This window comes from Thalassovita aquimarina (genome assembly GCF_018219815.1).
GTDB classification, from domain to species: domain Bacteria; phylum Pseudomonadota; class Alphaproteobacteria; order Rhodobacterales; family Rhodobacteraceae; genus Thalassobius; species Thalassobius aquimarinus.
Genome location: NZ_JADMKU010000010.1, coordinates 1 through 55,499, shown reverse-complemented (window position 1 = coordinate 55,499; position 55,499 = coordinate 1). Strand labels below are relative to the sequence as shown.

Here is a 55,499-nt window from a genome sequence, read left to right as displayed (position 1 = left end):
CCGCCAGCGCGCCGAACAGCGCGCGGTGCAGGCGGCGCAGGCCAAGAAACAGGAAGCGCGCCGCGCCCATCTGCAAAGCTTCGTCGACCGGTTCAAGGCCAAGGCCTCGAAGGCCAAGCAGGCGCAATCCCGGGTCAAGATGCTGGAAAAGATGGACACGATCCGCGCCCCCGAGGATGCCGCGCGCACCGTCTTCACCTTCCCCGAACCCGAGGAACTGTCGCCGCCGATCATCTCCACCGAAAGCGTGGATGTTGGATATGACGGACAGGCGGTGCTGAAACATCTGGACCTGCGCATCGATCAGGACGACCGGATCGCGCTGCTGGGCAAGAACGGCCAGGGCAAATCCACGCTGGCGAAACTACTGTCGGACCGGCTGCCCCCGATGGAAGGCAAGATCAACCGTTCCTCGAAGCTGCGCATCGGCTTCTTCGCCCAGCACCAGGTCGACGAACTTTATGTCGACGAAACCCCGATCCAGCACCTGCAACGCGAATTGCCTGGCGAACATCCCAGCAAGCTGCGCGCACGGCTGGCCGGCTTCGGGCTGATGGCAGAACAGGCGGAAACCGAAGTCGGGCGTCTGTCGGGCGGGCAGAAGGCGCGGCTGTCGCTGCTCTTGGCCACCCTGCCCGCGCCGCATCTGCTGATCCTCGACGAACCGACCAACCACCTGGACATCGAAAGCCGCGAAGCGCTGGTCGAGGCGCTGACCGCCTATTCCGGCGCGGTCATCCTGGTCAGCCACGACATGCACCTGTTGTCGATGGTGGCCGACCGGCTGTGGCTTGTGAAGGACGGCGCGGTGACGCCCTACGAGGACGACCTCGATGCCTATCGCAAGATGCTGCTGCAGTCCGATCAGCCGCCGAAAGCCGAAAAGCCCAAGGCGCCCCCGCCGAAACGCCCCAGCCGCGACGCCGTGCTGGCCCTGCGCGCCGAGGTGCGCAAATGCGAAGAACGCATGGGCAAGCTGACCGAGATGGACAAGAAGCTGCAAACCCGGCTGGCCGATCCGGCACTGTTTTCCGAACGCAAGGGCGAGGCGGTGGTTCTGCAGAAGAAATACGCCGAACTGCGCGACGCGATGGAGCGTGCCGAGGCGATGTGGATGGACGCGCTGGAAAAGCTGGAAGCGGCGGAAGCCTAGGACGCCGTTCCAACACGGCAAACGGCCCATGGCGCATCCCGACGCGGGCAGCAGCGGACAGCAACTCCGCTGCGCGCAGGTCATCCCTGTTCGTCGTGCACCACGATATTGAATCCTTCGTCCGGCGATGGCGCCACGAAGTGTTCGGAAAACCGGCGAAACTGCGCCTCGGTCACCGCAAACGGATGATCGCCTTGTGCGTTGCGTTCGCGCAGCCGCGCCAGGCAGAGCTCGTCTGACGAAACCAGCAGGTGAAGCTGGTGAGACGCGTTGGTCGCCTCGAGGATGCCACGCATCCAATCGCGGTTTTCAACCGTGTTGGCGGGGAAGTCCAAGACAACCGAAACCCCCGCGTTCAGCAGGGTCGTGATGTGTGGGCCCATGACCTTTCGCAGTTTCGACGCACACCGCACGTAATCCGATGGCGATGACATTTCCTCGGCAAAAAGGGCGTTCAGCCAATCGTCCTCGGCGATCAGGACCGTTCCGTCCAGGCCCGCCAGCCTTGACGCCAGCGTGGATTTTCCCGCAGCGATTTTTCCGCACAGCATGTGCAGCGTAGGAGATGTAAGAGACATTGCAGATAACCTTGTTCGGCGCATCACGCGCATCAGACGTTCAGAAATCGACCACCCGGCCCGGTCTGTCAGGCCGGGACCGTAATTCGGTTTTGACGCCGCGCGCCGATTTTCTGCATCAAGGTTTTCATGCCGGGTGTTTGGCACACAACCGAAGGTGTGTCCACCCGCAAGCACATTCCATCGCTCCGAACTCTACCGCGGCGTCGTCACCCGCGCGGAGCTTGGCCCGGATTTCGGCGAAAACCCCTTCCCGCCTCACAAAGGGCGCGGGCATGGCCGCCCAGCCTCGCGGATCGGGTAGCGGTCATGGACGTTGCGCTTCTATGATGCTGAACGTGCTGTTCGTCGCGATGGTCGAAATATGCCTCAACCCCGAATGGGCCAGCAGATCGGCGAATTCCTGTTCAGTACGAATTGCCCCACCCTCCATTACCAGAAAGAACAGATCGAGAAACGCCATTGCCTGACGGCCGGGATCGCCTGCGGGCGGCAGAACCCTGTCGATTATCAGAACCTTTCCATCCGTCGGGAGCGCCCTCTCCACCGATTTCAGGATTTGGACCGCATCCTTGTCCGGCCAGTCCGCCAGCAAATTGCACAAAGTGTAGGCGTCCGCACCGGCGGGCACCTCCTCAAAGAAACTGCCCCCAATGGCGTCGCATCTGGCCAGCACCCCAGCCGATTGCAATATCGGCTTGGAATGTCGCACGACATCTGGCTGGTCGAACAGAATACCGTGCATTTTCGGGTATGCGCGCAGCAGGATGGTCAAGAAAGTTCCGCGCCCTCCTCCGATGTCCGCCACCGCATCAATTCCCGTGAAATCATAAGCGTCCAGAACGGCGGGGGCCCAGTCAAGCGACACCGCAGCCAAGGCATTGTCGAAACGGGCCGCGCGCCTTTCCTCCTCCGCCAGGTAGTCGTAGAACGTCTTTCCGTGCACTTTCGGAAAGGCCGCCCGGCCCGTCCTGAGACTGAAGGGCAGTTCCACCCATGCCGCGTAGTTTTCGACCCCTATGCGCGCCGCGTCCCTGAGCCCGGGCGCAAGGGAACCAAGCGCAAACCGCCCGTCGGGCGTTTCCTTGAAAAGATCGATCGTGCAGAGTGCGCGCAAGAACCGGAAAAGGGCTGAGCCATCGGTATCGGTTTCTGCGGCGAGTTCGGAGGCGGTCTTGGGGCCATCCTTCAATTTCTCGACGAGATCCAATTCGTCGGCCGCAAGAAGCGCCCGCGCCACCTGATACCCCGTTACCAGTTGGCGTATCTTCTGCGTATCAGCTGCCCCCGTGCTATTCATGATCGGCCGTCCTTCTAATGTCAGACTGCGCGCGCCTGAAAACATTACCACAAAGATCGCTGCAAAGGCAGCTTCGCAAGCTGACAGCAGCCCATCGCCCTAAAACCAACGGCGCCTGTTGACGGTGCAGTTCCAGTTTTTCCGAAAGCCGCACAGGGGCCGTGGCCCCCGCCCCCGGCGGTGAGCCCCGCTCAATCCGCGACCAAAGATGCGTAGCCTGTCGGGACACCGGAACTGCACCGGTTGCATCCGCGCTGTCGATGTCCCCTAATGGCGGCATCGGACTTTCATGACGAGATCCATCCCATGCCGATGCCCTGGACCTACCGACATGCCAGCCGCGAATGGCGCGGCTTTCTGGACGATGCGCGCGACGCGATGGGGCTGGAAACCGACAACCTGGCCTATACCGCGATCCAGGGCGTGCTAAAGGCGTTCCGCCGCCGATTGACGCCGCAGCAGGCCATCGCCTTCGCGCAAGTATTGCCGACGGTGCCGCGCGCGATCTTCGTCGCCGACTGGGACTTTGCCGAAGGCCCCGTCGCCCCCGGAACCCGCGCCGACTGGACCGCCGAGGCCAAGGCGCTGCGTCCCGATCACAACCTGACGCCCGACAATTGCGTCGAGGCCACAGCCATCGCCCTGCGCAAATCGGTGCGCCGCGACGATCTGGACCGGGTGCTGGCCACCCTGCCCTGTTTCGCCCGTGACTTCTGGCACACGCCCTCGGTCGATCCCGCGACGCTGGGACCGCGGATCCTGTAGGCCGGTCCGCCGCGCCCGGCGCAATTGCGGACAAGAACGACAAGGGGGGAACGGTTCGGCCGCGTCGTGCGGACACCGGGCGGGAAAAAATTTGACGCATTTTCGCTTGACGGGTACCATTTGGTTACATTTCAACCCAAACGATTAGGTGCCGCATGAGCGAAAAAGAACTCGAATCCATCAAGCAGAAGCTTTCCGACCTCGAAGCACAAATTTCGGATATCGACCTCGACCGGGTCCGGTCCAAGAAGGGCAGCAAGCTGAAGGACCGCATGGTCGCCGCAGACCTGGAAGCCGGCCGGCAGCGGCTGAGCGCCCTGGAGGAAATCCTGGACGACATCGACCCCGAAGACCGCAGCGCCGCGATGCGGGCCAAGCTGAAAGACCGCATGTAAGATGGCCGCGATTTCGCACCGCGTGAAATCGGTCTCGGAAAAGCCCATCCATATCTTCGACGATATGTTCAGCGAGGAACAGAAGAAACGGGCCTTCAACCTTTTCGCCCACGCGGATTACACATTCCTGCACGCCTCCCGGCAGGACACCACCCGGGTTCGGGAATGGTCGGCCGAATTCGCCGTTGACGATTTCCGGCAGCATTGGCTTCACGATGCGCTGAGGGACATCGCCTGCGAAGCGACGGGCCTGAATGACCTGTCCTGTTATGACGTGTTTTGCAACGCGTCCCGCTTCGGCGACCAGACCTTCATTCACACCGATTCCACCCGCGCGGGGGACATTTCCGTTCTGTACTACGTGAACACCGAATGGGAACCGGACTGGGCCGGCGAAACCATTTTCCTGACCGACGACTACGAACCGGAGCTGGCGGTCGGGATGAAGACGGGGCGCGTGCTGGTCTTTGGCGGCGACGTTCTGCACCGGGCCGGCCTGCCTTCGCGCATCTGACCGAGGTCCGGCTGACCCTGAGCGCTCGCTTCGAACCCAGGGCGGACTGAAACCACGCTGCGCCGGTTCGACCCGGCAACGGCCCGCCCGCAAACCGTTTTGTGCGGGCGGGGTTGCCCGATACTGGACAGGCCAACGGCATTAGGATAGCCGAAGTCCATGGACAGCGCCTTTCTCATCACCGGTTTCGTCACGCTTTTCGTGATCATGGACCCGATCGGGCTGACCCCGGTCTTCGTCGCCCTGACCCAGGGCATGCCGCAATCCAGACGCCGCCAGATCGCGTTGCGCGGCTGCCTGATCGCTGGCCTGCTGCTCAGCCTCTTCGCGCTCTTTGGCGAAGCAGTGCTGGGTTTCGTCGGCATCTCGATGCCCGCCTTCCGCATCGCCGGTGGCATCCTGCTGTTCCTGACCGCCTTGGACATGCTGTTCCAGCGCCGGGCGCAACGACGCGAGGATCAGGCCGAGGAGGAGGATCACAGTAACGACCCGTCGGTTTTCCCGCTCGCCATGCCGCTGATCGCGGGGCCAGGATCGATCGCCACGATCATCCTGCTGACCGGCCAGCATCCGGGGATCTGGGGGCTGACGATGGTGCTGGGGATCATGCTGGCGGTACTGATGATCGCGCTTGTGCTGTTCCTGTCGGCAGGACTGCTGGAACGCGCACTCGGCAAGACCGGGATCAACGTGGTCACCCGGCTGCTGGGTATGCTCTTGGCTGCACTGTCGGTACAATTCGTGCTGGACGGGCTGAAGGCCTTCGGCTTCGCCGCCTGACAAGGACGTTCCCTGGCGCGGAAAGCGCCGTGAAATCCATCGCGGGTTTCGCCTGATCCGGGATCAGTGGACCTTGAATTCCCCCACCACGTTGCGCCATTCGCCGGGCGAAATCATCTTGCGATGGTTGAAGCGCACCGAATGCAGCGGCCCGTCGATTTCGCGCTGCCAGAAGTCGATGAAGTCGAACAGCCTCGGATGGTCCGGGGCAAGGTCGTAATCCTGCCAGATGAAGCTGTTCAGCACATGCACGTGATCGGGCATGTGGTAGTAGAATTCGGCCGTGGTCAGCCCATAACCTTTCAGCATCAATTCGGTTTCTGAAATCTCCATGTTGCACCTCTTTTTGACTACCCGTGTAAACAGAGTGCCATCTTCATTTTAATTGTCAATAAAAACAGAGTGTTAGCACCCATTCACGAGCGCTGCCAAATGCAGGCGCATGCGACCATTGCACCCCATATCATGGCTCTGATATAAGTCATGTAACAAAATATAGACAATCGAACAGAGCGGTTACCCCAAGTGAGCGATACGCCAGAAACCCCTGAAAACGAAGACAAAAACACGCCCGAACGCCCGGCCTACGAAGGCCCCAGCGTGTCCATCACGGACGAGATGAAAACCTCTTATCTCGACTATGCGATGAGCGTGATCGTCTCGCGCGCGATCCCCGATCTGCGCGACGGGTTGAAACCGGTGCACCGGCGCATCCTCTATGCCATGCACGAAACCGGCAACAGCCACGACAAGCCGTACCGCAAATCGGCCCGTCCAGTCGGCGACGTGATGGGTAAATACCACCCCCACGGCGACAGCGCGATCTATGACGCGCTGGTTCGGATGGCGCAGGATTTCTCGATGTCGCTGCCGCTTCTGGACGGTCAGGGCAACTTCGGCTCGATGGACGGCGACAACCCGGCGGCCATGCGCTACACCGAGGTGCGCATGGACAAGCCGGCGGCCTTCCTGCTGAGCGACATCGATAAGGAAACCGTCGATTTCCAGGACAACTACGACGGCAAGGACCGCGAACCCACGGTCCTGCCCGCGCGGTTCCCCAACATGCTGGTCAACGGCGCCGGCGGCATCGCGGTGGGCATGGCCACCAACATCCCGCCGCACAACCTGGGCGAAGTGATCGACGCCTGCCAGGCGCTGATCGTCAATCCCGATCTCAGCTCCGAGGAACTGATCCAATACGTGCCGGGCCCCGATTTCCCCACCGGGGGCATCATGCTGGGCCGGTCCGGCGCGCGCAAAGCCTACCTTGAGGGGCGCGGCAGCGTCATCATCCGGTCCAAGACCCGGGTCGAGGAAATCCGCCGCGACCGTTACGCCATCGTCATCGACGAAATTCCCTATCAGGTGAACAAGGCCTCGATGATCGAAAAGATCGCCGAACAGGTCCGCGACAAGAAGATCGAAGGCATCGCCCATGTGCAGGACGAATCCGACCGCAACGGCGTCCGGGTTGTGGTCGAACTGAAACGCGACGCCACGCCCGAGGTGGTGCTGAACCAGCTGTTCCGCTTCACCCCGATGCAGACCTATTTTGGCTGCAACATGCTGGCGCTGAACGGCGGCCGGCCGGAAACGCTGACCCTGCGCCGCTTCCTGACCAGCTTCATCGATTTCCGCGAAGACGTGGTGGCGCGGCGCACCGCCTATGAACTGCGCAAGGCGCGCGAACGCAGCCACATCCTGTGCGGTCTGGCCGTCGCCGTTTCGAACGTGGACGAGGTGGTCGCCACCATCCGGTCCTCGGCCGACGCGGCGGAAGCGCGCGAAAAGCTGATGACCCGGCGCTGGCCCGCCGCCAGCATCGCCGAATACATCCAGCTGATCGACGATCCGACCCACAAGATGAACGAGGACGGGACCTACAACCTGTCCGAAACCCAGGCTCGCGCGATCCTCGAACTGCGGCTGCAGCGCCTGACCCAGATCGGGGTCAAGGAAGTCACCGACGAATTACAGGCACTGGCCGAAAAGATCCGCGAATGCCTTGAAATCCTCGCCTCGCGCGAACGGATCATGGCGATCATCTCGGACGAACTGGCCGAGGTGAAGGATCAGTTCGCCGTGCCGCGCCGGACCGAGATCGTCGACTGGTCGGGCGACATGGAAGACGAGGACCTGATCGAACGCGAAGACATGGTCGTGACGGTCACGAGCGGAGGCTACATCAAGCGGACCCCGCTGGCCGATTTCCGCGCTCAGAGACGCGGCGGCAAGGGGCTGTCGGGGATGCAGACCAAGGAAGAGGACGTGGTCACCACCCTTTTCGTGGCCAATACCCACACCCAGCTTCTGTTCTTCACCACAGACGGTATGGCCTACAAGCTCAAGACCTGGCGCCTGCCGCAGGGCGGGAGGACCTCGAAGGGCAAGGCGATCGTCAACATCCTGCCGATCCCGACCGGGGTGTCGATCGCCGCGATCATGCCGGTCGACCGGCCCGAGGACGAATGGGCCGACCTGCAGATCGTGTTCGCCACCAGCGCCGGCGACGTGCGCCGCAACGCGCTGAGCGACTTCACCAACGTGATGCGCAACGGCAAGATCGCGATGGACCTGCCCGAAGGGGTGGAACTGGTCAACGCGCGCATCGCATCCGAAGACGACGACGTCATGCTGGTGACCAATTCGGGCCGCGCGATCCGCTTCCCCACCACCGATGTGCGTGTCTTCAAGGGGCGTAAATCCACCGGGGTGCGCGGCATCCGCCTAGGCGTTGACGACCGCGTCGTGTCGATGTCGATCATCCGCCATTTCGAAGCCACCCCGGAAGAACGCGCCGCCTACCTGAAAATGCGACGCGCGGTGGCCGGTCTGGCCGACGATGCCGAGGCCGAAGAGGAACAGATCGAAGGCTCTATCACCCAGGAACGCTATGCCGAGATGTCGGCGGTGGAAAACCTGATCCTGACCATCACCGAAGGCGGGTCCGGCAAGCTCAGCAGCTCGCACGACTATCCGGTCCGCGGCCGTGGTGGCATGGGCGTGATGGCGATGGACAAGGCGATGCGCGGCGGTGACCTGATCGCCTCCTTCCCGGTCGATCTGGACAACCAGATCATGCTGGCCACCTCCAAGGGTCAATCGATCCGAGTGCCGGTGGATGGCATTTCGTTCCGCTCGCGCTCGGCCGGCGGCGTCAAGGTGTTCAACACCGGCAAGGGCGAAGTGGTCGTTTCCGTCGCCCGCATCGTCGAACAGGACGAAGAGGATGGCGACGAGGGACAGGACGGCTAATTCCCGCGCAAATCTCCGCGCGCGGGCGATGATCCAGCCGGATTTCCGCCACACCATAAAAAGGATGGGCTAAAATCAGCCCATCCTTTTTTATATCGACGCGATTGGCAATCAGATGAGCGCGTTCCGTTCCCTTGCCAGCGCGGCCGTATTCGCAATCGCCACGCCGCACACCGCTGCGGCTGCCCCCCTGCCTTCAAAGGCCTGGTGATACAGGAAGGCCCCGCAGGCCAACGGTATCAGCCCAGCAGGGCCACCAGCGCGTGCAAGGCCATGTAGATCACGATCACCGATCCGATGGTGTAGAAAGTCGCGCGCACCTCGTGGTTCTGCTTGGACAGATAGGCCCAGGCGTGCAGCAGCCGCGCGCCCACGAACCCGTACATCAGCCCCTGCGCCAGCCACAGCGGCGGCGCGGCGAAGACGAACAGCAGCCCCGCCGCCCAGAATCCGGGAATGTTTTCCAGATCGTTGCGATGCATCCGGCGCGACCGGTCGACGTAATCGTTGAGTTCGAGCTGATCATCGCGCGGGTGCGGGTTGAGCGGCGTCTGCCGCAGGTCCTCGGGGTTCACCAGCCCCGAGTCGCTTTTCATCATGCGGTAAACGGTCAGCCATCCCTGCCCCATGAGTTTCACAACCATCAGCGCGGCGGCGATCGCGTAGGTGACAAAAACCGGGTTGTCCGGGGTTAGGTATTGCATGTGCTATCCTCCGTTTTGCGAAGGGTAGCACAGGCCGGGTCAGGCTCCTATTACAGCCGGTAGATGCCGGCGAACTTGGCTTCCAGGTATTCCAGCAGCGGTTCCGGCCCCGGCGCGACGCCGCTGGCGCGTTCCACCACCTCGGCCGGTTCGTACAGCCCGCCATGGGTCTGCAGGTTGTCGCGCAGCCATCCGGTCGCCGGCGCCAGGTCACCCCGCGCCAACTGGTCCTGCAACCCGGGCACCGCCCCGCGCAAAGCCTGGTACAGGCACCCGGCATAGACGTTGCCCAGACTGTAGGTCGGGAAATACCCGAACAGGCCCACCGACCAGTGCACATCCTGCAGACAGCCGTTCGACGGCTTGTCCACGGCATAGCCGAAATCGGCCTCGAACCGGTCGTTCCACGCCGCTTCCAGATCGAAAACGTCCAGATCGCCCTGCATCAGCGCGCGTTCCAGATCGAACCGCAGCATGACATGCAGGTTGTACTGGACCTCGTCCGCCTCGGTCCGAATGTAGCCTTCGTGCACCCGGTTCACGCTGCGATAGAATTCGTCCGCATCCGCGATGCCGAAATCGCCAAACGTGTCCTTCATCTGGCCATAAAGCCAGCCGGTGAAGGCCGCGCTGCGGCCCAGCTGGTTCTCATAGATCCGGCTCTGGCTTTCATGCACACCCATCGACACGCCGCCGCCCAGCGGCGTCAGCAGATAGGCGTCGTCGATATTCTGCTCGTAGCAGGCATGGCCGACCTCGTGGATGGTCGAATAGAGGCAGTTGAACGGGTCCAGTTCGCTGGTCCGCGTGGTGATCCGCACGTCGTGGCCCGATCCGGAACTGAACGGGTGCACCGCCTTGTCGATCCGCCCGTGATGCAGGTCGTATCCGAAGGTGGTAGCCAGTTTCGCGGTCAGTTCCATCTGCTTGTCGGCGGGGAAATGCCCGCTGATCGCCTGCGGCGCTTCCGCCTCCAGCACCGCTTCGCGCAGCGCCACCAGACGCGGCCGCATCGCGCCGAACATCGCGCCCAGCTCGGCGGCGGTCATTTCGGGCTCATAGTCGTCGATCATCGCGTCATAGACATCGCCGCCATCGGCCAGCGCCTGACCTTCGCGGCGCTTCAACGCCACCACCTGTTCCAGCACCGGCAGGAAGGCCGCCACGTCCTCGTCGGCGCGCGCCTGCGCCCACTGGCCCTGCGCCTTGCTGGTCACCTTGGCGATCTCGGCGGCCAGATCCGCCGGCACCTTCATCGCCCGGGCATGCGCCTTGCGGATATGGCGCATCTGCGCCTGCCCGACGGGGTCCAGCGCCGCGTCATCGATCGCCGCCAGCCACTCGCCCACGCGCGGATCGGTGCGCCGGGCGTGCAGCACCTTTTCCATCGCTGCCATTTCGTCCGACCGCTGGTCGGCGGCACCGCGCGGCATCATCGTTTCCTGGTCCCAGCCCAGCCGGCCCGCAACCTGCGCCAACGCCATCGTGTCACGCTGAAACGCCATCAAATCGTCATATGCAGCCATCTTAAGCCCCCTTGATTTTCCCGACCACCGGATAGCCGCTCATGAAGCGCGCCCGCAGCACCAGCACCCAGACCATGACGGCGACCACCTGGTGGGTGATCGCCACATGCGCCTGCACCCCTGAAAACAGCACGTAGACGCCTAGGCTCACCTGCCCCAGCACCGCGATGAAGGCGGCGGTGAAGGCCGCCCGGGTGCCCGCATGGGCCGATTTGCGTCCCTTCAGGAAAGCCATGATGGAATAGGCCAGCAGCAGGTAGGCGACGCAGCGGTGGATGAACTGCACCAGACCGGGATTTTCGAAGAAATTGCGCCAGATCGGCGTGATCTCGAAAGCCCCCGGCGGCACCACCTGATCGCCCATCAAGGGCCAGTCGGTGAAGCTCTGGCCCGCATCGATCCCCGCCACCAAGGCGCCCAGCAGGATCTGCACGAAGGCCAGGTGCAGCCAGCCGGTGGAGATCCCCCACAGTTTGCGCTCGCTCGACCGGCGCGCCTGCATCAGATCTCGTTCCTCACGGCCCAGCAGGAAGACGTACCAGGCGATGAAACCCAGAATGATGAAGGCCAGCCCCAGATGGGTGGCAAGGCGGTAGCTGGCCACGTCCAGCATCGAGCCCGAAAGCCCGGAGCTGACCATCCACCAGCCCACGGCGCCCTGCACGCCGCCCAGGGCACCGATCAGCAGCAACCGCTGGGTCCAGCTGGCCGGGATCTGCCGCGCCGCAAGGAACCCGAGGAAGCCAAGTGCCCAGACCAGCCCGATCACCCGGCCCAGTTGCCGGTGGCCCCATTCCCACCAGTAGATCGATTTGAAATCGGAAAGTTCCATCCAGCTGTTCTGCAGCTGGAATTCCGGGATCGCCTTGTATTTGTCGAATTCTTCCTGCCAGTGCGCTTCGCTCATCGGCGGCAGCGCGCCGGTGACCGGCCTCCATTCGGTGATGCTGAGCCCGCTATCGGTCAGCCGGGTCAGCCCGCCCACCGCGATCATCGTTACCACCAGCGCGAAAAGAACGATCAGCCAGGCGCGAATGCCCCGCCGCGCGCCGCGCTTGGCCGCATCGATCATGCCGCCCTTCGGTTCCACCCTGGCCGCAGCATTGCTGCCAACCTCTTCGAAAATATTGCGTTTCTGGCTCATGCTGCCCTCCGGTTCCGGCGCAGAATATGGCGCGGTTTGGGCCGGGCGCAAGTGCGTCACCCTGCCCCGTTATTTTCAGTCCTGGCGGTTCTTCCAGCGCACCATCTGGCGCAGCATGCCGTGGAACATCTGCACGTCGGCGCGCGTCAGCGGCATCCGGCTCCACAGGTTGCGCAGGTTGACCTTCATGCCCTCCGCCTTGGCCTCGGGGAAAAAGAACCCGGCCTCGTCCAGCCGTTCCTCGTAATGCTGCGACAGCTTTTCCACCTCGATCGCGCTGGCCCAGTCGGTTTTCGCCATCTCGACCCGCTCGTGCTCGATCTCGACCGACTGGCGGCGCCATTCATAGGCGGTCAGCAACACGCATTGCGCCAGGTTCAGGCTGAAGAATTCCGGGTTCACCGGCACGGTGATGATCGCGTTGGCGCGCGCCACGTCCTCGTTTTCCAGCCCCGCGCGTTCGGGGCCGAACATGACGGCGACCTTTTCACCGGCAGCGATCTTTTCGCGCGCCAGCTCCATCGCCTTCTCCGGGCTGTAAACCGGTTTGGTCAGCCCCCGCCCCCGCGCGGTGGTGGCGAAGACGAAGTTGCAGTCATCCAGCGCCTCGGCCACCGATCCATAATGCCCCGCCTCGTCCAGCAGGCGCCCGGCGCCGCTGGCCATCGCCACCGCCTTCTGGTTCGGCCAGCCGTCGCGCGGTTCCACCACGCGCATCCGGTCCAATCCGAAATTCCACATCGCGCGGGCGGCGCCGCCGATATTTTCACCCATTTGCGGGCGTACCAAAACGAAGGACGGCTGCGGCATGGCACTTGGCATGATCGATCTCCGAAAAATCCACCGCCCGCTGATAGATCAGCACCGGGGCCAATCCAACCCCCAGCCGCTTTTTCTTGGCAAAAATACCCATATCCCGGCGCTGCGGCAGTCAAAACCGCGCGCCTTGGCGAACCGCCGCCACCCGCCTATCCTTTCCCGGCGGAGGAACGGTGATGGCTTATGACGAAGGCTTGGCGCAACTGATGCGCGACGATCTGGCCGGCGAAAGCGGCATTAGCGAAAAAAGGATGTTCGGCGGGCTCTGTTTTCTGCTGCATGGCAACATGGTCTGCGGCGTGCACAAGAACGGCGGCATGTTCCGCACTGGCAAAGAACGCGAGGCCGAGGCGCTGGCCATCGACGGCGCCCGGCCGATAGACTTCACCGGCCGCCGCATGGGCGGCATTGTCGACGTGGACGAAGACCTCATGGCGGACGATGCGCGCCGCGCCCGGCTGATGGCCCTGGCGCTGGCCCATACCCGCGCGTTACCTCAGAAGTAGCCAAGCGGAAAAATCCACGCTATAGCGGCGCGAAAGACCACGGAAGGAAGCACCCCATGGCCGAGATCGAGCAGCCGCAAATCTACCTGATCACCCCGTCGGAGTTCGAATTGTCGGACTTCCCGAACCGGCTGGCCGCGGTTCTGGACGCGCATGAGATTGCCTGTGTCCGGCTGGCGCTGGCCAGCCATGACGAAGACCGCATCGCGCGCGCCGGCGACGCGTTGCGCGAAGTCACCCATGCCCGCGACGTCGCGCTGGTGATCGAAAACCACATCCTGATGGTGGAACGGCTGGGGCTGGACGGCGTGCATCTGGGCGACGGGTCGCGGCTGGTGCGCAAGACGCGCAAGGCCTTGGGCGCGGATGCCATCGTCGGCGCCTACTGCGGCGCCTCGCGCCATGACGGCATGAACGCGGGCGAAGCGGGGGCCGATTACGTCAGCTTCGGCCCCGTCGGCGCCACCGATCTGGGCGACGGCACCGTGGCGGAAACCGACCTGTTCCAGTGGTGGTCGGAAATGATCGAAGTGCCGGTGGTGGCCGAAGGCGCGCTGAGCGCCGAAACGATCCGCACCCTGTCGCCGTTCACCGATTTCTTCGGCATCGGTGACGAGATCTGGTCGCAGGACGACGCTTCCAAAGCACTTACCGAGCTGAAATCGCACTTCGCCTGAACGGCCCTCAAGCCCCAGCCTGCAATCCTTTGAGGACCGCTTTGGCGGCCCTCAATCCGGGTGCCTCGCCGCCCTTGCCCAGCCGCTCCATCGTGGTCTGCATCGCGGCGCGCTGATCGCCGGGATCGTCCAGCACCTGTAAAACCGCCTCGGCGATCGGGCCCGGCTGGCAATCTTTCCCGATGAATTCCGGTACCGTGCGGGTATCGCTGACCAGATTGACCAGCGTCACCGTATCGACCTTCAGCATCCGCCCGATGATCTGCCGGCTGATCCAGTTCATGTCATAGGCGATCACCATCGGCGTGTCGGCCGCCGCCAGTTCCAGCGACACCGTGCCCGACGCCGCCAGCGCCGCGTCGGCCGCCGCGAAAGCCGCCGCCTTCTGTCGCTTGTACTCTACCGGATCGGTACCGCGCGGGTCCAGCACCAGTGGCACGACCGGCCAGTCGGCCACCGCCGAGCGCACCAGATCGGTCACGTTGCCGGTGGTCGGGATCACCGGCCGTATATCAGGGCGCTCGGCGACGACCCGGCGCAAGACGTCGCCGAAGACCGGCGCCAGACGCGACACCTCGCCCCTGCGGCTGCCCGGCAGCACCAGCAGAACCGGCGCATCGCCAAGCCCCTGTTCGGCCCGGAATGCCCCTGCTTCCCCGACGCTCGCCACCCGTTCGGCCACCACCGGGTGGCCGACGAAATCGCATTCCATCCCGGCCGCTTCCATATAGGGCGGCTCAAACGGGAACAGCGCCAGCACGTGGTCGATCACCTTGGCCATCTTCTGCGCCCGTCCGGCGCGCCAGGCCCAGACGGTGGGGGCAACGTAATGCACCGTGCGGATATCCGAGGCCGCCTTGACCCGCCGCGCCACGCGCAGGGAAAAATCGGGGCTGTCGATGGTGATCAGAACGTCCGGCTGCGCCGCGATCACCGCCTCGGCCGTCTGGTTGATCCGTCGCATCAGGTGGCGGTATTTCGGCAGGATCTCGGCGATCCCCATCACCGACAGCTCGTCCATCGGGAACAGGCTGTCGAGGCCCTCGGCCTGCATCAGCGGCCCGCCGACGCCCTGAAACTCGACCTCCGCCAGCTGCTTCAGTCCCGCCATCAGGGCCGCGCCCAGCTTGTCGCCCGACGCCTCGCCCGCGATCACGAAAACCCGGATCACAGCACCCGGCCCATGATGAAGATGCCGGCCTTTTCCGCCGCCGCGACCGTTTTGGCACGCTCAAGGATCAGGACCTGTCCGGCCTGCAAAACGATCCCCGCCAGCCCGGCCTTTTCGGCCCGCGCCACCGTGTCGGGGCCGATGGCGGGCATGTCGACGCGCAGGTCCTGACCGCGCTTGGCCGCCTTGACGAAGACGCCCTTGGCGCCCCGGCGCAAAGCCTCCGGCGTTTCGGCCACCGTGGTCAGCATGAAATCGGTGCCCTGCACGGTTTCCACGCCCAGGCACAGCCCGCCCGCCACGACACAGCCCTGCCCGACATCCACCGGCGCCAGCGCGTTCAGGATATCGGCGCCCCGATCGGCATCGGCCAGCTGTTCGTTCGAGGGTTCCGGCCCGGCCAACTGCCCCTCTTCGGCGGTCAGGCCCTCGACCAGTTCATGCGCGCCGACCACCTCGAATCCCTGCTCCTCGATGATTGCGATGATCACCCTGAGCAGGGCATCGTCGCCGCCATGCATCGCCGACAGCAGGCGCGGCGCCAGCGAGATCATCAGCGGATCGAAGGCAGAGGCATCGAGCGGCGGGCGCAACATCGACCCGGCCATCACCACCCGGGTGACGCCCATTTCGTTCAGCGCGTCGAACAGGCCGCCCAGTTTCTCGAAGGCATGGGAATGCAGATCGCCGCTCAGCTTATGCGGCACACCGTCGAACACCACCTTCACCGCGTCGGGTTGCGCAGCGGCGATTTCCACCGGCAGGCCGCCGTTTCCGGCAAGGATGGCCAGACGCCCCGGCATGGATCAGCGCGGGGTCAGGAACGAACGGTCGCTCGCCCCGGTGATGAAATCGACGATCTGACGGACGTAATCGCTTTCCGCCTCGTCGCCCAGGGCACGCGCGCGGTCCTGGAACGCGCCTTCGCCCTCGGCCAGTTGCCTCAGCGCGGTCCGCAGCGCCGAGATATCCGCGCGCGGCACGCCGCGCCGTTTCAGCCCGACAAGGTTCAGCCCGTCCAATTCGCCGCGCGGCGCCTGCACCAGCCCGAAGGGAATCACGTCGGCCGTCACCATGGTGACCGCGCCGATGATCGCGCCCTGCCCAATCCGCACCCATTGGTGCACACCCGACAGCCCGCCGATGATGACGTCGTCGCCGATCTGGCAATGGCCCGCGACGGCCGATTGGTTGACCACGATCACCCGGTCGCCGACGATCACGTCATGGGCGATGTGGCACCCGGCCATGAACAGCCCGTCATCGCCGACGCGGGTCAGCCCGCCACCGCCCTCGGTACCGCTGTTCATGGTCACATGTTCGCGGATGCGGTTTCGCTTGCCGATCTCCAGCCGGGTGTTTTCGCCCTTGAACTTCAGGTCCTGCGGGATTTCACCGATAGAGGCGAAGGGGAAAATCACCGTGTCTTCGCCGATCCGGGTCTGCCCGGTGACCACGACGTGGCTTTTCAGCACGACCCTGTCTTCCAGAACCACGTCGGGCCCGACGATGCAGAACGGCCCGATCTCGCAGCCCTCGCCGATCACGGCGCCCGGCTCGACGATCGCCGAAGGATGTATCTGCGCAGCCATGCGGTTATTCCTGCCCTGCGCTCAGGTCCATCATCGCGGTGAATTCGCATTCGCAGGCCATTTCGCCCTCGACCGTGGCCACGCCTGCGAATTTCCACACCTTGCCGCCCGGCTTGCCGCGCGTCGTGGTCACGTTCATTTCCAGAACGTCGCCCGGGACCACCATGCGGCGGAACTTGGCCTTGTCGATGGCCATGAAGTAAACCAGCATGTTCTTGTCAGCCATGTCCAGCGCGGTGCCCACCATCACCGCGGCGGTCTGCGCCATCGCCTCGACGATGGTGACGCCGGGCATGATCGGCTTACCGGGGAAATGGCCCTGGAAATGCGGTTCGTTCATGGTCACGTTCTTGATGCCGCGGCCCGACTGGTATCCGTCGATATCGACCACCTTGTCGACCAGCAGGAAAGGATAGCGATGCGGGATGATCCGCTGGATCAGGGCGATATCCGCGGTCAGAAGCTGCTCGGTCATTGTTTTATCCTTTCTGGCAAACGCGTCGCTTTTGCCGAATTCCCTAACAACAAGCCGGGGATTGGGCAAGCGTGTGACTACTGTTGTTCCGGCTGTTGAAGGTCGCTGCCATCGCCGATCCGGGCGTCGATCCGCGCCACCGCGTCCGATGTCACGTCGATGATGCGGGCACTGAGGAACACGCTGCGGCTTTCCACGATCACCGCCGCGCCGGCTTCGGTCATGATGCTTTCCAACACCGGGGAAATCGATTGCAGGAACAGCCGCTGCGCGTTTTCCCGGCTCTGCGCCAACGCGCGCAACTTGGCGGCGCGTTCGTTGCGGATGCGCTGAACCTTGGCGTCGAATGCATCGGCCAGCACGCGAAACTCCTCCGGCGCCATGCCGGGGCGCTTCTCGGTCAGCTGCTTCTCTTCCTCGATCAGCTGCCCCTCGATTTTGCGGTTTTCGGCTTCCAGCACCGCCACGGCGGCCTCGAATTCATTCTGTACCCGCTTGCCGAACAGGGAATCGGCGTAAAGCCGTTCGGAATCGATCGTCAGGACCGGGCTGCGCACCACGCCGCTTTCCTGCGCCGCAACCGTCGCGGGCCCGCCCGCGGCCACAAGCGCCAGGCAGATCGCCGCCAACCGGTTGCGCCACCCAACGCGCATCAGAATTCGGTCGAAACCGTCAGGTTGAAGGTCTGCTCAACGTCCTCGTCCTCTTTCCTGAGAGCCTTGGACCAGTTGAACCGGAGCGGCCCCACCGGCGTTTTCCAGAAGACCGACATGCCAACGACGTGGCGCAGCGTGAAGTCCTCGTAGAACACCGTGCCGGTGGCCGCGCTGCTATCGTCCAGCCCCCAGACTGACCCGACATCGTAGAACAGGCCGCCGCGAATGCCGTATTCCTCGGGCAGGCCAAGCGGGAATTCCGCTTCGAACCGGGCGACCGCGAACATGTCGCCGCCAAGCGCATCGTTCGACACCTCGTTGCCGCTGCCGTCATAGACGATTTCCCGCGGCCCGATCCCGTCCGGCGTAAAGCCGCGCATCAAGCCGCTGCCGATCTGGTAGCGGTCCACCGAGCGGCTGGCACCGGAGGTGTAATCCAGCAGCCCGCCTTCGAGCGAGGCGCGCAGCGTCACCTCTTCGTTCAGAACCTTGGTCTGCGCCAACGCCTTGGCGGTGGTCTTGGAAAAGGTCACGTCGCCGCCAAGGCCGGAAAATTCCTGTCCGAACTCGAACAGGACGCCGGCGTTGGGATTCAATCCGGTGCGGCGGGTGTCGAAGCTGTAGGTATAGCCAAGACCGCTGGACCAGACATCACCGGCCGCGATTTCGCTCCCGACGATGCCGCCATAGATGGCCGATCCGTCATCGATCATCTCGATCGCTTCGGCGTTGTAATAGAGCTTCATGCGGCCGTTTTCGCTGACCGGGAAGCTGATGCCGGGGCGGAACTGGATCGAGGTGGTGTCGTAATTCGAATACGCGGTCTGGGTCTCGCGGTACCCGATATCCAGGTCGAACCTCAGATCGCGCCCCAGCAGCGCCGGTTCGGAGAACCCCAACGCGTAGACCTGGTTGTCCTCGGCTCCCGACAGCGACAGGTTCAGCCGCTGACCGCGACCAAGAAAGTTTTCTTCCTTCATCGTGACCAGAAGGCCAAAGCCCGAATTGGTCGAATAGGTGCCGCCGAAGGACAGCGACCCAGTGGGCTGTTCTTCCACGTTCACGTCGACGATCACCTTGTCCGGGCTGGATCCTTCGCGTGCGTTGACATCGGCCTTGGAAAAGAAGCCAAGCGCGCGAATGCGTTCGGCGCTGGCGCGGATTTCACGCGGGTTGAACGGATCGCCCTCGACGATCTTGAACTGCTGGCGGATCACCCGGTCCATCGTGGTGGTGTTGCCTTCGATATCGATCCGCTCGACGAAAACGCGCGGACCGCGCGACAGCACGAAATCCACGTCCAGCGTCAGGTCGCGGTCGTTGCGGGTGATCCGCGGCTCGACCCGCACGAAGTTCAGACCCTTCTTGTTGGCCAGCCGTTCCATCCGCGCGATGGAATTTTCCACCACGGTCGGCGAATAGATCATGCCGGACCGCATTTTCAGAACGTCCTGGAATTCGTCCGTGTCCACATCCGACAGGTCGCTGGTGGTGGTGATTTTGCCAACGCGGAATTGCTGGCCTTCCTCGATGTTGAAGGTGAGGAAGTAACCGTCACGTTCGCGGGTCAGTTCCGCATTCACCCCGGTGGTGCGGAAATCGACATAGCCGCGCGACAGGTAGAAGTCGCGCAGCACCTGCTTGTCGAAGGCAATCCGGTCCTCGACGAAGGTGTCGCGCTTGATCAGCGCGTGCAGAATGCCGGCCTGCTTGGTCTGCAGCACCCGGCGCAGACGGCCGTCGGAATAGGCCTGGTTGCCGACGAATCCGATCCGCTGGATCTCGGTGACGCCGCCTTCGAACACTTCGAAGATCAGGTCGACACGGTTGTCCGAACGGCGGATGATCTTGGGCGACACCGCCGTGGCCAGCCGGCCCTGCTGGGTATAGGCCTCGGCGATGAGAGCCGCATCGCGTTCGGCGACCTTGGGGTTGAACACCAGCCGCGATTTCGACTGCAGCAGCGGTTGCAGGTCCTCGTCCTTTAGGCGCCGGTTGCCCTCGATGCTGATCACGTTGATGGTGGGGTATTCCTTGACCTCGATCACCAGAGTGCCGCCGCGCGGCGTGATCTCGACCGTCTCGAACAGCCCGCTGTCCAGGATCCGCTTGTAGGCGGCGTTCAGTTCGCCCGCCGAAATGGTCTTGCCGCGCTCGATTCCCGCATAGGTCAGGATGGTGCCCGCCTCGATGCGCTGATTGCCTTCGATCAAGACCGACCCGAAGGTGTAGTCCTGCGCCGATGCGGCGGCGGGAAGAACGACCAAAGCCGTTGAAACAGAAAGGAAAACCGCCGTACTCATGTGGCGCATGCGGTTCGCAGTCAAGGCACGGAAACCGCGCCGACCCCCAATAAAATCGGTCATTCAATCAACCCAGTCATACATCCCGTTACCCGTCTGAGTATCGGGATTACCGGCAGTTGTCAAAAGCAAGAAACACCCGCGCGCGGTCACGGCGGGTGTTGACACGAAATTCGCTGCGATTTGTCAGATACCGGTCAGAAAGGCATTCAGCCCCAGGGCGATCGCAATCGCCAGCAGAACCAGAATGCGGTCCCAGTTCAGCAGCAGAAGAAGGCTCAGTCCACGATATCCGTTTTCAAGTGTCTGCATGGCTCTCATCCGTTCCAGTTGCAGGCCTCTGCCCGCATGATCTGGCTAGCGGGCAAATACGGCAGCAATTGGGCGGAGTCGCGCCAAAGCTATGAAAACGCTTCGTTTCGACCCCCTCAGGGGCAGAAGATATCGTTGAACAGCGCGAACAGCATCATGCCCAGGATCACCGTCAACCCGATCCGCATCAGGATGTTCATCGCCCGTTCGCTGGGGGGCCGGCCGCTGACCGCCTCATAGCCGTAGAACACCAGGTGGCCGCCATCGAGAACCGGGATCGGGAACAGGTTCAGCAACCCCACCGCGGTCGACAAAAGCCCGATGAAATAGACGAAGCTCTGCGTGCCCTGGCTGGCCATGGCGCCGGACACTTCGGCGATGCCAAGGGGGCCGGACATGTTGCAGGTGCTGATGGTGCCGATCACCATGTGATAGAGACCCGACAGCGAACTGACCATGATGTCCCAGGTCAGGCCGACCCCGTTGGCAAGCGCGGTGCCAAGCCCCGGGGATTCGGTGGCCGGGTCCAGCAGCAGCGCCCCGACGATGCCGATGCGCCAGTTGGTTTCGAACCCGCCGCCGGCTTTCGGTTCGTCGACCCGGCGCGGCGCCAGCACGAATTCAAGCGGTGCGCCCGCTGTTTCGCCCCCGCGCCAGACCGACAGGGTCAGCGGCTTGCCGTTCGCGGCCTCGACCGCGTCCTTGAGCTGTGAAAAGGCAAAAATCGGCTGACCGTCGACGCCGGTGATCACATCCCCGACCTTGAGGTCGATATCATAGGCGGCCGAGCGCGGCGCCAGTTGCCGGATCGCGGCGGGCATCGGATAGGGCGCGGACAGTTCCACCGTGGCGCCATCGCGGCGCACCACGTAATCCAGTTCCGGTTGAAGCGGCAGGGTATCTAGGAAATCGCCGAAGGACGGATCGCTGAACGACGGCACGTCCCGCCCTGCGATCGACACGATCTCGTCACCCGGCTGAAGCGCCACGGCCTGCGGCATCGGGCGCAGATCGCCCACGGTCAGCGGTTCCTTGACCACGCCGTTGCTGAACCCCAGAACGGTGAACAGCGCGATCGACAGGATGAAGTTGAACACCGGCCCCGCCGCCACCGTCGCGGTACGCGCCCAAAGCGGCGCGCCCAGCATGGTGTGGCGCAGGTCTTCGGGGCTGACTTGCCTCAGCGTCTCGTCATCGCTTCCGACCGACGCGGCATTGCTGTCGCCCAGGAACTTGACGTAGCCTCCGAACGGCAAGGCGGCCAGTTGCCAGCGCGTGCCGTGCTTGTCGACACGTGAAAACAGCACCGGCCCGAAGCCCAGCGAAAACACTTCCGCATAGATGCCCGACCAACGGCCGACGATGTAATGACCGTATTCATGCACCGCCACGATCACCGACAGGGCGACGACAAAGGCAAACAGGGTCGAAAGCATGCCGCCAAAGGCGGGTATCTGCGAAATGAAGTCCAAACTCTTGCCTCTTCTACCGTTTCAAACCCGTTCGCCGATCGACCCCCTGACGGGCCATTTGGTCAATCCGCGCAACATTATCAAGTGTGACAGCAGCCCCGAACGCCCCCGCCTCCTTCGAAATATCCTCCAGAACTTCTTCCACAATTCGTGCCATGTCCAGAAAACCGATGCGCCCTGCGATAAAATAGTCCAAAGCGCGTTCCTTGGCGGCGTTGAACGCCGCTCCGGACAGCCCGCCCGTTTCCATCACCTCGTAGGCCAGGCGCAGCGCCGGGTAGCGCGCCGGATCGGGGGCGCGGAAATTCAGTTGGCCGATCTTGGCCAGGTCCAGCCGCTCCACCGGCAGTTCGCGCCGCTCAGGCCAATGCAGCGCATAGCCGATCGCGTGACGCATGTCGGGCGCGCCCAGATGCGCCATCAGGGCGCCGTCGTTGAACCCCACCAGCGCATGGACCAGGGATTCGGGATGCACCAACACCTCGATCTGATCCGGGCGAACGCCGAAATATTCCTTCACCTCGATCACTTCCAGCGCCTTGTTGAACATCGAGGCGCTGTCGATGGTGATCCGTTGCCCCATGTCCCAGTTGGGATGGCTCGACGCCTCGGCCAGTGTCGCGGTGGCCAGCTTTTCCATCGACCAATCGCGGAAGGCGCCGCCGCTGGCGGTGATGATGATGCGTTCCACCGCGTCGATGTCTTCGCCCACCAGCCCCTGGAAAATGGCCGAATGTTCACTGTCCACCGGCAGCACCCGGGCATCGTTCCGGCGCGCGGTGTCCATCAGCAGCGGCCCGGCGGCGACCAGAGATTCCTTGTTGGCCAGCGCCAACGTCGCCCCCCGTTCCAGCGCGGTCAGCCCCGGCGCCAGCCCAGCCACGCCAACGATCGCCGACATCACCCAGTCGGCGGGCCTGTCGGCGGCCTCCAGCAGGGCGCCCTGCCCCGCCGCCGCCTCGATCCCCGATCCGGCCAGCGCCTCGCGCAGGTCGGGCAACATTTCAGGATACGCCGTCACCGCCACCTCGGCGCGCAGGTCCTGCGCGTCGCGGGCCAGCTGCACGATATTGCGCCCGCCCGACAGGGCGACCACGTCATATGCGTCCGGGTCGCGGGCAATCAGGTCGATCGTGTTCTGGCCGATCGATCCGGTGGCGCCGAAAATCGAAACCCGTCTCATCCGGCCACCGGCAAGAAATCGGTCAGCGCCTGCACGATCAACACCAGCAGCAAAGCCCCAAGCATAGCGTCGAACCGGTCAAGGAACCCGCCGTGACCGGGGATCAGGTTGGAGGCATCCTTGACCCCCACCCTGCGTTTCACCGCGCTTTCGGCGACATCGCCCAGTTGTCCGGCAAAGGCCATGATCACGCTGATCACGACGATGCCGATCCCGGCAGACCCGTTCGCCATGAACAAAAACCCGACAAGACCCGCGGCGATCCATCCCGCCACGGTGCCCGACCAGGTCTTTTTCGGGCTGACGCGGGGCCAGAATTTCGGCCCGCCCAGCAGCCGCCCGGCGAAATAGCCGGCGATATCACTGGCCGCGACCACTGCCACCAGCCAGATCACCCAGGTAATCCCGGTCGCGCGCAGGCTTAGCGCACCGAACGCGCCCAGCATCACCAGCGACGCATAGCCCAACCAGATGCCGCGATGGTTCCTGACCGAGGATATGCCGACCAGAACCGGCGCCAGCAGCGCCGGCAGCAGCGCCTGCGCCGGCAGATAGGCCGTCGCCGCCATCACCGCGGCGCAAAGCAGCCCCATCCAGACCCGCGCTGCGCCGTTTTCCGGCGCCAGCATCCGCATCAGTTCCCAGATCATCACCCCGGTGAGCGCCGCGATCAGCACCAGGAAAACCGTACCGCCCATCCAGGCCGCCCAGCCGCCCACCGCGACCAGCACCAGCGCCGATCCGACGCGCGGCGCCAGGTCCTGCCATTTCGAAGACCCGCTCATGCCTTGACCGCGCCGAACCTGCGGTCCCGCGCTCCGTAATTCTGCACCAGCTCGGCAAAGATTTCACGGCTGAAATCGGGCCACAGCGTGTCGATGAATTCATATTCGGCATAGGCCGACTGCCACAGCAGGAAATTGGAAATCCGCGCCTCGCCGCTGGTGCGGATCACCAGGTCGGGATCGGGCAGCACGCAGGTATCGAGGTATTTCGGCAAGGTTTCCTCGTCCACCTGTTCGGGGTCTAGCCTGCCCGCCGCCACGTCCTGCGCCAGCCGCTTGGTGGCGCGCGCCACCTCGTCCCGGCCGCCGTAGTTCAGGGCGATGGTCAGGTGCACCTTGTCGTTCTCGGCGGTCAGCTGTTCCAATTCGTCCATCAGGGCGATCAGCTTCTTGTCCAGCCGCACCCGGTCGCCGATGAATCGCACCCGCACGCCTTCGTCGTGCAGCGCCTTGGCTTCCTTGGTGATGTAGCGGCGGAACAGGCTCATCAGCCCGGCGACCTCGACTTGGGTGCGTTTCCAGTTCTCGGTCGAAAAGGCGAAGATGGTGATGTACTTGACCCCGAGATCAGGACAAGCCTCGACGATCTCACGCACCCGGCGGGCACCGGCATGGTGCCCGAACAGGCGCGGACGCCCCCGTGCCTGGGCCCAGCGGCCATTGCCATCCATGATGATGGCCACGTGGTGCGGGCCGGTCCCAGTGCCGGTAGCGAGGGCGGGATCCTTGGGCATCAGGATAACCGGCTCAAACCTGCATGATCTCGGCTTGCTTGTTCTCAAGCGCCTTGTCGACATTGCCGATATACTTGTTGGTCAGGTCCTGCACCTCGGTTTCCCAGAATTTCTGGTCGTCCTCGGACATGCCGTCGGCCTTGGCCTTCTTGACCTGATCCATGCCGTCGCGGCGCACGTTGCGGATCGCCACCCGGGCGCTTTCGGCATATTGCGCCGCCACCCGGCCCAGTTCGCGCCGGCGTTCCTCGTTCAGTTCGGGGATCGGCAGCATCACGATGGTGCCGTTGGTCTGGGGATTGATGCCCAGCCCGCTGTTCATGATCGCCTTTTCCACCGCGCCGACCATCGATTTGTCCCAGACATTGACCGTCACCATGCGCGGTTCGGGCACGTTGATGGTGCCGACCTGGTTGATCGGCGTCTTCTGGCCATAGGCCTCGACCATCACCGGCTCCAGCATCGAGGCCGAGGCGCGCCCGGTCCGCAGCGAGGCGAATTCGGTTTTCAGTGCCGCCATCGCGCCTTCCATGCGGCGCTGCAGATCGTCGGTATCAATCATGAAATCTTCAGACATCTTGTTCTTCCTTGCTTGTCGGCCCGTCTGGGACCGCACTTGGCCGGTCCTTCCTGCTCAACGACAGGTTAGCCTCAACCGTGAACCGTTGTATAGGTGCCTTGCCCGTCCAGAATACCGCGGAACCCGCCCGGTTCATCGAGGCTGAACACGATGATCGGCAGGTTGTTGTCGCGCGCCAGCGCGATCGCCGAGGCGTCCATCACTCCTAGGTGCTGGGCCAGCACCTCGTCATAGGTGACCTTGTCATACCGCTTGGCGTCGTCGAACTTCACCGGGTCCTTGTCGTACACGCCGTCCACCTTGGTGCCCTTGAAGATCGCTTCGCAGGCCATTTCGTTGGCGCGCAGCGTCGCGGCGGTATCGGTGGTGAAATAGGGGTTGCCGGTGCCGGCGGCGAAAATGCAGACCCGTTTCTTTTCCAGGTGGCGCACCGCGCGGCGGCGGATATAGGGTTCGCAGACCTGGTCCATCGGGATGGCGCTGATCACCCGGGTGAACACGCCCAGCGATTCCAGCGCCGCCTGCATCGCCAGCGCGTTCATCACCGTGGCCAGCATCCCCATGTAATCAGCGGTGGTCCGCTCCATCCCCTGCGCCGATCCCTGCAATCCGCGGAAGATGTTGCCGCCGCCGATCACCATGCAGATCTCGACGCCCATGTCATGGACCGATTTGACCTCGCGGGCGACCCGTTCGACCGTCGGCGGGTGCAGCCCGAATCCCTGCGGGCCCATCAACGCCTCGCCCGATATTTTCAGCATCACCCGTTTGAACTTGGCGTCGGATAGCGGGGTCGAGGGGGTTTCGGCATCAGCGGCCATTACATGCTCCATCTGGCAGGTCTGGGAATTGGCCGCAAAATGTCGGAAATCGCCGCCGGGTTCAATCAAAGATCGGCACCGATGGTCGATTAACGCCGAAACCGCCTGCTCTTGTGCCGCGCCGGGTTAACCGCCCCGCTTGCGAAATTTCCCTGTCCCGCCTTCCCCCGCGCCGCCCGAACCATTATCTGACCCCCATGTTCGACCTGACCGATATCCCTGCCGACCGTCCCGTGCTGATCGCCGGGCCCACCGCCTCGGGCAAATCCGCCCTGGCGCTGGAGATCGCGCGCGCGCAGGGCGGCGTGGTGATCAATGCAGACGCGATCCAAGTCTATGCCAACTGGCGTGTGCTGACCGCCCGGCCCAGCGAGGCGGAAGAGGCCGAGGTGCAACACCTTCTTTACGGCCATATTCCCGGCAGCGCGGATTATTCCGTCGGTCACTGGCTGCGCGAGATCGCGCCGCTTCTGGAAAGCGGCCTGCGCCCGATCATCACGGGCGGCACCGGGCTTTACTTCACGGCGCTGACCGAAGGGTTAGCCGACATCCCCGCCACCCCGCCCGATATCCGGGCCGAGGCCGATGCCCGCATGGCCGGGGATGGCCGCGAAGCGCTGCTGGCCGAACTGGATGACGAAAGCCGCGCCCGGATCGATCCGCTCAATCCGATACGGGTGCAGCGCGCCTGGGAAGTGCTGCGCAATACCGGCCGTGGCATCGCCGCGTGGCAGGACGACACGCCGCCGCCCCTGCTGCCGCTCGACGACACCGTGCCGATCCTGTTCGACGTCGACAAGGAATGGCTGAACGCCCGCATCGCGCGGCGGTTCGACCTGATGCTGGAACAAGGCGCGCTGGACGAAGCCCGCGCCAACCTGCCCGGCTGGGATCCCTCCCGGCTGTCGTCCAAGGCGATCGGCGCGCCCGAACTGATCGCACATCTGCAAGGCGAACTGACGCTGGAGGAGGCCCGCGAAGCGGCCACCATCGCCACCCGCCAATTCGCCAAACGGCAACGTACCTGGTTCCGTTCGAAAATGCGGGACTGGAAAAAATTCAACCCCAAGCAGAGTTGATCCGGACGGAAACTCTTTACATATTTTCTCAATCTGACAAAGTGTCGCCCCATAAACCGGCCCAGACCACTCGGACATGCCGATGCGACAGGACAGACAAGACGCCCGTATTTCACTAGAAACCACGGCACAGTTCACCCGTGGCGCGCCGTGGCGCCTGTCGCTGCCGCATGACCTGCCCGACGACCTGTTGATCTGGACCACCAAGGGCCAGGCGGTGGCGTCGCTGAACGGCTGCCGCCGGGGCATCGGCGCGCATTGCGCCATGGTTGTGCCCGCCGGCACGCTGTTCTCGCTCGATCTGGGACGCACCGGTGGCGGGCTCGTCCTGTCGCTCAGCCCAGACCTGGCGGAGGAGGCACAGTGGCCCGACCGGCCCCGGCTGCTGCAACTGCGCGAGGTGCAGGCGCAGGCCGAAATCACCGCCGCGCTGGACGCGGTCCAGAAAGAGGCGCGCTCGGATCAGCCCTTCCGCATGGATGCCTGCCGCGCCCATGTCACGCTGCTGTCGGTCAGCCTGCGGCGGCGCATCGCCGAACAGCCGGACGGGGAAAAACCCTCGGGCGCGCAACGGCTTGTCAACGCGTTCTGCGCCCTGGTCGGCAAACATCACGGCGAGGGGTTGGCGCTGACCGATTACGCCCGCATGCTGGGGGTCACGCCGACCCACCTAACCCGCAGCTGCAAGGAATGCGGCGGCGTGACCGCCGGCGACCTGCTGGCCCAGTACAGTCTTTACGGCGCCCGCGACCTGATCGAAACCACCGCCACCCCGCTGCAGGACATCGCCGGGCAGCTGGGCTTCGGCAGCGCCGCCTATTTTTCCCGCTTCGTGCAGAACCAGACTGGCCAGTCGCCCAGCGACCTGCGCCGCGCCGCCCGCGCCCGCGGCATGGCGGCGCGCTGAGCACCTGAACGAAGCCGGGCCAGGCCCCCTACTCTTCCTGCAGATCCTCGTAACGCGCATCGGTCAGCGTCTTCAGGAACGCCACCAGCGCATCGATCCGCTCGTCCTCCAGCGCCGGGCCGTGGGTCAGCTGTTCCAACGACAGGTTTTCGGCCACTTCCGGCGCCGCCCATTGTTGCCCGGTTTCGGGATTGATCTGCCGCTTGGCCGACTTGGAATTGTACTTGTTGTAGAACAGGATCACCGTGCGCAGGTCTTCGAACACGCCGTTATGCATGTAAGGAGCGGTCACCGCGACATTGCGCAGGGTCGGCACCTTGAACTTGCCCGCCTGCGCCGGATCATCAACGCCCGGGTTTTCCAGCAGCCCCCGGTCAACGTGACCCGGCCCCAGCCCGTTTGCTTCGCGCACCTCGGCGTTCACCGGCACGCCGATATTGTGATATTCGTAGTTGCTGAAGGTCTCGACGGGCGACACCGGGCTGGTCAGCAGCTGGTGGCACTGGTTGCAATTGGTGAACTGCTCGGAAAAGAACAGCAGCCGGCCAAGGTCTTCCTGCGGCGTCAGCTCCGCCTCGCCGCGCAGATAACGGTCGTATTTGGAATCGAAGGGCGCGAAATAGTCGGTCGTCTCGAACGCGGCGATCGCATCGGTCATCGCGCCATAGGCGTGATCGGCATCGCCGAAGATATCGTCGCCGTAAAGCGCCTGCATGGAAGCGACGTAGTCGTCGTTTTCGCGCAACCGCGCCACCACGCTGGCCTTGTCCGGCATGCCCATTTCGACCGGGTTCAACGGCGGCCCGCCGGCCTGTTCGGCCAGGTCCGCCGCGCGCCCGTCGAGGAACTGACCACCAACCCACGCGCCATCCCCGCGCCGGTGAAATCGCGGCGAAAACGCCGCATAGCCTGCCGTCGGCGCATTGCGGTCGCCCAGCGACACGCCATCGTCGCCAACAGACACAGCGCCGCGATTGTCAGCAAATCCGTATTCCGGCTGGTGGCAGCTGGCGCAGGCCTGGCTGCGGGTCTTCGACAGGTCCATGTCGAAAAACAACGCCTCGCCGAGGGCCGCCTTGCTGGCGAAAGCCGGATCCTCCGCCCACGCAGCACCATTCCCGGTCGCTGCCAGAATCGCGGTTGCGACCACCAGTTTCCGAAATCCCGACACAACTTGTCCTTTCCTGCAGACACACCCCGCCACAGCCAAGGCCCCGGCGGCGGGATCTGACTTAGAACAAGTTCCCGACAAAATCTATCAGAAAAAGAATCAGCTGCCCCAGATCACCTTCACGTAATTCCGGGTTTCCCGATAAGGCGGCACGCCGCCATGCTTTTCCACTGCCTCCGGCCCGGCATTATAGGCCGCCAGCGCCAGCCGCCAGGATCCGAAGCGGCGATATTGCTGCGCCAGGTAGCGCGCCCCGCCATCAAGGTTTTCGTAAGGGTCATGCGGATCGACGCCGAGCTTGCGCGCGGTTTGCGGCATCAGCTGCGCCAGCCCCAACGCGCCCTTGGGCGACTTGGCCCGTGCGTTGAAACCCGATTCCTGCTGCACCAGCCGCAGAAACAGGTCCTCGGGCACCCCGTGGCGCGTCGCGGCGGTGCGCGCCATATCGAGGTAAGGCCCGCTATACTTGCCCTTGAAACCCGTCGTGCCCCATTTCGTCGGCGTATGCACCGTTGCCGGTTTCAGCCGCACCGAGGAACTGTACTGGCTCGCCGCGCGCTGGTCCAACACCCGCGTCTGCGACTTGAACAGCTTCACCCGCGATTTCGAAGACAACACGTCGGCCTGAACGGCATTGCCGCCAATCAGCGCCAGCATCAGACCCAATGCCAAACCCGTCCGCATAGCAGTCACTCACATCTCTGTCCCAATGTCCCAGCGGAACTATACGCAATGTGACCGTCATTGCCAGCCTTGGCCACCGGATTAGGCGGCGGACCGCTCTGTTCGCTCGCCCGGCCGGGGCGTCGGCATCAGGTCTTCGCCGGGCAGGCCGGCCATTCACCGCACCCCCATTCACCCCACCCGCCGCCCCCCTTGTGACAGACCTTGTGACAGATCGCGTTCGGATGCGCCTTGACCCTTCCCCGCGCCGTGCCGCCGCAAAAACCGGACCGGGCAGCGGCTTTCCAAGATCGCTGCGACAACTTGAAGCGCGGTGGTAAATATCCGCCGGTCGACGAAAAAATTCTGCTGGTCCTCGTCCCGTTCGACAGCCGAAGGTCGCAAACCATCGGTGTCCGGAACGGGTGGAAAATCGGCGGGAACGGCGCCGGAAAAGGCCGGATCGCGGGACAAATCCCCGTTCCAACGCGCCATTGTGCCTGCGTCTCACCCGTGCTTGCATCGGGTTTTGGTTAAACTTTACCTTTCCTTCAGGTCGTGGTGTAAGCATGTCCAAACGACTCGACGGGGAGATGAAAATGGCCGGATCGATTAACAAGGTAATTCTGGTGGGCAATCTGGGCCGCGACCCCGAAGTGCGCACCTTCCAGAATGGCGGCAAAGTGTGCAATCTGCGGATCGCGACCTCGGAAACCTGGAAAGACCGCGCTACCGGTGAACGGCGCGAACGCACCGAATGGCATTCGGTGGCGATCTTCCAGGAAGGGCTGGTGCGCGTCTGCGAACAGTATCTTCGCAAGGGTTCCAAGGTCTATATCGAAGGCAAACTGCAAACCCGCAAGTGGCAGGACCAGTCCGGTCAGGACCGCTATTCGACCGAGGTGGTGCTGCAGGGCTTTGACGGCACGCTGGTGATGCTGGACGGCCGCGGCGAAGGCGGCGGTGGTTACGGCGGCGGCGACCAGGGTGGTTATGGCGGCGGCTACGGCGGCGGCGATCAGGGCGGCTATGGCGGCCCGCAGGGTGGCGGCCAGGGCGGCGGTGCACCGTCGCGCGATCTGGACGACGAAATCCCGTTCTGATCCGGCCCACAGGCCCGGAATTGAAAGCCGCCCCCTCCGGGCGGCTTTTTCGTTCTCAAGGCCCCGAACACGCCCCATTCGCGGCCAATCCGGGCAAAGCGGCGGTGCAAGTGACGCAACAGCCCCTTTATCTCTGGCCTTTTGTCCCGATCCGGTATAGCCGGGCCGCGAACAACCCAAGGACTTCCCATGGATCTGCGCAACATCGCCATCATCGCCCACGTTGACCACGGCAAAACCACCCTCGTGGACGAGCTGTTGAAGCAATCGGGGGCTTTCCGTGAAAACCAGGCCGTCGCCGAACGCGCGATGGACAGCAATGACCTCGAACGCGAACGCGGCATCACCATCTTCGCCAAGCCGACCTCGGTCGAATGGAAAGACACCCGCATCAACATCGTCGACACCCCCGGCCACGCCGATTTCGGCGGCGAGGTGGAACGCATCCTGTCGATGGTCGACGGTGTGGTGCTGCTGGTCGACGCCGCCGAAGGCCCGATGCCGCAGACCAAGTTCGTGACCTCCAAGGCGCTGGCCCTGGGCCTGCGCCCGATCGTGGTGCTGAACAAGGTCGACAAGCCCGACGCCGAACCCGACCGTGCGCTGGACGAATGTTTCGACCTCTTCGCCAGCCTCGGCGCCGACGAGGATCAGCTCGACTTCCCGCATCTCTACGCCTCGGGCCGTAACGGCTGGGCCGATCCGGAACTGGACGGACCGCGCAAGGACCTGCACGCGCTGTTCAACCTGATCGTCAACCACGTGCCGGCGCCGAAGCAGATCGCCCACCAGGACGAAGATTTCCGCATGCTGGCCACCACGCTGGGCTCCGACCCGTTCGTCGGCCGCATCCTGACCGGCCGGGTCGAAACCGGCAAGATCAAGGTCGGCGCCACCGTGCAGGCGCTGTCGCGCATCGGCCAGAAGATCGAACAGTTCCGCGTCACCAAGATCCAGGCCTTCCGCGGCCTGCAGATGCAGGACATCGACGAAGCGGTCGCGGGCGACATCGTGTCCATCGCGGGCATGGCCAAGGCCACCGTGGCCGACACGATCTGCGCGCTGGCGGTCGATGAACCGCTTGACGCGCAACCGATCGACCCGCCCACCATCACCGTCACCTTCGGCATCAACGACAGCCCGCTGGCGGGCCGTGACGGCAAGAAGGTGCAAAGCCGCGTCATCCGCGAACGCCTGATGAAGGAAGCCGAATCCAACGTCGCGATCAAAATCGCCGACACCCCGGGCGGCGAAGCCTTCGAGGTCTCGGGCCGCGGCGAATTGCAGATGGGCGTCCTGATCGAAAACATGCGCCGCGAAGGGTTCGAACTGTCGATTTCGCGCCCGCAGGTGATCATGCGCGAAGAAGACGGCCAGCGGATGGAACCGGTCGAGGAAGTCACCATCGACGTCGATGACGAATACTCGGGCGCGGTGATCGAGAAGATCACCGGCACGCGCAAGGGCGAACTGGTCGAAATGCGCCAGGCCGGCGCCGGCAAGACTCGGATCATCGCCCATGTGCCGTCGCGCGGGCTGATCGGCTATCACGGCGAATTCCTGACCGACACCCGCGGCACCGGCGTTCTGAACCGCGTGTTCCACGGCTGGACCCCGTTCAAGGGCGCCATCCCGGGCCGCCGCGCCGGCGTTCTGATCTCGATGGAAGACGGCGAGGCGGTGGCCTATGCGCTGTGGAACCTCGAAGAACGTGGCAAGATGTTCATCGGGGCGCAGGCCAAGGTCTACCAGGGCATGATCATCGGCGAACACAGCCGCGAAAACGACCTGGAAGTGAACCCGCTGAAGGGCAAGAAGCTGACCAACGTACGGGCCTCGGGAACCGACGAAGCGGTCCGCCTGACCACGCCCATCACCCTGTCGCTGGAAGAGGCGATCGCCTATATCAACGACGACGAACTGGTCGAGGTGACGCCGAACGCGATCCGCCTGCGCAAGCGCTATCTCGATCCGCATGAACGCAAGCGGATGGCCAAGGCCAACGCGTAACGCGCTAGGTAAAATCGGTCATGCCGGGTATACTGCCCCGGCATGACCAGGTTTTCGTTTTCCGAATTTCTGCCTTCCATCGCGCGCAGTGCCCTTTGCACGGCCCTGTTTTTTCCTGCCGCCGCCCTTTCGGAACCCGTTGCCTGCCCCAATCCCGACATCCGGGTCGTGGCCCCTGATAGGGAAACCGTTGCACTGGTCTGCGCCGGTTCCGAAAAAGCCCTCAAAATGCTGGCCGCCTGTCACCTGCCCCAGAGGGAACCGGTGCTGATTTCGGTGGTCGAAAAGGTCCAGCACCCATTGGGGACCGACTGCGTCGCCTTCGCCGATTGCACGACACAAGAGATCGAACTGACCGCCCCGGATTTCCTCCCCAGGAATGGCAGGGACGGCGACGTTTTCACCAGGATTCCCACCGCGGAAATGTTCGAAAGTCTTATCGCCCACGAACTGACCCACCTGCTTGTCCACCAGTCCCACCCGGACCGCGTGAACGAAATAAATCAAGAATACATGGCCTACGCGATGCAGCTTCAAAGCCTGGCGCCGGAAACGCGCATGTTATTCCTCGACCGGATCGAAGTGGCCGACCCGCAGGACACCTCGCGGATCAATCTGTTCTTCATGAACACGGCCCCGTCGCTGTTCGCCGCACATGCCTGGGCGCATTTTTCCGCCCCCGCAAACGGATGCGCCCATTTCAAGCGTATCCTCGACGGCGAAGCGAGCTTCCAGAGCTGGACATACTGAGGCGCCCACGCATACGTGAACGGGAAGCCTTTGCCATTCGCCACCGCCACGCTACCCTGTGCCCCCGGAACAGGAAGGAGACACCATGCGCAAGCTGCAGGCCCAGGGCATTCACCACATCACGCTGACCGGCGCCGACCGGCAGACCTCGATCGATTTCTGGGAAGGGCTCTTGGGCATGCCCTTCGTCTTCGAACAGCCCAATCTGGACAACCCCGACGAGGGGCACCTGTATTTCGATCCCGGCGACGGCCGGCTGATCACCGTTTTCACCAACGAAACCCGCAAACCCGATCCCAAGCGTACGCCGACCGATCCGGGCTGCGTGCATCACCTGGCGATCAATGTCAGCAAGGCGACGTTTTCGCAGGCAGTCGCGCGGCTGGACGAACGCGGCATCGGCCATTCGGGGGCGAAGGACCGGGGATTCATGGATTCGATCTATTTCACCGACCCGATGGGGTTCCTGATCGAACTGGCCTCATACCGGTTCGAACCGCCCTTCGGCTGCTCCCATGCAGACGTGATGATCGAGGCGCACCGGATTCGAGTGGAGCGCGGCGATTACAACATCGCAGAGGAGCACCTCGCCGATGCAATCGAATTGCTGGTCGAGCGGCGGCAGGCGACGCTGTCGGCGGACCGGGGGCCGAAGAATCCCTATTAAAAAAGGGGGCATAGCCTCCTTTATGTCTGGGCCACGGGCAGGCGGTGCCTGCCCGATTGCCTCATCTCACTGGCAGGTTGCCGAAAACTTGGCGGACCCGTCCTCCGTGCGGGTGATCTGAAGGTTGCTCACCGTTTGGCCCGGACCACAGATCGCACCATAGGCATTACTGGCAATCTCCGCGTCCGTCCAAGCTGGTCCGGCCTTGCCCGTTACCATATTTCCCTTGCGGTTTACGATCGCCTCGCTGCCCTCGACGTAGGTCCCATCCGTCGAGCCACCACAGGCCGACAAAGTTCCCAGAACCGCCAACGCGATGATTACTCTGCTCATGTCCCTCTTCCCTTTCCACATGACGCGCCATTCCGATGCTGCCAACACCTATACAAGCATGACGCACGATCGAAACATCTTATACGTGTTTAGCAGAAGAGCCAAGGCGCGACAACACGCCTAAGAGGTACCAACAAGCATTTTGAAAACAAATGCTTGAGCATGATTTCTCATAACAGGCGCTGCATAGGTGGGGACCAGCCCCACCTATGTTTACTCGGAGGTTTCGACCACCATCAGTTCGCGTTCGGACGCGCCGCGCGCGTGGCTCAGCGCTTCCTGGTATTCGGGGCTGTGATAGCAGGCGACGGCGCTGTCCACGTCAGGGAAACGCGCCACCACGTTGCGCGGGCGTTCCTTGCCTTCGAGCTGCACGAAACGGCCGCCGCGGGCGATGAATTCGCCGCCATGCTTGGCGATGGCGGGGCCGGCCAGTTCGGCGTATTTGCCGTAAGCCTCGTCGTCGGTGACGGTCACATGTGCAATCCAGAGTGCGCCCATGTCATATTCTCCCTTGGGTCAGATCGGTCATTGCCGCAAAGCATACGCATTTCGGCAATGACGTCGATCAAAATTTGACCATCCGGTCGAAATCACAGGGTCGCTTCGGCCGCCTTGATCGCTGCCTCGGCTTTTGCGGCATCCTTGCCGCCACCCTGCGCCATGTCGGGACGGCCGCCGCCGCCCTTGCCGCCCAGTTCCGGCACCGCCGCGCGCACCAGATCGACCGCCGACACCTTGTCGGTCAGGTCCTTGGTCACGCCGGCGGCCACCGCCACCTTGTCGCCGGTATCGGCAATGAGCAGCACCGCGCCGGAACCAAGGCGCGCTTTATGTTCGTCGATCAGCGCCGGCAGGTCCTTGCCCGACACGCCGGTCAGAACCTGGGCGAGGAATTTCACGCCGTTCACGTCCCGAGCCTCGGGGCCCGCGCCCTGCCCGGCGCCGCCGGCCATGGCGAGTTCGCGGCGCAGCTGCGCCACCTCGTTGGCCAGCGCCTTGCGTTCGGCCAGCAGCGCCTCGACCCGGTCGGCGACCTCGGCCGGCTGCGCCTTCAGCGCCGCCGACACCGCGCCCAGCGTTTCGGCCTGGTCGTGCAGGTAATCCAGCGCCGCCTGCCCGGTCAGCGCCTCGATCCGGCGCACCCCGGCGCTGGACGCGCTGTCGCCCAGGATCACGCAGATGCCGATATCGCCGGTCTGTTTCACATGGGTGCCGCCGCAGAGTTCGATCGAATAGGTGTCGCCGCCCTGACCCTTGCCGGTATCGGCCCGACCCATCGACACGACCCGCACCTCGTCGCCGTATTTTTCGCCGAACAGCGCCTGCGCGCCGATGGCGCGGGCATCGTCCGGGGTCATGATCCGGGTCTCCACCGGCGTGTTCTGCCGAATGAAGGCGTTGACGTCCGCCGTCACCTTGCTCAGCTCGGCATCCGACAGCGCCTTGGCATGGCTGAAGTCGAAGCGCAGACGGTCCGGCGCGTTGAGCGACCCGCGCTGCGCCACATGATCACCCAAGCATTCGCGCAGGGCTTCGTGCAGCAGGTGGGTGGCCGAATGGTTGGCGCGGATCGCGCTGCGGCGGGCATGATCGACCTCCAGAACGGCGCCGCTACCGGTTGCGATTTCGCCCTCGGTCACTTCGGCGAAATGGATGAAGACGCCGGCGGCCTTCTTGGTGTCGGTGATCTTCGCCGCGCCGGTTTCGGTTTTCAACGTGCCGGTGTCGCCGACCTGGCCGCCGCTTTCGCCATAGAACGGCGTCTGGTTGACCGCGATCTGCACCTGATCGTCCTTCGCGGCCTTGTCGGCCAGCGCGCCGCCCTTGACGATCGCGACAACCTGGCCCTCGGCGGTTTCGGTGTCGTAGCCCAGGAATTCGGTCACGCCCTTGTCTTCGGCGATGTCGAACCAGATGGTTGCGTCGGCCGCTTCGCCCGACCCGGCCCAGGCGGCGCGCGCCTTGGCCTTCTGTTCCTCCATCGCGGTATCGAATCCGTCGGTATCGACGCTCAGCCCCTTTTCGCGCAGCGCATCCTGCGTCAGGTCGAGCGGGAAACCGTAGGTGTCGTAGAGCTTGAACGCCGCCTCGCCGGGCAGCGCGTCGCCCTCGGAAAGCCCCGCCACTTCGTCGTCCAGCAGCTTCAGACCGCGATCCAGCGTCTGCTTGAACCGGGTTTCCTCCAGTTGCAGCGTTTCCTCGATCAGAGCCTGCGCGCGGCGCAGTTCCGGGTAGGCTTCGCCCATCTGCGTCACCAGCGCCGGCACCAGCCGGTGCATGACCGGGTCCTTGGCGCCCAGCAGGTGCGCATGACGCATCGCCCGGCGCATGATCCGCCGCAACACGTAGCCGCGCCCGTCATTCGACGGCATCACGCCATCCGCGATCAGGAACGAGGTAGAGCGCAGGTGATCCGCGATCACCCGGTGATGCACGTTCTTGTCGCCGTAGGGATCGACATTGGTGGCGTTGGCGCTGGCCTCGATCAGGTACTTGAACAGGTCGGTGTCGTAGTTGTCATGGCTGCCCTGCAGCAGCGCGCCGATCCGTTCCAGCCCCATGCCGGTGTCGATCGACTGCATGTCGAGTTCGCTCATCGTGCCGTCTTCGAACTGTTCGTTCTGCATGAACACGACGTTCCAGATCTCGATGAAGCGGTCGCCGTCCTCCTCGGGAGACCCCGGAGGGCCGCCCCAGATGTGATCGCCGTGGTCATAGAAGATTTCGGTGCAGGGGCCGCAGGGGCCGGTCGGCCCCATCTGCCAGAAATTGTCCGAGGTGGCGATGCGGATGATCCGGTCCTCGGGCACGCCGACTTTCTTCCAGATCTCGAACGCTTCGTCATCGGTGTGATAGACGGTGGTCAGAAGCCGGCTCTTGTCGATGCCGAATTCCTTGGTCACCAGTTCCCAGGCGAACGGGATCGCTTCCTTCTTGAAATAATCGCCGAAGCTGAAATTCCCCAGCATTTCGAAGAAGGTATGATGCCGCGCGGTGTAGCCGACATTGTCGAGGTCATTGTGCTTGCCGCCTGCCCGCACGCATTTCTGCGCGGTGGTGGCGCGTTTGTAATCGCGGTGTTCGACCCCGGTGAACAGGTTCTTGAACTGAACCATGCCGGAATTGACGAACATCAGGGTCGGATCGTTGCGCGGCACCAGCGGGCTGGAGGCCACGACTTCGTGTCCCTGTTTTTCGAAATAGTTCAGAAAAGTCGAACGAACGTCGTTGAGGCTGGGCATCGGTTGGTCTTCCCGGGCAAGACAATATTCAGGCTGATTTATCCCCCCCGGGGCCCCATGTCCACAGCAAGTAAAGGGCCGGGCGCACGGATCGCACCCGGCCCTATTCTTTTCAGCAGGACAGATCGGAATTCACCCTGGCTGCGCGGTATGCGCGGGAACCGGCTGGCCAGCGCCGTTGCCCGGAACCGCGCTTCGCCGAAACGCGAACCGTGCCCCGGATCAACTCCGGGGCGCGGCTTCAGAAACAGACGGGCCGGGTTTTCCCGGGTCAAGCCTCGAGGATATCGTCGCCCTCGTCGCGGGTCATTTCGAATTCCAGCCCGTGCGCGGCGCGGATCTTGTCCTCGATCTCCAGCGCCACGTCCTCATGTTCCTTCAGGAAGGTCTTGGAGTTTTCACGCCCCTGCCCCAGTCGTTCGTCGTTATAGCTGAACCAGGCGCCGGATTTTTCCACCACCCCGGCCTTCACCCCCAGGTCCAGCAATTCGCCGGTCTTGGAAATGCCTTCGCCATACATGATGTCGAATTCGACCTGCTTGAACGGCGGCGCGACCTTGTTCTTGACCACCTTGACGCGGGTGGCATTGCCGACAACCTCGTCACGGTCCTTGATCGATCCGATGCGGCGAATGTCCAGCCGTACCGAACTGTAGAATTTCAACGCGTTGCCGCCGGTTGTGGTTTCGGGGCTGCCGAACATGACGCCGATCTTCATCCGGATCTGGTTGATGAAAACCACCATGCATTTGGAGCGGCTGATCGACCCGGTCAGCTTGCGCATCGCCTGGCTCATCAGCCGGGCCTGCACCCCGACGCTGCTGTCGCCCATGTCGCCTTCGAGTTCCGATTTCGGCGTCAGCGCGGCAACCGAATCGACCACCACCATGCTGACCGCGCCCGAGCGCACCAGCGTGTCGACGATTTCCAGCGCCTGTTCGCCGGTATCGGGCTGCGAAATCAGCAGTTCGTCCAGATTGACGCCCAGCTTCTTGGCGTATTGCGGGTCAAGCGCGTGTTCGGCATCGACAAAGGCGCAGATGCCGCCCTTTTTCTGTTCCTCGGCGACGCAATGCAGCGTCAGCGTGGTCTTGCCCGAACTTTCCGGGCCGTAGATTTCGATGATCCGGCCCTTGGGCAGGCCGCCGATGCCCAACGCGATGTCCAGACCCAGCGATCCGGTCGATGTCGCCTCGATCTCCTGCACCGCGTTGCCGTCGCCCAGTTTCATGATCGACCCCTTGCCGAACTGCCGTTCGATCTGGGCCAGGGCGCTGTCCAGCGCCTTCTGCTTGTCCGCGTTGCGTTTGTTGTCCATCGAAAGAAGATCTGCCATTGCCATTTATCCGGTTCCTTATCCCACACCCGCATCGGGGCGGCAATCACCTTGAATGTTCCGCTCTTGTTCTCATTTCAATGTATGAGACCAAAACAGGAACATTTCAATGCCAAATTTAACGTATCCAGGTTTGACCGTTTAGGTTAAGGAATGGTTTAATCGAACGCGACACCCCGAGAACGAAAGGCGGAGCCCGACTTATGCTGATGTTTTGGAAAGAAAAACTGGTTTTTCTTTCGGTTCCGAAAACCGGCACCACCGCCTATGAAAAGGCGCTCGGCCCGATCGCCTCGATGTCTGTTCTCGACCCGCCGGAGCTTAAACACGCGCCGCTCTACCGCTATAACCGCTTCTTCCGGCCGATGTTCGAAAAGGCCTGCAAGGCGGAAATGGAAACCCTCGCGGTGATGCGCGAACCGATCAGCTGGCTGGGCAGCTGGTACCGGTATCGCCGCCGCCCGTTCATGGAGGGCAAACCGAATTCGACCCACGGGATCAGCTTCGACGATTTCGTCACCGCCTACTGCGCGGAAAAGCCGCCCGGTTTCGCCAATGTCGGCAGCCAGTACAAGTTCCTCGAACCGCGCCCGAACGGCACCGCGATCGACCACCTGTTCCGCTATGAGGATCAGGCGCGGCTGATCGCCTTTCTGGAAAACCGGTTGTCGGTCACGCTTGACCTGCCGCGCGAAAACGTGTCGCCGCAGATCGAACTGAGCCTGTCGCCGGAGGTGGAAAAATTGCTGCACGACCGCCGGGCCGAGGAATTCGAGCTTTGGCACAGCATCGGCGGCTGAAGCCGCGGAAGACCTCGGGATTGTCCCGGCAGTCCTGCGTCACGCATGAACTTCCAGACGGCGGCTGCTAGTTCCCGCCATCACCAACGCCCTTTCCGCACTCAATGCAATTGCTGCTGTACCGTCTCGATCAGCTGGTTCAGGGAAAACGGCTTCGGCAGGTAAACCGACCCCGGGATCGCCCCCTTGTCATCGTCAAGCGCATCCTCGGCATAGCCAGATACGAAAACCACCCGCACCGCGGGCCGGGTTTTCAGCGCCTCGCGCACCCAGCTGGGCCCGTCCATCCCCGGCATGATGACGTCGGTGACGAACAGATGCACCACCAGGTCCGGGTCCTGCAGCAGCTCGAGCGCCTCCTCGGCGCTGCCCGCCTCGATCACCGTGTAGCCGCGCAGCCGCAACGCCCGGGCGGCGAAGGCGCGCACCGGCGCCTCGTCCTCGACCAGAAGAACCACACCGTCCCCGGCCAGCACCGGCGGCGGGGACGGTTCGGGCGCGGCCTCATCGGCCGCCTCGGGGCTGCAGACCGGGAACAGCAGGGTAAACGTGGTGCCCTTCCCGACCTCGCTGTTGGCAAAGACAAAACCGCCACTTTGCTTGACGATGCCATAAACCGTCGACAGGCCCAGCCCGGTGCCCTCGCCCGCCCGTTTGGTGGTGAAGAACGGGTCGAACACTTTACCGATGATCTCCGGCGCGATGCCGTCGCCCTGATCCGACACCTGCAGCTTCAGGTAATCGGCCGCCGGCACGTCGACCCGGTCGCACGTCATCGGCTCGGACAGGGTGCGGTTCGAGGTCGCGATCCGGATCTCGCCGCCGGCGGGCATCGCGTCGCGGGCATTCACCACCAGGTTCATCAGCACCTGTTCCAATTGCCTCTTGTCGACCCGGATGCTCCACGGGCCGGGATCGTGTTCGACCACCAGTTCGATCTTTTCGCCGACCAGCCGGTTCAGCAAATGCGCCAGGTCGGCCAGCGCATCGCGGATGTCGATCGGTTCGGGGCGCAGGGTCTGCTTGCGCGAAAACGCCAGCAATTGCCCCACCAGCGCCGCCGCCCGGTTGGCGTTCTGACCGATCTGCATCAGGTCGGCATAATCGGAATCGCTTTCGTCATGACGTAGCAGCAGCAGGTCGCAATATCCGGTGATCGCGGTCAGCAAGTTGTTGAAATCATGCGCGATCCCGCCCGCCAATTCGCCGATCGCCTGCATCTTCTGGCTTTGCACGAACTGCGCCTCAAGGTTCTTCATCTCGGTCGCGTCATGCAGAACCGCGATCAGGGCATAGCCGTCGGCCTCTTCCACCCGGTTCAGCGATATCTGCACGAAAACTTCCGCCTCGCCCTGCTTGACCCGCAGGAATTCCGAGGTCTTCACCCCGCGCCCTTCCGCCGCCTCTGCCAGCCAGCCGGCGATCGGGCGGCCCAACCCCTCGACCAGTTGCGGCAGCTTCACCGGCGTTCCCTCCGGGATCGCCAGCAGCGCGCGCGCCAGGCGGTTCGACCGCAGAACCGTGCCGTCCCGATCCAGCCGCAGCACCGCCACCGGCAGCGCGTCGAAGGCCGCGTTGCCGGCCTCGACCACCTGCTGATCCTGTGTCATCGGCAGGAAATATACCTCGCGCCGCCCGGTCACGTGCTCGGCCTCATGCACGAGGCAATTGCGCGGCCCCTCGACCGAAATCGCCAGGTTGAAACCGCCGTTTTTCAACGGCAGATCGGGGAACACGCTGTCGAGCGTGCGCGCCCGCGTGCCGGCGAAATCGCGCGCCGCGTCGTTCATGAACAGGATCGTGTTGCCCCGCCCCACCGTCAGCATCGGCAATCCCGACCCGCTATGCGCCCGCGCCGGACCCAGCCCGATTTCCTCGATCCGCCACAGAAATCCCTCCGGCGCCAGCCGGTGCACGTTCAGCCGCACATGCCCCTTGCGGGTCACGATATCCTCGCTGGCATTGTCGTTTTCCTGCGCCCGGGTTCGCAACCGCGTCACCACCGCGCCGGGATTGGCGAACACATCCTGAAGGATATCCCCGATCCTTACCGGGGCATGCGGATGGAACCGTTCCCGCGCCGCTTGGTTCAGAAACACCACCCGCCCGATGTCGTCCACCACGAGGCTGGCCGCTGAATCGTGTTCCAGAAACCCCGCGATCCGGGCCAGAAGCCTTGTGCGCCGCCGCGCCCGGATCATCCGGACCAGCCCGGCCAGCGCGACGGTCGACAACAGCGTTACCCCTGCCGTCGCAAGCCCCAGCTCATAAAGCGATCCCCGCAGCCGCAAGGCCGCCAGCAGGCACAGCAAGGCCAGCGCAACAAGCACAAGCCACAATCCGCGGTGCTGCCTGCCGCCACCGGCCAGCAGGTCCGATGTGAAAACCGAATGGGTCAAGACTGCTCTCGATCTGTTTCTTCCCGGGCATTAGGCGCGGAAAGGCATTAATCAGAGATTAATCAACATGTTATTTCAATTCATGGTTGCGGAAATTCAGTTCCGCGTCAAGCACGACAGGAAAAACCCGTCCCCTTCAGGCCCCGGCAGCCACTGCCGGCGGTCGGTTTCCCGCCACCCGCCATTCCGGGCCAGAAAATCGTCTACCCGCGCGCCGTTCTCGCTGTCCAGCACCGAACAGGTGGCATAGGCCAGCACCCCGCCGGGGGCGACGAGGCGGCTCGCCTCGTCCAGGATGTTTTGCTGTATCCCGTTCAGTTCACGCAACTTTTCAGGGGTCAGCCGCCATTTCGCATCCGGCGCACGGCGCCAGCTGCCGCTGCCGGAACAGGGCGCATCGCAAAGCACCAGATCGAAATGTCCCTCAATCTTGCCGGGCGCCAGCAACTGCACCTTGACCCCGGCGCGCTTGGCCCGCACCGGCAAATCGGCCAACCGGCCCGGATTCGCGTCATGGGCATAAAACCGCCCCTGCGCCCGTCCGGCCATCGCCAGCGTCTTGCCACCACCGCCGGCGCAGTAATCCAGTACGTGCTGCCCGTCGCTGAGAGGCAGCGCATCGACGACCGCCTGACTGGCGCCGTCCTGCAATTCCACCAGCCCGTCCTTGAACGCCGCGCTGTTCGACACCCTGCGCGCGCCTTCGACGACCTGCAACGCGGTGTCTGAGATCGCCGCCGAGCGGGCCTCGATCCCCTCCCCGCTCAGGCTCGCTTGGGCCTGCGCGATGTTGGCCTTGCGCAGGTTCACCCGCAGCATCACCGGCGCGCGCGATTGCAGCGCCTGCGCGACCGCTTCGGCCTCATCGCCCAGACTGTCGCGGAACGGGGGGTCAAGCCAATCGGGAATATCCAGCGCCTCGGCACCCTCGGGCGCGCGCCCGGCCGCCACTTCGGCATTGCTCAGCGGTTCAGGCGCATGCCCCGCGCCGGAAAACAGCGCATCGATGTCCAGATCCTGCGCCCGCGCAAGCCCGATCATCAATCCGCGCCCGGTCATCGCGCCGCCCCGCGCGGCAAAGGACCGCTTGCAGCGGATCGCGTCGAAAACATGATCCCGGATCGCCGCGCGGTCCTTCGATCCGGCAAAGCGCGACCGCCGCGCCCAGCCGGTCAGCGCCTTTTCCGCCGCCTCGCCGTCCAGCACCCGGTCAAGGATTTCGATCGCGGCCTGAATGCGGGCGCCCGGCGTCATGGCGCGACCTTTTCGAAACCCTGGCCCGCGCGGCGCAACCGGCCGAATTTCTGCGGCCCCAGCTGGTGCCCGCCGCAATAGACAAGGTCGTTGTCGGCAATTTCCGCCAGCGCGGCACGGCGCGTTTCCGCCCCCTGCGCCCCATCGGTGTCGTAGATCGACGAAACCTCGGGATGCGGCAATTGCAGCAGCTCGGCATGCAGGATGTCGGCCACGATCACCAGATCGTCCCCGATCCGCAGCCCCATATGGCCCGGCGTATGCCCCGGCAGGTGCCAGGCATGCACCCCCGGCAGGATTTCATCGCCATCGGACACGGTGCGGATCCGCCCCTCGTACGCGGCGATCAGGACGCCGCCGGGCTGGTCCGTCTTGCCCTGCCAGAAATCCCTTTCGACATCGAGCATGATGATCTCGGCATTGGGGAACACGGCGGCATCCCCATCCAGTGCCCCGCCGACATGGTCGCGGTGCAAATGGGTGAAGATCACCTTCTCGACCGCCTCGGGCGCAATGCCCCGTTCGGCAAGCTGCCCCGCCAGCGCCCCGCCCTTGTCGCCGAACAGCGGGCCGCACCCGGCATCGATCAGCACCGGCGCCGCGCCCGGCTGTTCCAGCAAGAAACAGTTGAACTCGGTCCGGATCTCGCTTTCGCCCGCCGCTGCCAGCAACGCGTCCCGCTCGGCCTCGGGCAGTGCCGCGAAGACCTCCGGCGCGAAAGACATCGCGCCGTCGGTCAGGCAGGTCACACGCCCCGCGCTGCTGTCATGAACCGCCATCAGCCGACCCGGTAATTCGGGCTTTCGCGGGTGATCTGCACGTCATGGACGTGGCTTTCCTTCAGCCCCGACCCGGTGATACGCACGAAATTGCAGTTCTTGCGCATATCCTCCACCGTGGCGCTGCCGGTGTACCCCATCGCCGCGCGCAGACCGCCGACCAGCTGGTGGATCACCGCGCCCGCGGACCCCTTGTAGGGCACCTGCCCCTCGATCCCTTCGGGCACCAGCTTGTCGCTGGCGGCATCCTTCTGGAAATAGCGGTCGGCCGACCCGCGCGCCATCGCGCCAAGCGACCCCATGCCGCGATAGGACTTGAACGACCTGCCCTGGTACAGGATCACCTCGCCCGGGCTTTCATCGGTGCCCGCGATCATGCTGCCGACCATGGCGCAGGACGCGCCCGCCGCGATCGCCTTGGCGAAGTCGCCGGAAAACTTGATGCCGCCATCGGCGATGATCGGCACGTCGCCCGCTGCCTTGGCGCAATCCATGATCGCGGTCAGCTGCGGCACGCCGACACCGGCCACCATACGCGTGGTGCAGATCGATCCCGGCCCGATGCCAACCTTGACCGCGTCGGCCCCAGCATCGATCAGCGCGCGGGTCGCGTCGCCGGTCGCGACGTTGCCAGCAATCACTTGCACCTCGCCCGACTGCGCCTTGATCCGCTTCACCGCCTCAATCACGCCGGCGGAATGGCCATGCGCGGTATCGACCACGACGATGTCCACGCCCGCATCGATCAGGGCCTCGGACCGGGCGAAGCCCGCATCGCCCACCGACGACGCAGCCGCGACCCGCAGCCGGCCCAGGTGGTCCTTGCACGCGGTCGGGTTCAGCACCGCCTTTTCGGTGTCCTTCAGCGTCAGCAGCCCGGTCAGCCTGCCCTGCCCGTCATGCACCAGCAGTTTCTCGATCCGGCGTTCCTTCATCAGGTTCTTGGCCTGTTCCAGATCGGCCGGTTCGGCCAGCATCGCCAGGTTTTCCGCCGTCATCATCGCCTTCACCGGCGTATCGTCGGACGAGGCAAAGCGCATATCGCGGTTGGTCAGGATCCCCAGTACCTTGCCGCTTTCGTCCACCACCGGGAAGCCGGTGAAATTGTACCGCTCGATCAGCGCCTTGGCATCCGCCAGCGTCTGATCGGCGCGCAGCGTCACCGGGTTGTAGACGATCCCGGATTCGAACCGCTTGACCCGGCGCACTTCGCGCGCCTGCTCTTCCATCGTCAGGTTCTTGTGGATCACCCCCATGCCGCCGGCCTGTGCCATGGCGATGGCCATGCGCGCCTCGGTCACGGTATCCATGGCCGAACTCAGCAGCGGAATGTTCAGATCAATCGACTTGGTCACACGGGTCCGCGTATCCGCCGTAGAGGGCAGAACGTCGGACGCACCGGGAACGAGCAGAACATCATCGAAGGTAAGGGCCTCACGAATTTCCATTTGGGGACTCCGGTAAATGGGGATCGGTGTTGGCACGTCCCTATCTCATGCATGAAGGCGAAAGGGAAGCCCCAAAGCGCCCAAACCGTTCCCCTGCGTCACCAAATCCCTTTGCCGTTGGAAAACGCGCGCGCCTGCGCGACGCTGGGGCCCGGGAGGAACCAGCAATGACCAAGATCCAGCAATGACCAAGATATTGTATGAAAAGACCGGGCGCATCGCCCGGATCACCCTGAACCGCCCCGAGGTAATGAACGCCATCGACGACGAACTGCCGCAACTGCTGGCCGCCGCCGTGGCCCGCGCCGACGATGATCCGGGCGTGCACCTGATGGTGCTGTCGGGCGCCGGCGACGCGTTCTGCGCAGGCTACGACCTGACCTACTACGCCGAAGGCAACGGCAGCGGCGAGGTGACCCAGCCGATGCCCTGGGATCCGATCAAGGATTACCAGTTCATGTGGAAAAACACCCAGGCGTTCATGTCGCTGTTTCACGCGATGAAACCGGTGATCTGCAAGGTGCACGGTTTCGCGGTGGCGGGCGGGTCCGACATCGCGCTGTGTTCAGACCTGGTGTTCATGGCCGACGATGCGCAGATCGGCTACATGCCCGCCCGCGTCTGGGGCTGTCCCACCACGGCGATGTGGGTCTACCGGCTAGGCCCGGAAAAGGCCAAGCGGATGCTGTTCACCGGCGACAAGATCACCGGCAAGGAAGCCGAGGACATGGGCCTGATCCTGAAATCGGTGCCCGCCGACCGGCTGGACGACGCGGTCGAGGACATGGCGCACCGCATGGCATCGGTGCCGATCAACCAGCTGGCGATGCAGAAGATGGTGATCAATCAGGCGATCGAACAGACCGGCATGATGAACACCCAGCGCCTTGCCACCATTTTCGACGGCATCACCCGCCATTCCCCCGAGGGCATCAATTTCAAGACCCGGGCCGAAACCGTGGGCTGGAAACAGGCCGTGCATGAACGCGACAGCGGCACCTACGACTGGACGTGGGATCGCCCGATCAACGCCCCGAAATGATCCCGCGCAAAGGGCCTGCCTGTTTCGTGCCTTGCCTCTTGCACGCATTGCGACCAAGGTTTCGCGAAAAACAGGGGAACCAGCATGGCACACGGATATGAAAGCGGGCGGCTCGACCTGCCCTTCGTCGGCATTTCCACCTTCGGCAAGCGCCCGTATCAACCCGACTGGGACGCTCTCGACACCGATGTCGCGGTGATCGGCGCGCCGTTCGATGCGGGCACCCAATGGCGGTCCGGGGCGCGCTTCGGGCCGCGCGCGGTGCGCGAGGCATCGACGCTCTTCAGCTTCGGCCATGCCGGGGCTTACGATCACGAGGACGACGTCACCTACCTGCCCGGCTCGGTGCGGATCACCGACATGGGCGATGCCGATATCGTCCACACGGACACGGGCGGCAGCCACGCCAATATCGAAACGGCCGTTCGCGCGGCGCTGAAGGCGGGCGCGCTTCCGGTGGTGATCGGCGGCGATCATTCGGTCAACATTCCCTGCATCAACGCCTTCGAGGGTCAGGGCGATTTCCACATCCTGCAGATCGACGCGCATCTCGATTTCGTCGACGAACGCCACGGCGTGCGCTTCGGCCACGGCAACCCGATGCGCCGCGCGGCGGAAAAACCCTACGTGAGCGGGCTGACTCAGGTCGGCATCCGCAACGTGTCCTCCACCGCCAAGGAAGGTTACGACGACGCCCGCGCGATGGGATCGGACATCCTGTCGGTGCGCCAAGCCCGCAAGCTGGGGGCCGAGGGCGTCGCCGGGCGCATCCCGAAGGGCGCGCGTGTCTACGTGACGATCGATATCGACGGGTTCTGCCCCTCGATCGCGCCGGGCACCGGTACGCCCAGCCATGGCGGGTTCCACTATTACGAGGTGCTGGAAGTCCTGCAGCAGGTGGCGCGCGAGCACGAGGTGATCGGCATCGACCTGGTCGAGGTGGCGCCCGACTACGACCCCACCGGATCGACTGCGATCTTGGCGGCGCAGGTGCTGCTGAACACGCTGGGCTTCATCTTCCACGCGCGGGGTTTTCGCTGAGACAACAAAGCGCCCGCCCGTATAGACGGTCGGATCCTGCCCAGCGCCACATCAGAACCGCACGCGGCGTTTTCCGCCCCGGATAACGCCGCGAAATTTGCCGCCAAATCCCTCCCCCGCCTCTAAAAATGACGCGCCCAGACAATGAACTGCCGCTCATCGCCACCCGTGCGGGCCGCCACCGCCTATGCTGAGCGCACGCGAACGAGTCATGACCCCGATATGAACACCGAATCTACCGACCCCCTCGTCATCTTCACCCCGTCGGGCAAGCGCGGCCGCTTCCCCGTCGGCACCCCCGTCCTGACCGCCGCACGCCAGCTCGGCGTCGATCTCGATTCAGTCTGCGGCGGCCGCGGCATCTGTTCGCGCTGCCAGATCACCCCGGCCTTCGGCGATTTCCCCAAGCACGGCATCACCGTATCGCGCGACGCGCTGTCCGACTGGAACAGCACCGAACAGCGCTACAAGGACAAGCGCGGGTTGATCGATGGCCGCCGTCTCGGCTGTCAGGCCACGATCCAGCACGACGTGGTGATCGACGTGCCCCCCGAAAGCCAGGTCCACAAGCAGGTGGTGCGCAAGGCCGCCAGCGCCCGCACCATCATCATGGACCCCGCCACCCGGCGCTTTTTCGTCGAGGTCGCGGAACCCGACATGCACGACCCGACCGGCGACCTGGAACGCCTGAAACGGGCCCTGCGCGACCAATGGCAGATCGATGACCTGCGCGCCGACCTTGCCGTGCTGGCCAAGCTGCAACCGGCCCTGCGCAAGGGCAACTGGCAGGTCACCGTTGCGCTCCATCAGGATCACCGCGGCGGCCCGGCGCGTATCCTCGATATCTGGCCGGGCTATCACGACACCGGGCTGTACGGCCTCGCCATCGATCTCGGCTCCACCACCATCGCTGCGCATCTGTGCGATCTGGCCGACGGGCAGGTTCTGGCCTCTTCCGGCGTGATGAACCCGCAGATCCGCTTTGGCGAAGACCTGATGAGCCGGGTTTCCTACGCGATGATGAATCCCGGCGGCGCGGGCGAGATGACCGAGGCCGTGCGCATGGCGCTCAACGGGCTGGTGCAGGGACTGACCACCGAGGCCGGGATCGATCCCGCTCTCATCTTCGAAGCGGTGTTCGTCTGCAACCCGGTCATGCATCACCTGCTTCTGGGCCTCGACCCGGTGGAACTGGGACAGGCGCCCTTCGCGCTCGCCACCTCCGATTCGCTGTCGCTGCCCGCCGCGCAGCTGGACCTGTCGACGGTGAACGAATGCGCGCAGGTCTATATCCTGCCCTGTATCGCCGGCCATGTCGGGGCCGATGCCGCCGCCGTCGCACTGTCCGAACAACCGCATAAATCCAAGGACCTCGTCCTGGTCGTCGATGTCGGCACCAATGCCGAGATCATCCTAGGCGATGAGTCCCGCGTGCTGGCCTGTTCTTCGCCCACCGGCCCGGCGTTTGAGGGCGCGCAGATCAGTTCCGGCCAGCGCGCCGCGCCCGGCGCCATCGAACGGGTGGAAATCGACCCCGCGACCAAGGAACCGCGCTTCCGCATCATCGGGCTCGACATGTGGTCGGACGAGGACGGTTTCGCCGAGGCCGCCGCCGCAACCGGGATCTCCGGCATCTGCGGATCAGGCATCATCGAAGCGGTGGCGGAAATGCGCATGGCCGGCATCCTCGACCCCTCCGGCCTGATCGGATCGGCCGAGCAGACCGGCACGCCCCGCTGCATCGCCGAGGGCCGCACCCATGCCTACACGATCTGGGACGGCAGGCCCGAGGGTGGCCCGCTGATCACCGTGACCCAGGGCGACATCCGGGCCATCCAGCTGGCCAAGTCGGCGCTCTATGCCGGGGCGCGGCTGTTGATGGACGAAATGGGTGTCGACAAGGTGGACCGGGTGGTGCTGGCTGGGGCCTTCGGCGCCCATATCTCGCCCAAGCACGCGATGGTGCTGGGGATGATCCCCGACGTCGCCCTGGACAAGGTCCAAAGCGCCGGAAATGCCGCCGGCACCGGGGCGCGCATCGCCTTGTGCAACAGCGCGGCGCGGGCCGAAATCGAACGGGTGGTGCAGCAGATCAACAAGATCGAAACCGCGATCGAACCGCGCTTTCAGGAACACTTCGTCGCCGCCAGCGCGATCCCGCACGCCACCGACCCGTTCCCGGAACTGGCGCAGGTGGTATCGCTGCCCGATGTCAGCTTCAACACCGGCGGTGATGGCGCGGGCGGCGGACGGCGGCGCAAACGCCGGGGCTGACAAAGATACCGGCAGGCAACACGCCTGCACTCACTCCGCCGGCCCCGACAGCGCCCATGCACAGCGATCGAACACCCCATAGCGCAGCACCGCCACGGTTTCGTCCATCCGGGCCAGACGCGAACAGCCTTCGATCTGGCCTGCATCGCTGAACACCGACACCACAGCGGGCGCGCCGCTCCGGCCAGACACAGGCGCTGTCCCGACGCGCGCGACGCCACGCGGCGCTAGCCATTCGCGGCTTCGACGGCCAGCAACAGCGTCTCATCGCTGCGGTTTTCCAGACAGATCTGCGCCGCCGCGACCGGCGCCGCCGCAAAAAGTCCCAAACCTATGGCAATGACCCGTCGCATCGCGCCCCCTCTGCGCCAGCCTGCGCGGACATCGCCGCGCGCGTCCATTCACATCCCGGCACGGCAACGTGATGCAAAGTGAAATCATGGATCGCCCCACCCCGGTTACCCTCACTGCATTGGATCAAGGGAGGAAGACAGATGAAGCGCATTCTACTGGCCACCACATTGACCACCGCATTGACCGCCGTTCTGGCCCCGGCGGCCCGGGCCCAGGACGCCCCGTTCGGCACCGATGCCGACGCCGCCTATGCCGCCGAACTCTGGTCGATCATGCAAGAACTGAAACTGGTCGGCGACGGTATGATCCGGTCCTTTCCCTATGAGGGCACCGACCCGCACGGCATGATGCTGGAAACCTTCTACACCAGCGCCACCATCGGCGGTCACACCGGCGACCTGCTGGTCAAACGTAATTTTGGCCCCGAAGGGGTGGAACGGGATCAGGTCCTGTCGGACCCGGGCACGCATCTGGGCGCGATCACCGTGATGTATCGCCGCGAAGGCGGCTATGACGCCGATAACCAGAACTGGTTCTGGGTGAAATATCTGCCCGACGGCACATTGGACAAAGCCCCCAATGGTATGCGTCTGGCCGGCCGGGTGGCCAAGGGGGCCGATACCGGCTGCATCGCCTGCCATTCCGGAACCGATGATTACATCTTCACCACCGACCACCTGATGCAGTGATCCCGGCGGCCACGCGGCAAAGGGCGGCCCAGGCGCCGCCCTTTTCGCGTTTGATCCCTTGACCTCGTGCGGACCATTGGCTACCTGAACCGTCAGCGGCGGGTGTAGCTCAATGGTAGAGCAGCAGCTTCCCAAGCTGACGACGAGGGTTCGATTCCCTTCACCCGCTCCAGTTTCCTCACGCCGCATGATCCAGCGAAGGCCACCTTCGCTCCCGCCGATATCGCCGCGGCGGTTCAGCCGGCCGCGCCCTTCTTTGCCATCAGGCAGTAGCTCATCGGAACCTCGGCCTCCCGGCCTTCGTGGATATCGTATTCCGGTTCCCGGATGGTGCGCGGGAATTCCCGCAGTTCCACCAATCCCAGGCCGGAATCGACGTTGCGGCACACGCCGCCCGGCAACGCCGTCGCGCCTTGTCCTTCCGATTTAGTTCTGCCATATAACTATCGACAATCCAAACACCCCGACGGCATGACCTTCAAGCTCGCCCTGCAGACGCTGATCCTGACCGCCCTTTGCGGGGCCGGCGGTTATCTCGCCTCGCTGATCCACCTGCCGCTGCCCTACATGATCGGCAGCCTGATCGCGTCGGGGCTGATCGCCATCGTGTTCACCGACCACCTCCCCGAAGGCTACCGGTTCCCGATGAAATTCCGCATGATCTTCATGGCGCTGATCGGCGTCATGATCGGATCGCGGGTGCATCCCGACCTGATCTCGGAAATCCCGACGCTGATCGCCTCCCTGACGGTGCTGACCGGCTTCGTCTTCGCCGCGCACGCGCTGAACTACGTCATTTTCCGCCACCTCGGCGGTTATGACCGCGCCACCGCCTTCTATTCCGGCACCCCCGGCGGGCTGATGGAATCGCTGGCGATGGGGGAAGAGGCCGGCGCCGACATCCCGGTGCTGACCATGCAGCAGTTCATGCGCATCATCGCGGTGATTTCCATCGTGCCGCTGGGCCTGTCGCTGTGGTACGGTGCCCCGGTGGGCAGCGCCGGCGGCCAGTCGATGGCCGCGCCCAATACCAGCCCGGCGGCGATCCCGCTGGCGCTGGCCGTCGGCATGGCGGGGCTGTTCGTCGGCACCGCGATCAGGCTGCCGGCGGCGCAGCTGACCGGGCCGCTGCTGGCCGCCGCGATCGTCACCGTGGCCGGGCTGGCCGACCTGGCGCTGCCGCAATGGGCGATCAACCTGAGCCAGGTGGTGATCGGCACCTCGCTGGGCATGCGCTTCACCGGGCTGGGGGGCCGCACCATGGCGGTGGCTGCGGGGCTGTCGGTGGTGTCGGTCACGGCGATGCTGGGGCTGGGCGCGCTCTGTGCCGGCCTCCTGCATCGCGCCACCGGCGCCGCGTTCGACGCGCTGCTGATTTCCTTCGCCCCCGGCGGCGTCACCGAGATGTCGCTGATCGCGCTCAGCCTGCATGCCAATCCCGCCATCGTGACCCTGCATCACGTGTACCGCATCATCGTGACGGTCATCGAAATGTCCGTCATCGCCCGTTTCCGCCGGGCCGGTTCGCTTTGACAAGCGCCCCGCCGGCATATTACTGAACAAATGTTCATTTAGACGAGAGAGGACGTCCAAAATGCAAATGAAAGATACCTGCGCCGTTGTCACCGGGGCCGCATCGGGGCTGGGCGAGGCCACCGCGCGCCTGTTCGCCGAATCCGGTGCCAAGGTCACCCTGCTCGACCGCAACGCCGAACTGGGCGAAAAGGTCGCCGCGGATATCGGCGGTACCTTCGTGGAAACCGACGTCACCAACGAAGCCTCGGTCCAGAACGCCATCGACAGCGCCGTGAAGGCGATGGGCAAGATCAACACCGCCGTCAACTGCGCCGGCATCGGCACCGCCGAAAAGACGCTGGGCAAGGACGGTCCGCACAGCCTGGAACACTACCAGCGCATCATCAACATAAACCTGGTGGGCAGCTTCAACGTCGCCCGCCTCGCCGCCGCCGAGATGGCCAAGAACGACCCCTCCGACGACAACCAGCGCGGCGTGATCATCAACACCGCCTCGGTCGCCGCTTTTGATGGTCAGAAGGGTCAGGCCGGTTATGCCGCCTCGAAGGGCGGTATCGTCGCCACCTCGCTGCCGATGGCCCGCGACCTGGCGCGCGAAGGCATCCGAGTCATGGCGATCGCGCCGGGCATCTTCCTGACCCCGATGCTGATGGGCCTGCCGCAGGAAGTGCAGGATCAGCTGGCCGCCGACGTGACCAACCCCAAGCGCTTGGGCGATCCGCGCGAATACGCCTCGCTGGCGCGCTTCATCTGCGAATGCGGCTACCTGAACGGCGAAGTCATCCGCATCGACGGCGCCCTGCGCATGCAGTAACCGCCCGCCCCCCGAGGGACCGTAGGCCGGGCTTCAGCCCGGCAAACCCTCAGGCCAACGCAAAACGGGGCCGGGCTGAAGCCCGGCCTACCGACAGGCTGCAACCAGCCTACCCAAACACCCTGCTCAAACCGCCGCCAGCACGCTCACCGCCATCGCGATCATCGCCACGATCTGGCTGAAGTAGAAGCCAAAGCGGATCAGGATCACCCGGTCGCTCTGTTCCAGCAGGATATGGATCAGGCTCTGAACCACCCGCGCCGCCAGCACGACAATCGCCAACCCGTCCAGCAGCCCGCTTTCCAGCCCCATATGGTCGATCGCGAAAACGATCGCGCCGAACACCGGCAGGTTTTCGATACAGTTCATATGCGCCCGCATCGCGCGCGGATAGATCCCCGACCCGGCATCGGGATCGGCGGTCCAGTGGCTGAGCCGGGTGCGGCCGGTCAGGATCCGGCTCCAGCGGTAAACACCGACCGCTCCGAACAGAATGACAAGGGTCCAAAGGGCGAAGCCCAGCAGGGCGAAAATCGGTATGCTCATCTTGATCCTATTCCTTGACGCAAGGGCCCTGGCCCTTGGTGTTGCGGGACGAAACCGCTATTGATCCCGGATGGCGGATGCAGACAAGGACGCACCTTTCCATTTCGGAAAGGTGACGAAGCGCGATGGACAAGGACGAGCCCAGGACGATCTATGACGGCGACACGCCCGAAAGCGTTCGCGCGGCCCTGCGTCAGGACGTGCAGGAACAGATCATTGAATGCCTGAACCGGTTCTATTCACTGGAAAAGGACATGTGGGGCAAACCGGTCGAGGCGCTGATCGTGCGCACCGTGGTGCAGGGGCGCCTGCAGGACAGGCTCTATGACCTCAGCGCGCTGTCCGACGTTCTGGACCTTCCGATCGGGACGCTGCACCGCAAGGTTGCCGACCTGGTCGAGGCGGGCTACCTGAAGCGCGAAAAGCGCGGCAAATCCGTCTACCTCGCGCCCACCGAAGACACCTGCGGCGCGCTGGACCAGTCCTTCGAGGACATGGTCGGCGCGCTGCGTCGATTGTACGAGCGCGGGCGCCTCTGAAGAGTGGCCCGGACAGCATTGCTACAAGGTCCATCGGACGACAGGCAGGGACGGAGTGCGGGAGTTCTCTGGGGAGCGGTCCAACGTCGGCTTTGCGCAGATAGCGCCGTTTGCAAAGTCAAGGTCACCGCGCGGGGTTGAATGGCGCGTCCGGCCCAAATGAGACATTCAGCACCTGACCTAGATGCTGCGGTCGCGGCCCGCATTGCGGACATTCGCTGCGAACGCAAACTTCGGATGGGGGGTCGAAGTCGGGACGCCTGACGAAGCGGACGTAGTTTGCAAGTAACCACCAACATGATTGACTCTAGGCCCGGCCATAGCAATTGGGTTGAATGTGTCTGACGACGGACAGCAAGGTATACTTGCATTTCGGTTTGACCTGAGTCAACGACGCACGCCCTAAACGCCCTATAATAACAAGAAGAATCAATAGCTTTCTAGGGTCAGGACCCATTGATTTCCGCCGGGTGGCGTGATTCACCGTTCGAAAAACGAGCGGTAAAATGTCTGACCT

At 64.0% G+C, this 55,499-nt stretch carries 56 protein-coding genes and 1 tRNA gene (1 of these 57 running past the window's edge); 23 read left to right on the top strand and 34 right to left on the bottom strand.

The annotated features are described in order from the left end of the window. A protein-coding gene (locus IT775_RS12200; RefSeq protein WP_212701392.1) for an ABC-F family ATP-binding cassette domain-containing protein crosses the window boundary here: on the top strand, positions 1-1,153 show its 3' portion. Its footprint begins 695 nt before the window's first position; the window shows 1,153 of its 1,848 coding nt (coding positions 696-1,848); its start codon lies off the left edge, out of view; its stop codon occupies positions 1,151-1,153. Between the two features lie 80 nt (positions 1,154-1,233). On the opposite strand, the gene IT775_RS12195 is transcribed toward IT775_RS12200, so the two are convergent. Both IT775_RS12195 and IT775_RS12190 read right to left on the bottom strand, forming a co-directional pair. Beyond that, positions 1,234-1,731, bottom strand: a complete 498-nt coding sequence (locus IT775_RS12195) for a P-loop nucleotide/nucleoside kinase family protein (RefSeq protein WP_212701391.1) — start codon at positions 1,729-1,731, stop codon at positions 1,234-1,236. A gap of 307 nt (positions 1,732-2,038) precedes the next feature. Further along, entirely contained in the window at positions 2,039-3,031 is a 993-nt protein-coding gene (locus IT775_RS12190; protein ID WP_212701390.1) for a methyltransferase, read from the bottom strand. Between the two features lie 270 nt (positions 3,032-3,301). Here IT775_RS12190 and IT775_RS12185 point away from each other — a divergent pair, with 270 nt between their 5' ends. From IT775_RS12185 to IT775_RS12170, 4 genes are all read left to right on the top strand, one after another. Beyond that, complete coding sequence (locus tag IT775_RS12185; RefSeq protein ID WP_246525546.1) at positions 3,302-3,796, top strand: DUF2267 domain-containing protein; 495 nt, start codon at positions 3,302-3,304, stop codon at positions 3,794-3,796. A 155-nt stretch (positions 3,797-3,951) separates the two neighbouring features. Then, the gene (locus tag IT775_RS12180) at positions 3,952-4,191 is read left to right on the top strand and encodes a hypothetical protein (RefSeq protein WP_212701389.1); all 240 of its coding nucleotides are present in this window, start codon (positions 3,952-3,954) and stop codon (positions 4,189-4,191) included. Position 4,192: 1 nt separating this feature from the next. Continuing rightward, positions 4,193-4,705 carry a 2OG-Fe(II) oxygenase gene (locus IT775_RS12175; RefSeq protein WP_212701388.1) on the top strand — a complete coding sequence of 171 codons (513 nt, stop codon included), beginning with the start codon at positions 4,193-4,195 and terminating at the stop codon, positions 4,703-4,705. Between the two features lie 159 nt (positions 4,706-4,864). Next, positions 4,865-5,485, top strand: a complete 621-nt coding sequence (locus IT775_RS12170) for a MarC family protein (RefSeq protein WP_212701387.1) — start codon at positions 4,865-4,867, stop codon at positions 5,483-5,485. A gap of 63 nt (positions 5,486-5,548) precedes the next feature. Here IT775_RS12170 and IT775_RS12165 read toward each other — a convergent pair whose 3' ends face one another. After that, positions 5,549-5,818: an usg protein gene (locus IT775_RS12165; RefSeq protein ID WP_212701386.1), complete on the bottom strand. Its 270-nt coding sequence runs from the start codon at positions 5,816-5,818 to the stop codon at positions 5,549-5,551. 192 nt (positions 5,819-6,010) lie between these two features. On the opposite strand from IT775_RS12165, the gene gyrA reads away from it, so the two are divergent. Next, complete coding sequence (gyrA, locus tag IT775_RS12160; protein ID WP_212701385.1) at positions 6,011-8,743, top strand: DNA gyrase subunit A; 2,733 nt, start codon at positions 6,011-6,013, stop codon at positions 8,741-8,743. A 239-nt stretch (positions 8,744-8,982) separates the two neighbouring features. On the opposite strand, the gene IT775_RS12155 is transcribed toward gyrA, so the two are convergent. The 5 genes from IT775_RS12155 to IT775_RS12135 all read right to left on the bottom strand — a co-directional run bounded on the left by IT775_RS12155 (position 8,983) and on the right by IT775_RS12135 (position 13,030). Then, positions 8,983-9,447, bottom strand: a complete 465-nt coding sequence (locus IT775_RS12155; RefSeq protein ID WP_212701384.1) for an MAPEG family protein — start codon at positions 9,445-9,447, stop codon at positions 8,983-8,985. Positions 9,448-9,497: 50 nt separating this feature from the next. After that, entirely contained in the window at positions 9,498-10,973 is a 1,476-nt protein-coding gene (locus IT775_RS12150) for a carboxypeptidase M32 (RefSeq protein WP_212701383.1), read from the bottom strand. A gap of 1 nt (position 10,974) precedes the next feature. Further along, positions 10,975-12,117: a heme A synthase gene (ctaA, locus tag IT775_RS12145; protein ID WP_212701382.1), complete on the bottom strand. Its 1,143-nt coding sequence runs from the start codon at positions 12,115-12,117 to the stop codon at positions 10,975-10,977. A 75-nt stretch (positions 12,118-12,192) separates the two neighbouring features. Further along, positions 12,193-12,939, bottom strand: coding sequence for an RNA methyltransferase (locus tag IT775_RS12140; protein ID WP_212701381.1), 747 nt, complete (start codon positions 12,937-12,939; stop codon positions 12,193-12,195). Next, the gene (locus IT775_RS12135) at positions 12,884-13,030 is read right to left on the bottom strand and encodes a hypothetical protein (protein WP_212701487.1); all 147 of its coding nucleotides are present in this window, start codon (positions 13,028-13,030) and stop codon (positions 12,884-12,886) included. The genes IT775_RS12140 and IT775_RS12135 overlap by 56 nt, the downstream gene beginning before the upstream one ends. Before the next feature lie 82 nt (positions 13,031-13,112). Between IT775_RS12135 and IT775_RS12130 the strand changes: the two genes are divergently transcribed. Further along, a complete protein-coding gene (locus tag IT775_RS12130) occupies positions 13,113-13,442 on the top strand; it encodes a TfoX/Sxy family protein (RefSeq protein ID WP_212701380.1) in 330 nt (109 codons plus the stop codon). Between the two features lie 56 nt (positions 13,443-13,498). After that, a complete protein-coding gene (locus IT775_RS12125; protein WP_212701379.1) occupies positions 13,499-14,119 on the top strand; it encodes a thiamine phosphate synthase in 621 nt (206 codons plus the stop codon). Positions 14,120-14,126: 7 nt separating this feature from the next. Here the strand turns inward: IT775_RS12125 and lpxB are convergent, their stop codons facing one another. The 13 genes from lpxB to pyrH form a co-directional block, all read right to left on the bottom strand. Continuing rightward, positions 14,127-15,287, bottom strand: coding sequence for a lipid-A-disaccharide synthase (gene lpxB, locus IT775_RS12120; RefSeq protein WP_212701482.1), 1,161 nt, complete (start codon positions 15,285-15,287; stop codon positions 14,127-14,129). Next, positions 15,287-16,093 carry an LpxI family protein gene (locus IT775_RS12115; RefSeq protein WP_212701378.1) on the bottom strand — a complete coding sequence of 269 codons (807 nt, stop codon included), beginning with the start codon at positions 16,091-16,093 and terminating at the stop codon, positions 15,287-15,289. Before IT775_RS12115 ends, lpxB begins: the two co-directional genes overlap by 1 nt. Positions 16,094-16,096: 3 nt before the next feature. Beyond that, the gene (lpxA, locus tag IT775_RS12110) at positions 16,097-16,882 is read right to left on the bottom strand and encodes an acyl-ACP--UDP-N-acetylglucosamine O-acyltransferase (RefSeq protein ID WP_212701377.1); all 786 of its coding nucleotides are present in this window, start codon (positions 16,880-16,882) and stop codon (positions 16,097-16,099) included. 4 nt (positions 16,883-16,886) lie between these two features. Next, positions 16,887-17,357 (bottom strand): 3-hydroxyacyl-ACP dehydratase FabZ, encoded by a 471-nt coding sequence (fabZ, locus tag IT775_RS12105; protein ID WP_212701376.1) that lies wholly within the window; start codon positions 17,355-17,357, stop codon positions 16,887-16,889. Positions 17,358-17,434: 77 nt separating this feature from the next. Next, the gene (locus IT775_RS12100; RefSeq protein WP_212701375.1) at positions 17,435-18,010 is read right to left on the bottom strand and encodes an OmpH/Skp family outer membrane protein; all 576 of its coding nucleotides are present in this window, start codon (positions 18,008-18,010) and stop codon (positions 17,435-17,437) included. Next, positions 18,010-20,325 (bottom strand): outer membrane protein assembly factor BamA, encoded by a 2,316-nt coding sequence (gene bamA / locus IT775_RS12095; RefSeq protein WP_485129784.1) that lies wholly within the window; start codon positions 20,323-20,325, stop codon positions 18,010-18,012. Before bamA ends, IT775_RS12100 begins: the two co-directional genes overlap by 1 nt. A 177-nt stretch (positions 20,326-20,502) precedes the next feature. After that, the gene (locus tag IT775_RS21450; RefSeq protein WP_281414358.1) at positions 20,503-20,628 is read right to left on the bottom strand and encodes a hypothetical protein; all 126 of its coding nucleotides are present in this window, start codon (positions 20,626-20,628) and stop codon (positions 20,503-20,505) included. Positions 20,629-20,744: 116 nt separating this feature from the next. Beyond that, positions 20,745-22,100 (bottom strand): RIP metalloprotease RseP, encoded by a 1,356-nt coding sequence (rseP, locus tag IT775_RS12090; RefSeq protein WP_212701373.1) that lies wholly within the window; start codon positions 22,098-22,100, stop codon positions 20,745-20,747. Positions 22,101-22,113: 13 nt separating this feature from the next. Further along, positions 22,114-23,283, bottom strand: a complete 1,170-nt coding sequence (gene dxr / locus IT775_RS12085; protein ID WP_212701372.1) for a 1-deoxy-D-xylulose-5-phosphate reductoisomerase — start codon at positions 23,281-23,283, stop codon at positions 22,114-22,116. Beyond that, positions 23,280-24,068 carry a phosphatidate cytidylyltransferase gene (locus IT775_RS12080; protein ID WP_212701371.1) on the bottom strand — a complete coding sequence of 263 codons (789 nt, stop codon included), beginning with the start codon at positions 24,066-24,068 and terminating at the stop codon, positions 23,280-23,282. The genes dxr and IT775_RS12080 overlap by 4 nt, the downstream gene beginning before the upstream one ends. Further along, on the bottom strand, positions 24,065-24,802 hold the full coding sequence (gene uppS, locus IT775_RS12075) for a polyprenyl diphosphate synthase (RefSeq protein ID WP_212701370.1): 738 nt from the start codon (positions 24,800-24,802) through the stop codon (positions 24,065-24,067). Before uppS ends, IT775_RS12080 begins: the two co-directional genes overlap by 4 nt. A 13-nt stretch (positions 24,803-24,815) precedes the next feature. Next, positions 24,816-25,379 carry a ribosome recycling factor gene (gene frr / locus IT775_RS12070; RefSeq protein WP_212701369.1) on the bottom strand — a complete coding sequence of 188 codons (564 nt, stop codon included), beginning with the start codon at positions 25,377-25,379 and terminating at the stop codon, positions 24,816-24,818. Between the two features lie 74 nt (positions 25,380-25,453). Continuing rightward, positions 25,454-26,203 (bottom strand): UMP kinase, encoded by a 750-nt coding sequence (gene pyrH / locus IT775_RS12065; RefSeq protein ID WP_212701368.1) that lies wholly within the window; start codon positions 26,201-26,203, stop codon positions 25,454-25,456. A gap of 197 nt (positions 26,204-26,400) precedes the next feature. Here pyrH and miaA point away from each other — a divergent pair, with 197 nt between their 5' ends. Further along, the gene (miaA, locus tag IT775_RS12060; RefSeq protein ID WP_212701367.1) at positions 26,401-27,282 is read left to right on the top strand and encodes a tRNA (adenosine(37)-N6)-dimethylallyltransferase MiaA; all 882 of its coding nucleotides are present in this window, start codon (positions 26,401-26,403) and stop codon (positions 27,280-27,282) included. 82 nt (positions 27,283-27,364) lie between these two features. Beyond that, positions 27,365-28,189, top strand: coding sequence for a helix-turn-helix transcriptional regulator (locus tag IT775_RS12055; protein WP_212701366.1), 825 nt, complete (start codon positions 27,365-27,367; stop codon positions 28,187-28,189). A gap of 28 nt (positions 28,190-28,217) precedes the next feature. Here IT775_RS12055 and IT775_RS12050 read toward each other — a convergent pair whose 3' ends face one another. Together IT775_RS12050 and IT775_RS12045 are read right to left on the bottom strand one after the other, a co-directional pair. Next, positions 28,218-29,360 (bottom strand): cytochrome-c peroxidase, encoded by a 1,143-nt coding sequence (locus tag IT775_RS12050; RefSeq protein ID WP_212701365.1) that lies wholly within the window; start codon positions 29,358-29,360, stop codon positions 28,218-28,220. A 99-nt stretch (positions 29,361-29,459) separates the two neighbouring features. Beyond that, positions 29,460-30,044 carry a lytic transglycosylase domain-containing protein gene (locus IT775_RS12045; RefSeq protein WP_212701364.1) on the bottom strand — a complete coding sequence of 195 codons (585 nt, stop codon included), beginning with the start codon at positions 30,042-30,044 and terminating at the stop codon, positions 29,460-29,462. Positions 30,045-30,622: 578 nt separating this feature from the next. Between IT775_RS12045 and ssb the strand changes: the two genes are divergently transcribed. The 4 genes from ssb (at position 30,623) to IT775_RS12025 (ending at position 34,553) form a co-directional block, all read left to right on the top strand. Next, positions 30,623-31,126 (top strand): single-stranded DNA-binding protein, encoded by a 504-nt coding sequence (ssb, locus tag IT775_RS12040; protein WP_212701363.1) that lies wholly within the window; start codon positions 30,623-30,625, stop codon positions 31,124-31,126. Between the two features lie 189 nt (positions 31,127-31,315). After that, positions 31,316-33,136, top strand: a complete 1,821-nt coding sequence (gene typA / locus IT775_RS12035) for a translational GTPase TypA (protein ID WP_212701362.1) — start codon at positions 31,316-31,318, stop codon at positions 33,134-33,136. A gap of 42 nt (positions 33,137-33,178) precedes the next feature. Then, a complete protein-coding gene (locus IT775_RS12030) occupies positions 33,179-33,886 on the top strand; it encodes a DUF6639 family protein (RefSeq protein WP_343231143.1) in 708 nt (235 codons plus the stop codon). A gap of 85 nt (positions 33,887-33,971) precedes the next feature. Beyond that, on the top strand, positions 33,972-34,553 hold the full coding sequence (locus tag IT775_RS12025; RefSeq protein WP_212701360.1) for a VOC family protein: 582 nt from the start codon (positions 33,972-33,974) through the stop codon (positions 34,551-34,553). Between the two features lie 66 nt (positions 34,554-34,619). On the opposite strand, the gene IT775_RS12020 is transcribed toward IT775_RS12025, so the two are convergent. The 4 genes from IT775_RS12020 to recA all read right to left on the bottom strand — a co-directional run bounded on the left by IT775_RS12020 (position 34,620) and on the right by recA (position 39,473). Next, on the bottom strand, positions 34,620-34,886 hold the full coding sequence (locus IT775_RS12020) for a hypothetical protein (protein WP_212701359.1): 267 nt from the start codon (positions 34,884-34,886) through the stop codon (positions 34,620-34,622). Between the two features lie 213 nt (positions 34,887-35,099). Further along, positions 35,100-35,387 carry a DUF1330 domain-containing protein gene (locus IT775_RS12015; RefSeq protein WP_212701358.1) on the bottom strand — a complete coding sequence of 96 codons (288 nt, stop codon included), beginning with the start codon at positions 35,385-35,387 and terminating at the stop codon, positions 35,100-35,102. A gap of 92 nt (positions 35,388-35,479) precedes the next feature. Beyond that, complete coding sequence (alaS, locus tag IT775_RS12010; protein ID WP_212701357.1) at positions 35,480-38,131, bottom strand: alanine--tRNA ligase; 2,652 nt, start codon at positions 38,129-38,131, stop codon at positions 35,480-35,482. A gap of 271 nt (positions 38,132-38,402) precedes the next feature. Beyond that, a complete protein-coding gene (gene recA, locus IT775_RS12005) occupies positions 38,403-39,473 on the bottom strand; it encodes a recombinase RecA (RefSeq protein WP_212701356.1) in 1,071 nt (356 codons plus the stop codon). A 197-nt stretch (positions 39,474-39,670) separates the two neighbouring features. On the opposite strand from recA, the gene IT775_RS12000 reads away from it, so the two are divergent. Further along, entirely contained in the window at positions 39,671-40,267 is a 597-nt protein-coding gene (locus IT775_RS12000) for a gamma-glutamyl kinase (protein ID WP_212701355.1), read from the top strand. Positions 40,268-40,368: 101 nt separating this feature from the next. On the opposite strand, the gene IT775_RS11995 is transcribed toward IT775_RS12000, so the two are convergent. The 4 genes from IT775_RS11995 to guaB all read right to left on the bottom strand — a co-directional run bounded on the left by IT775_RS11995 (position 40,369) and on the right by guaB (position 46,147). Beyond that, positions 40,369-42,666, bottom strand: coding sequence for a hybrid sensor histidine kinase/response regulator (locus IT775_RS11995; RefSeq protein WP_246525540.1), 2,298 nt, complete (start codon positions 42,664-42,666; stop codon positions 40,369-40,371). A 96-nt stretch (positions 42,667-42,762) separates the two neighbouring features. Beyond that, on the bottom strand, positions 42,763-43,920 hold the full coding sequence (locus IT775_RS11990; protein ID WP_212701354.1) for an RsmB/NOP family class I SAM-dependent RNA methyltransferase: 1,158 nt from the start codon (positions 43,918-43,920) through the stop codon (positions 42,763-42,765). Further along, complete coding sequence (locus tag IT775_RS11985; RefSeq protein ID WP_212701353.1) at positions 43,917-44,699, bottom strand: MBL fold metallo-hydrolase; 783 nt, start codon at positions 44,697-44,699, stop codon at positions 43,917-43,919. Before IT775_RS11985 ends, IT775_RS11990 begins: the two co-directional genes overlap by 4 nt. Beyond that, the gene (gene guaB / locus IT775_RS11980; RefSeq protein ID WP_212701352.1) at positions 44,699-46,147 is read right to left on the bottom strand and encodes an IMP dehydrogenase; all 1,449 of its coding nucleotides are present in this window, start codon (positions 46,145-46,147) and stop codon (positions 44,699-44,701) included. Before guaB ends, IT775_RS11985 begins: the two co-directional genes overlap by 1 nt. Positions 46,148-46,331: 184 nt before the next feature. Between guaB and IT775_RS11975 the strand changes: the two genes are divergently transcribed. The 3 genes from IT775_RS11975 (at position 46,332) to IT775_RS11965 (ending at position 50,504) form a co-directional block, all read left to right on the top strand. After that, positions 46,332-47,189, top strand: coding sequence for a crotonase/enoyl-CoA hydratase family protein (locus IT775_RS11975; protein WP_212701351.1), 858 nt, complete (start codon positions 46,332-46,334; stop codon positions 47,187-47,189). Between the two features lie 84 nt (positions 47,190-47,273). Further along, a complete protein-coding gene (speB, locus tag IT775_RS11970; RefSeq protein ID WP_212701350.1) occupies positions 47,274-48,230 on the top strand; it encodes an agmatinase in 957 nt (318 codons plus the stop codon). 222 nt (positions 48,231-48,452) lie between these two features. After that, a complete protein-coding gene (locus tag IT775_RS11965) occupies positions 48,453-50,504 on the top strand; it encodes an ASKHA domain-containing protein (protein ID WP_212701349.1) in 2,052 nt (683 codons plus the stop codon). 30 nt (positions 50,505-50,534) lie between these two features. On the opposite strand, the gene IT775_RS11960 is transcribed toward IT775_RS11965, so the two are convergent. Further along, positions 50,535-50,696, bottom strand: a complete 162-nt coding sequence (locus IT775_RS11960) for a hypothetical protein (RefSeq protein ID WP_212701348.1) — start codon at positions 50,694-50,696, stop codon at positions 50,535-50,537. A 302-nt stretch (positions 50,697-50,998) separates the two neighbouring features. On the opposite strand from IT775_RS11960, the gene IT775_RS11955 reads away from it, so the two are divergent. Together IT775_RS11955 and IT775_RS11950 are read left to right on the top strand one after the other, a co-directional pair. Next, positions 50,999-51,547, top strand: a complete 549-nt coding sequence (locus IT775_RS11955) for a hypothetical protein (protein ID WP_212701347.1) — start codon at positions 50,999-51,001, stop codon at positions 51,545-51,547. A 98-nt stretch (positions 51,548-51,645) separates the two neighbouring features. Continuing rightward, positions 51,646-51,719: transfer RNA gene (locus IT775_RS11950), tRNA-Gly, on the top strand. Between the two features lie 64 nt (positions 51,720-51,783). Here IT775_RS11950 and IT775_RS11945 read toward each other — a convergent pair. Further along, positions 51,784-51,936, bottom strand: a complete 153-nt coding sequence (locus IT775_RS11945) for a hypothetical protein (RefSeq protein ID WP_212701346.1) — start codon at positions 51,934-51,936, stop codon at positions 51,784-51,786. 82 nt (positions 51,937-52,018) lie between these two features. Between IT775_RS11945 and IT775_RS11940 the strand changes: the two genes are divergently transcribed. After that, entirely contained in the window at positions 52,019-53,080 is a 1,062-nt protein-coding gene (locus tag IT775_RS11940) for an AbrB family transcriptional regulator (RefSeq protein WP_212701345.1), read from the top strand. Positions 53,081-53,141: 61 nt separating this feature from the next. Beyond that, on the top strand, positions 53,142-53,897 hold the full coding sequence (locus IT775_RS11935) for a 3-hydroxyacyl-CoA dehydrogenase (protein ID WP_212701344.1): 756 nt from the start codon (positions 53,142-53,144) through the stop codon (positions 53,895-53,897). Positions 53,898-54,023: 126 nt separating this feature from the next. On the opposite strand, the gene IT775_RS11930 is transcribed toward IT775_RS11935, so the two are convergent. Next, positions 54,024-54,443: an MAPEG family protein gene (locus IT775_RS11930; RefSeq protein ID WP_212701343.1), complete on the bottom strand. Its 420-nt coding sequence runs from the start codon at positions 54,441-54,443 to the stop codon at positions 54,024-54,026. Positions 54,444-54,568: 125 nt separating this feature from the next. Between IT775_RS11930 and IT775_RS11925 the strand changes: the two genes are divergently transcribed. After that, a complete protein-coding gene (locus tag IT775_RS11925) occupies positions 54,569-54,982 on the top strand; it encodes an IclR family transcriptional regulator (RefSeq protein WP_212701342.1) in 414 nt (137 codons plus the stop codon). The last annotated feature ends 517 nt before the right edge of the window (positions 54,983-55,499 follow it).

What these genes read in the sequence shown, in the direction of transcription:
- IT775_RS12015 (WP_212701358.1), bottom strand. Translation starts at nt 35,387, where the DNA reads ATGGGCGCACTCTGGATTGCACATGTGACCGTCACCGACGACGAGGCT.
- dxr (WP_212701372.1), bottom strand. Translation starts at nt 23,283, where the DNA reads ATGAGACGGGTTTCGATTTTCGGCGCCACCGGATCGATCGGCCAGAAC.
- lpxA (WP_212701377.1), bottom strand. Translation starts at nt 16,882, where the DNA reads ATGGCTGCGCAGATACATCCTTCGGCGATCGTCGAGCCGGGCGCCGTG.
- pyrH (WP_212701368.1), bottom strand. Translation starts at nt 26,203, where the DNA reads ATGGCCGCTGATGCCGAAACCCCCTCGACCCCGCTATCCGACGCCAAG.
- speB (WP_212701350.1), top strand. Translation starts at nt 47,274, where the DNA reads ATGGCACACGGATATGAAAGCGGGCGGCTCGACCTGCCCTTCGTCGGC.
- miaA (WP_212701367.1), top strand. Translation starts at nt 26,401, where the DNA reads ATGTTCGACCTGACCGATATCCCTGCCGACCGTCCCGTGCTGATCGCC.
- IT775_RS12180 (WP_212701389.1), top strand. Translation starts at nt 3,952, where the DNA reads ATGAGCGAAAAAGAACTCGAATCCATCAAGCAGAAGCTTTCCGACCTC.
- IT775_RS12195 (WP_212701391.1), bottom strand. Translation starts at nt 1,731, where the DNA reads ATGTCTCTTACATCTCCTACGCTGCACATGCTGTGCGGAAAAATCGCT.
- recA (WP_212701356.1), bottom strand. Translation starts at nt 39,473, where the DNA reads ATGGCAATGGCAGATCTTCTTTCGATGGACAACAAACGCAACGCGGAC.
- IT775_RS12155 (WP_212701384.1), bottom strand. Translation starts at nt 9,447, where the DNA reads ATGCAATACCTAACCCCGGACAACCCGGTTTTTGTCACCTACGCGATC.
- IT775_RS11975 (WP_212701351.1), top strand. Translation starts at nt 46,332, where the DNA reads ATGACCAAGATATTGTATGAAAAGACCGGGCGCATCGCCCGGATCACC.
- fabZ (WP_212701376.1), bottom strand. Translation starts at nt 17,357, where the DNA reads ATGACCGAGCAGCTTCTGACCGCGGATATCGCCCTGATCCAGCGGATC.
- bamA (WP_485129784.1), bottom strand. Translation starts at nt 20,325, where the DNA reads ATGCGCCACATGAGTACGGCGGTTTTCCTTTCTGTTTCAACGGCTTTG.
- IT775_RS21450 (WP_281414358.1), bottom strand. Translation starts at nt 20,628, where the DNA reads ATGCAGACACTTGAAAACGGATATCGTGGACTGAGCCTTCTTCTGCTG.
- uppS (WP_212701370.1), bottom strand. Translation starts at nt 24,802, where the DNA reads ATGCCCAAGGATCCCGCCCTCGCTACCGGCACTGGGACCGGCCCGCAC.
- IT775_RS11990 (WP_212701354.1), bottom strand. Translation starts at nt 43,920, where the DNA reads ATGACGCCGGGCGCCCGCATTCAGGCCGCGATCGAAATCCTTGACCGG.
- IT775_RS11940 (WP_212701345.1), top strand. Translation starts at nt 52,019, where the DNA reads ATGACCTTCAAGCTCGCCCTGCAGACGCTGATCCTGACCGCCCTTTGC.
- IT775_RS12080 (WP_212701371.1), bottom strand. Translation starts at nt 24,068, where the DNA reads ATGAGCGGGTCTTCGAAATGGCAGGACCTGGCGCCGCGCGTCGGATCG.
- IT775_RS12030 (WP_343231143.1), top strand. Translation starts at nt 33,179, where the DNA reads ATGACCAGGTTTTCGTTTTCCGAATTTCTGCCTTCCATCGCGCGCAGT.
- IT775_RS11955 (WP_212701347.1), top strand. Translation starts at nt 50,999, where the DNA reads ATGAAGCGCATTCTACTGGCCACCACATTGACCACCGCATTGACCGCC.
- alaS (WP_212701357.1), bottom strand. Translation starts at nt 38,131, where the DNA reads ATGCCCAGCCTCAACGACGTTCGTTCGACTTTTCTGAACTATTTCGAA.
- IT775_RS12165 (WP_212701386.1), bottom strand. Translation starts at nt 5,818, where the DNA reads ATGGAGATTTCAGAAACCGAATTGATGCTGAAAGGTTATGGGCTGACC.
- IT775_RS12100 (WP_212701375.1), bottom strand. Translation starts at nt 18,010, where the DNA reads ATGCGCGTTGGGTGGCGCAACCGGTTGGCGGCGATCTGCCTGGCGCTT.
- IT775_RS11925 (WP_212701342.1), top strand. Translation starts at nt 54,569, where the DNA reads ATGGACAAGGACGAGCCCAGGACGATCTATGACGGCGACACGCCCGAA.
- IT775_RS11985 (WP_212701353.1), bottom strand. Translation starts at nt 44,699, where the DNA reads ATGGCGGTTCATGACAGCAGCGCGGGGCGTGTGACCTGCCTGACCGAC.
- ssb (WP_212701363.1), top strand. Translation starts at nt 30,623, where the DNA reads ATGGCCGGATCGATTAACAAGGTAATTCTGGTGGGCAATCTGGGCCGC.
- IT775_RS11930 (WP_212701343.1), bottom strand. Translation starts at nt 54,443, where the DNA reads ATGAGCATACCGATTTTCGCCCTGCTGGGCTTCGCCCTTTGGACCCTT.
- IT775_RS12150 (WP_212701383.1), bottom strand. Translation starts at nt 10,973, where the DNA reads ATGGCTGCATATGACGATTTGATGGCGTTTCAGCGTGACACGATGGCG.
- guaB (WP_212701352.1), bottom strand. Translation starts at nt 46,147, where the DNA reads ATGGAAATTCGTGAGGCCCTTACCTTCGATGATGTTCTGCTCGTTCCC.
- IT775_RS12000 (WP_212701355.1), top strand. Translation starts at nt 39,671, where the DNA reads ATGCTGATGTTTTGGAAAGAAAAACTGGTTTTTCTTTCGGTTCCGAAA.
- IT775_RS12175 (WP_212701388.1), top strand. Translation starts at nt 4,193, where the DNA reads ATGGCCGCGATTTCGCACCGCGTGAAATCGGTCTCGGAAAAGCCCATC.
- IT775_RS12140 (WP_212701381.1), bottom strand. Translation starts at nt 12,939, where the DNA reads ATGCCAAGTGCCATGCCGCAGCCGTCCTTCGTTTTGGTACGCCCGCAA.
- IT775_RS12135 (WP_212701487.1), bottom strand. Translation starts at nt 13,030, where the DNA reads ATGGGTATTTTTGCCAAGAAAAAGCGGCTGGGGGTTGGATTGGCCCCG.
- IT775_RS12045 (WP_212701364.1), bottom strand. Translation starts at nt 30,044, where the DNA reads ATGCGGACGGGTTTGGCATTGGGTCTGATGCTGGCGCTGATTGGCGGC.
- IT775_RS12190 (WP_212701390.1), bottom strand. Translation starts at nt 3,031, where the DNA reads ATGAATAGCACGGGGGCAGCTGATACGCAGAAGATACGCCAACTGGTA.
- IT775_RS12185 (WP_246525546.1), top strand. Translation starts at nt 3,302, where the DNA reads ATGGCGGCATCGGACTTTCATGACGAGATCCATCCCATGCCGATGCCC.
- ctaA (WP_212701382.1), bottom strand. Translation starts at nt 12,117, where the DNA reads ATGAGCCAGAAACGCAATATTTTCGAAGAGGTTGGCAGCAATGCTGCG.
- IT775_RS12125 (WP_212701379.1), top strand. Translation starts at nt 13,499, where the DNA reads ATGGCCGAGATCGAGCAGCCGCAAATCTACCTGATCACCCCGTCGGAG.
- frr (WP_212701369.1), bottom strand. Translation starts at nt 25,379, where the DNA reads ATGTCTGAAGATTTCATGATTGATACCGACGATCTGCAGCGCCGCATG.
- IT775_RS12055 (WP_212701366.1), top strand. Translation starts at nt 27,365, where the DNA reads ATGCGACAGGACAGACAAGACGCCCGTATTTCACTAGAAACCACGGCA.
- IT775_RS12130 (WP_212701380.1), top strand. Translation starts at nt 13,113, where the DNA reads ATGGCTTATGACGAAGGCTTGGCGCAACTGATGCGCGACGATCTGGCC.
- IT775_RS11965 (WP_212701349.1), top strand. Translation starts at nt 48,453, where the DNA reads ATGAACACCGAATCTACCGACCCCCTCGTCATCTTCACCCCGTCGGGC.
- typA (WP_212701362.1), top strand. Translation starts at nt 31,316, where the DNA reads ATGGATCTGCGCAACATCGCCATCATCGCCCACGTTGACCACGGCAAA.
- IT775_RS12020 (WP_212701359.1), bottom strand. Translation starts at nt 34,886, where the DNA reads ATGAGCAGAGTAATCATCGCGTTGGCGGTTCTGGGAACTTTGTCGGCC.
- IT775_RS12115 (WP_212701378.1), bottom strand. Translation starts at nt 16,093, where the DNA reads ATGCCGGGGCGTCTGGCCATCCTTGCCGGAAACGGCGGCCTGCCGGTG.
- IT775_RS12025 (WP_212701360.1), top strand. Translation starts at nt 33,972, where the DNA reads ATGCGCAAGCTGCAGGCCCAGGGCATTCACCACATCACGCTGACCGGC.
- IT775_RS12170 (WP_212701387.1), top strand. Translation starts at nt 4,865, where the DNA reads ATGGACAGCGCCTTTCTCATCACCGGTTTCGTCACGCTTTTCGTGATC.
- IT775_RS11935 (WP_212701344.1), top strand. Translation starts at nt 53,142, where the DNA reads ATGCAAATGAAAGATACCTGCGCCGTTGTCACCGGGGCCGCATCGGGG.